Genomic DNA, 43,370 nt, shown 5'->3' with positions numbered 1-43,370 from the left:
CCCCCTAAAACAAACCGCCGCTGGGGGCCTATTTTTTTTTTCCCCCACACCCCGCCCACAACCCCCCACCCCCCCCCTTTGTTCTGCCGTCTTTCGCCCCCGAACCGTTTCACACAGAGTCCACCGCCAACAGGGGGACATAGGACGCATAACCCGGAACGGGTTATCGCCATGGGTGCGCTACGCGCACCCGGCTTTCACCGTCGCTTGCTACCGCCCAGCAGCGCCCCCATCAGCCCGCGCACCAGCTGCCGGCCAATCTGGTTCGCCGCCTGGCGCACCACCGTCTTGCTCACCTGGCTGGCCAGTGATCCCAGGATCTCGCCGGCAATCCCGCCAAAATCGGTACCGCTGCCTTTCTCCCCCTTCTGCTCGGTCGGCGCCATCTTGTCGTCCGCACGGCCGGTCAGTTTTTCATAGGCTGACTCGCGGTCGATCGGCTGGTCGTAGCGGCCCGCCAGCGGCGAACGACGGATGACATCGGCACGCTCGGCGTCGGTCAGCGGGCCGATGCGCGACTGCGGCGGCGCCACGGCCACACGCTGGACCATCGCGGGAGTGCCCTTCTCTTCCAGCGTGCCGACCAGCGCCTCGCCGATGCCCAGTTCGGTCAATACCTTCAAGGTGTCGAACGCCGGGTTGGGCCGGAAGCCATCCGCCACCGCGCGCAGGGACTTCTGCTCCTTGGCGGTGAAAGCGCGCAGGCCGTGCTGCACCCGCAGACCCAGCTGCGCCAGCACGTCATCGGGCAGGTCGCCTGGCGATTGGGTGACGAAATAGACGCCAACACCCTTGGAGCGGATCAGCCTCACCACCTGTTCCAGGCGATCCTGCAGGGCCTTGGGCGTGCCGTTGAACAACAGGTGCGCCTCGTCGAAGAACAGCGCCAGAATCGGTTTGTCCGCATCGCCGCGCTCGGGCAGTTGCTCGAACAGCTCGGCCAGCAGCCACAGCAGGAAAGTGGCGTAGACCTTGGGCGCGTCGTGCACCAGCTTGCTGGCGTCCAGCAGGTGGATGCGGCCGCGGCCGTCGGCTTCGGGCCGCAGCAGGTCTTCCAGCTGCAGCGCCGGCTCGCCGAAGAAATCCTCGGCGCCCTGCTGCTCCAGCAGCGCCAGGCGCCGCAGCAGCGCCTGGGACGAGGCACCGGTGAACAATGCGCGGTCCTCGCCGAGGATTTCCGGGTGTTCCTTGAAGTGGTTGAGCAGCGCCTTGAGGTCCTTCAGGTCGAGCAACAGCAGCCCTTCACGGTCGGCCACCTTGAAAGCGGCGAACAGCGCGGCCTGCTGGCTCTCGGTCAGTTCCAGCAGGTTGGCCAGCAGCAGCGGGCCCATTTCCGACAGCGTGGTACGCAGCGGATGGCCAGTCTTGCCGGCGACGTCCCAGATGCTGACCGGGTAGGCCTGTGGCCTGTGGTTCAGCCAGGGCATGCTGGCGATGCGCTCGGCCACCTTGCCCTGCGGGTTGCCGGCGGCGGCGATACCGCACAGGTCGCCCTTGATGTCGGCGGCGAATACGGCGATGCCGGCATCGCTGAAGGACTCGGCGAGGTGCTGCAGCGTCACCGTCTTGCCGGTGCCGGTGGCGCCGGCGATCAGGCCGTGGCGGTTGGCGAGTTTCCAGGACTGGCCGACCGGCTGCCCGTCGGGCCCTGCGCCGATGATGAGTTCGTTCGTGGCTGACATCCGTTGTTCCCCTTCAGTGGGCCTGTCGCAATGAGTGCTCGAGCAAGAGTGGCCCGTCCCGCTGCGCTGCGCAATCGGCTAGCCCGGTACTTTGAAGACATGCTTGAGGTAGTGCAGGAAGTTCTCGTCCTTGCACTGGGTCTTGCCCGGCGCGTCGGAGATCTTCGCCACGGGGTGGCCATTGCAGGCCGTCATCTTGAGCACGATGTTCATCGGCTGCACGCCCGGCACATCGCAGGTGAAGTGGGTGCCGATGCCGAAGCTGACGTCGATGCGCTCCCGCAGCGCGCGGTAGATTTCCAGGGCGCGCGGCAGGTCCAGGCCATCGGAAAACACCAGGGTCTTGGTCAGCGGATCGATACCCAGGCGCTCGTAATGCCGGATCGCCTTTTCCGCCCATTCCAGCGGGTCGCCCGAATCGTGGCGCAGGCCATCGAAAAGCTTGGCGAAGTACAGGTCGAAATCCGCCAGGAAGGCGTCCATGGTGATGCAATCGGTCAAGGCAATGCCGAGTTGCCCACGATACTCGCGAACCCAGGCATCCAGCGCGGCGGCCTGGCTGTCGATCAGCCGCGGGCCGAGCTGCTGGTGCGCCATCAGCCACTCATGGGCCATGGTGCCGAGCGGCTTCACCCCCAGCTCGCGCGCCAGGTGAACGTTGCTGGTGCCGACGAACTGGCCGGGGAAACCATCGCGCAGGTCGCGCACCACGGCTTCCTGCACGGGATAGGAGAAACGCCGGCGGGTACCGAAGTCGGCCATCTTGAAGCCGGCCAGTTCTTCCGCGCTGGCCTCCTTGCGCAGCCAGTCGAACTTTTCCTGCAAGCGCTCGCGGACCATCGTCAATGTCGTGCCCGGATGACGGTGCCGGTTGCGTACCTCGCTGATGCTCGCCAGCAGCGGCACTTCGAAGAGAATCACATGCAGCCACGGGCCTTTCAGGCGCAGGAACAGCTCCTCGTTCTCCACGCCCAGCTGAACATAGCGGGGGTTGAAGCGAAACAGGCCGAGGAAGCGGATGAAGTCAGGCTTGAAGAACGGTATGCGTTCGAGGAAGGCCAGGTCCTGAGCGGAGAAGGAAAGCTCTGCCAGACGCTCGATCTGCTCGCGCAGCGGGTCCAGGTAGGCGCGCAGATCTTCTTCGTTGCGGCAGCGGAACTCCCACTCCACCTCGGCGTTGGGGTAGTTGTGCAGCACCGCCTGCATCATGCTCAGCTTGTAGAAGTCGGTATCCAGCAGGTTCTGCACGGTCCGCCGGGAAAATGCGCTGTCGCTCATGCTCGTCTCATTGCAGGCTTGAACCGGCAGTCTAAACCCGCCGCCCATAAAAAACCCCGCCGAGGCGGGGTTTGGGGTTTGAATCGAAATCAGCGGGCCTTGCTCTGCGACATCCCGAACAGGAAAAGCAGCAGGTCATCATCCGGACGAACGTCCTGTTGCTTGGCGCGCAGGTTGGGCGGTATCGGGCAGGTGTCCAGGCCGCCTTGTCCGGAAATGACCGAAGGCCCCGGCTCATGCCAGGCCGCCGCCGCCAGGGTCGCCACCCCGAGCGCGCCGATGAGGAGCAAACCTCGCGTAATTTCTAACTTCATGTCTGCAACCCTTTGATGGCGCTGCCAAACGCCGCTTGGTAACCATAGACAAAGGCCTGCCATTGCGCCTCTGTCCACGACGAGCGGCGTTTTACTTGGCGAAGATCGTGACGGGCAGCACGCTGGGCGCTGAAGCGCTGGCGGGCTTTTTCCATGTCAATCAGGGCCACTTCGATCTTGTCGCCGTCCACCTTCACGAAGACGTGCTTGAGGTAGAGGCAGCCATGCTGCCAACGGCCGGCGTTAAGCTTGGCAAGGGTACTACCGTAATGTTGCAGAATTCTTTGGTGCAGCGCGTCGCCCCACTTCTCCTGGTCGCCGCGGGCGTAGCAGTCTTCGAGGCTGCTGAAACCATCCAGGGATTCGGTGACCAGCAGGGCCTGCCATTCACCATCGACCTTGCGGCAGCCGGCATAGACCAGGGTCGGCACCCGCACGCCAAGGGCCTCGGCGGCCTTGAGCGCGTTGCGCTCGCGAATGGCAGTGGGGTAGCCGAAGGGGTGCAGCAGGTCACGGTAGATGTGGCCCATCTGCTGCTTGCGATAGAGCATCCGGCCGTCAGAGGTCAGGACTCGCTGCACGCCGCTTTCGCCGCCGCGCCGACGGTTTGGCTCCTCGACCCACTTGCCGGGCACCTGGAGCCAACGGTCGATGGCGTTCTCACCGGAAATTTGCTGCAGCGAAGCCAGATCAACGGCCATCCATCACTCCTTACGCAGAATGTACACCCGCCACATATGGATGAGCGGGACGAAATCAATGTGATCCTGGACCTTGAAACCAGCCTGGCGGAACTCCGCCTCGATGGTCTTGGCGGGAATCACGAAGCGGTTCTGGTAGGCGTGTTTCTTGCGAGTCGACTCGGCGCGCGCACGTTTCCAGGACTTGAAGTTGCCATCCACCCACATCGACAGGATCACCGAATCGCGAGTTACGCGGTGAAATTCGCGCAACATCGTCAAGCGATCGTCGGATTCGCCGATGTGGTGCATCAGGCGCATCGAGAAGATGCTATCGACGGCATTGTCGGGCAGATCGATGGCAAACGCCGAAGTCTGCAAAGGTCGGACGCGTTTTACAACCTCATTCGGTTGACCGGCACAGGCCACGGCGATCATATCCGGGGAATTGTCCGCCCCGATGATCACCCGATTCTCCTTCTCGGCCAGCATCGGCCAGAAGCGACCTGCACCGCAGGGCAGGTCGAGCACCAGGTTTGGCTGGCCAGCGAGCTTGAGTGCCTGGCGGCCTATCTGGACATCGCGCCAGTGGGAAAGTTTCCGGGACAGTCCGGCCTGATGCTTGCGCAGGTAACGCTCTGCGTGCTGACGGTCGTACTTTTGGGAGAACTCCAGGTCGACGGATTTTTCACTCATCGGATTATTACCTTTCCCGAATTCAGGGCGAACGATACGAACCAGCCTGTCACAGCCGGGTCACGCACTTGTGAAGATTTTGTCAAACGACGGCTAGGCGAACTTCGAAGCGACAGCCATGGGGTTCCGCGGGTCGCAGCGTGACGTCCCAGCCTTCGGAGGCGCAGATCCGCTTGACCAGCGACAACCCCAGCCCGAGCCCCTCGCCACGCGGGTTCTGGCCGCGCACGAAGGGCTGGAAAACCGCCTCGCGCTGTTCCTCCGGAATGCCGGCACCGGTGTCCTCGACCCAGAATCCATTCGGACCAAGTTGTAAGCGGATGCTGCCGCTTTCGGTGTAATGCATGGCGTTGCGCAACAGGTTACTCATCACGGAACGAAGGAAAGTACCATTGAACTGCCCCGGCATCGCCTCAGCGGGGTCGTATTCCAATGTAAGACCCTTCTCTTCAATCGTGCCTCGCCATTGAACCACCAGGTCGTCAGCGATCTGCCGGAGCCCCGCCTGAGGAACGATGCTGGCGTCCTTGCGCTGTGCACGGGCCAGCAGAAGGAAGGTCTGAACCAGGTCACGCATCTCCTCGGAGGCGCTGGCGATCCTGGCCAGTTGCGCGTGCGCCCGGGAGCTCAATCCCGGCTCCTCCGCCAGCAACTCGCAGCTCGTGGCGATCACCATCAATGGCGTACGCAACTCGTGGCTGACATCACTGGTAAAGAGCTTTTCCCGAGTCAGCACATCGTGCAGCCGCCCCATGGCGTAATCGAAGGCCGCTGCCAGCTCGCCCACCTCGTCGTTGGCGTAGTCCGGCGACATGGGCGGCGCCAGGTCGAGCAGCTGGTCGCGGTGACGAACCTGGCGCGCGAGGCGCGACACAGGCTCCATGACCTTGCGCGACAGCAGCCAGCCCAGCAGGCCGGAAAGCGTCAGACTCAATACATAGCCGGTGACCACCGCGGCGTAGAGGATCTGCTCGCGCGCCTCGAAGTCGCTCTGGTCCTGCAACAGGACGAAACGGCGGCCATCGATATCGCGGGCCAGCGCATGAAACGACAGCTCGCCGTCGAACACCTCATGGAAGCCGGCATCCAGACGGCGCAGCGCCGGCGGCATGGCGTAGACGCCTGCGCCATCGCTGATGAAGAAACGCATGCCGGGGTCGAGCTTGGGTGCCTGGCCGTTCCCCAGGTCCTCATTGATGATGCGGTCCAGTTCGCCGCCCAGGTCACGCGAGATCAGGCGCTCCTCGACGATGTGGACGACGCCGACGATTCCTACCGAAAACAGGCCGCCAACGGCGGCGGTCATGAGTACGAAGGCAAAGACAATCCGTCGGGAAAGGCTCTGCTTATACTCCATGCGTTTCCTCCGCCAGCTTGTAGCCGACGCCATGCACCGTGTGCAGCAGGGAGGAACCGAAAGGTTTGTCGATCACCTGGCGCAGTTGGTGAACATGGCTGCGCAGGCTGTCGCTGTCGGGGCAGTCATCGCCCCACACGGCTTCCTCGAGCACATCGCGGCGCACCACGTGCGGGCTCTTCTGCATCAGCACTGCCAGCAGCTTGAGGCCGATGGGGTTGAGCTTGAGCGGCTTGCCGGCGCGATTCACCTCGAGGGTATCCAGGTTGTAGCTCAGGTCCGCGACCTGCAGTTCGCGCCGTCCGCCGCCCTGGCTGCGGCGCAGCACCGCTTCGATGCGCGCGGCCAGCTCGGAAAGCGCAAAGGGCTTGAGCAGGTAATCATCGGCGCCGGAGCGGAAGCCCTGCAGGCGGTCGTCCAGTTGGTCGCGGGCGGTGAGCATGATCACCGGGGTATCGCGGCGCGCGTCTTCGCGCAGGCGACGGCACAGGGTGAAACCGTCCAGGCCCGGCAGCATCACATCCAGCACGATCAGGTCGTAGTGGGAAGTCGCCGCCAGGTGCAATCCGGACAGGCCATCCTGGGCGCAATCCACCGTGTAGCCCTTGAGGCCCAGGTAATCGGCCATATTGGCCAGGATGTCCCGATTGTCTTCAACCAACAGAATGCGCATAGGCTCTCCTCGAACGCGATGCATCCTAGCGTAACCAGCTTAAATGGAACTTAAGCGCCTTTGACGGAATTTTCACACTCTAGCGATGAACCCTCACCGCTGCACCGCGCGGGCTTGGGCCCGCTCCAGGCCTATCGCCCCATCAGCGCCTGCACCGACCAGAGCCCGGCCAGCGTCATCAGCAGGGAACCGGCGAGGTGCGTGGCGACGGTGCCCATTGCCCAGGCCAGCCGGCCTTGCTGCAACAGCACGACGACTTCGGCGGAAAAGGTCGAGAAGGTGGTGAGGCCGCCGCAGAAGCCCGTGATGATCAGCAACCGCCATTCTGGCGCTACACCGGGCGTGTTGGCGAAGAAGGCGATGGCCGCGCCGATGATGTAGCCGCCAACCAGGTTGGCAACCACCGTGCCGGGAGGCATGGACGGCAGGAGGGTATTGAGCTTGAGCCCCAGCACCCAGCGCAGCAGCGCCCCGAGGGCGGCTCCGAGGGAGACGGCGAGAATGGATTTCCACATGGTCCTGTCCTGGAAGTGGGAAGTTTGGACAGGCTGCAGGCGAGCGCCTACGCGCCTTTCCAGGTCTATGCGTAGGCATCATCAGCCACAAGGGCGGTTGAAGGAGGAATGCCATCTCCTGCGGCGCATGGTGGCATATCCGACGCCCATGAAAAAGCCCCGCCAAGGCGGGGCTTTTTCTTACAGCAGGTGCCGGGTGGCTTACATCATGCCGCCCATGCCACCCATGCCGCCCATGTCCGGCATGGCCGGAGCAGCCTTGTCGTCAGCCACTTCGGCAACCATGGCCTCGGTGGTGACCATCAGGCCACCGATGGAGGCAGCGGCTTGCAGAGCCGAACGGGTGACCTTGGCCGGATCGAGGATACCCATCTCGATCATGTCGCCGTACACGCCGGTAGCAGCGTTGTAGCCGAAGTTGCCCGAACCCTGCTTGACCTTGTCGACCACGACGCTCGGCTCATCGCCGGAGTTGGCAACGATCTGGCGCAGCGGAGCCTCAACGGCGCGACGCAGCAGAGCGATACCGACGTTCTGGTCTTCGTTGTCGCCCTTCAGACCTTCGATGGCCTGCAGAGCACGAACCAGAGCGACGCCGCCGCCAGGAACCACGCCTTCTTCGACCGCAGCACGGGTAGCGTGCAGGGCGTCTTCGACGCGGGCTTTCTTCTCTTTCATCTCGACTTCGGTGGCAGCGCCAACCTTGATCACGGCAACACCGCCAGCCAGCTTGGCCAGACGCTCCTGCAGCTTCTCACGGTCGTAGTCCGAAGAGGTCTCTTCGACCTGCTTGCGGATCTGCAGGACGCGGGCTTCGATGTCAGCCTGGGCGCCGGCGCCGTCGATGATGGTGGTGTTTTCCTTGCTCAGGACGACGCGCTTGGCGTTACCCAGGTGCTCCAGGGTGGCGCCTTCCAGGCTCAGACCGACTTCTTCGGAGATGACGGTACCGCCGGTCAGGATGGCGATGTCCTGCAGCATGGCCTTGCGGCGGTCGCCGAAGCCCGGAGCCTTGACGGCCGCGACCTTGACGATGCCACGCATGTTGTTGACGACCAGGGTAGCCAGGGCTTCGCCTTCGACGTCTTCAGCCACGATCAGCAGCGGACGGCCGGCTTTGGCAACGGCTTCCAGCACCGGCAGCATTTCGCGGATGTTGGAGATCTTCTTGTCGACCAGCAGCAGCAGCGGGCCATCAAGCTCGGCAACCATGGTGTCCGGCTTGTTGATGAAGTAGGGGGACAGGTAGCCACGGTCGAACTGCATGCCTTCCACGACGGACAGTTCGTTTTCCAGGCCCGAGCCTTCTTCGACGGTGATCACGCCTTCTTTACCGACTTTTTCCATGGCTTCGGCAATGATGTTGCCGATGGAGTCGTCGGAGTTGGCGGAGATGGTGCCGACCTGGGCGATGGCCTTGGTGTCGGCGCACGGCTTGGCCAGGTCTTTCAGCTGGGCAACGATGGCGATGGTCGCCTTGTCGATGCCGCGCTTCAGGTCCATCGGGTTCATGCCCGCAGCGACGGCCTTCAGGCCTTCGTTGACGATGGCCTGAGCCAGGACGGTAGCGGTGGTGGTGCCGTCACCGGCAGCGTCGTTGGCCTTGGAGGCCACGTCTTTCACCAGCTGGGCGCCCATGTTCTCGAACTTGTCCTTGAGTTCGATTTCCTTGGCGACGGAAACGCCGTCCTTGGTGATGGTCGGAGCGCCGAAGCTCTTGTCCAGGATGACGTTACGGCCTTTCGGGCCCAGGGTCGCTTTTACCGCGTCGGCCAGGACGTTTACGCCGACCAGCATTTTCTTGCGGGCGGAATCGCCGAACTTAACTTCTTTAGCAGCCATGTTCTGTTTCCTCTAAATCGAATTCAGTGGGTTGGATAGGACGCGGAATCAGTCTTCCAGGACGGCGAGGATCTCGGACTCGCCCATCACCAGCAGTTCTTCACCGTCGACCTTGATGGCGTTGCTGCCCGAGTACGGGCCGAAGACCACCTTGTCACCCACTTTCACGGCCAGGGCGCGAACTTCGCCGTTGTCCAGGACGCGGCCGGCACCAACAGCGACCACTTCACCGCGGTTCGGCTTCTCGGCGGCGGAACCCGGCAGCACGATGCCGCCCGCGGTCTTGGTCTCTTCCTCGCTGCGACGGATGACGACGCGGTCATGCAGAGGACGAAGCTTCATAGTCGTAACTCTCCCAAACTGTGATTTCCAACGGCCGGATCGATGCCCGGCAGGTTTTATTGAATCCGGCGGTGCCGGTTTGCGACCCGACAGGCGAGTCGCGAAAAGAGCAGCCTGTCATCGACAGGGACCTTGCGGTGACCGGTACATAAGGTCGCTGCAAGGCATTTCAAGGGTGTGACCAAAAAAATTTTGCTGAACGCAGGCTTCGGGCCAGCCAGCCGTCCGCGGCTCAGCGCAGACGATCGCGGTCTTCTTCGCGGCGCTGGTATTCGCCTTCGATCACGCTGGGCCCGCTGCGGTGCTGGGCCGCCGGATCGTCGGCGAAGGCGCGGCGGCGCTCGGCCTGTTCCTGCATGCGCTGGCGCACACGACCGAGCATCAGGCGGCGGGTGAAGGGGATCAGGCAGAGCAGGCCGACGACGTCGCTGATGAAGCCCGGCAGCATCAGCAGGCCACCGCCCAGGGCGATGACCAGACCCTCGAGCATTTCCTGCTCGGGCAGCTCGCCGCGATTGAGCCGCTCACGGGCACGCAGCGCAGTGGCGACGCCGGCCACGCGCAGTACTGCGGCGCCGATGAAGGCGCCAGCGATGATCAGCAGCAGCGTCCAGCCCACGCCAATCACGCTGCCGACCTTGATCATCACGGCCAGCTCGATCAGCGGGAACAGAAGAATCAGAAACAGGGGAACTCGCATCGATGAATCCTTGGCGGGGTCGTTGCCCGGGTAGAAAGCTAGGTGGTGACGCCCCGCGCCCTTTTCAAGGGAAAAGCCAAGGGCTGCTAGGCCTGGATCACTTCATTGCCCGGCCACACATCCGCCTTGGCCAGTTGCACCAATGCCTGGCGGACCGCGCCAGCATTGCCGCAGGGCGCGGGGAATGGCAGCCAGTGCAGGCCCTGGCCGATGCGCAGGTGGAAACCTTCAGTATCAATTCCCGCCAGCTGTACTTCCTTGCCGGCGGGCAGCCCGGCCAGTTCGACGTAGTGCTCGATGGCACTGGCATGGTCGCTGTTCATGTGCTCGACCATGCTCCTCTCCGTCTCGCCGACGAAGGGATTGGCCAGCGGCACGCTGTCGGCACCCAGCCAGTGGATATCGCCGAAACCGCCGATGAAGCGCCACTGCACGGGTTCCAGCACCCAGAAATCGAAGTCGTGGACGATGTGGTAGTCCTGCGAGCCGGGGAAATAGCGGTAGTAACGCTCGGCGGCGCCGGCGATGGCGTCGACGTCTTCGATCAGCAGCGCCTCGGCCAGCAGGGTCAGGCGGCCGGCAGCCTGGATATCGTCGACGCCGCGCTCGCCGATGAGCAGCGAACATTTGCCGTCCATCTGCAGGTTATGGGTGTGCTGGGCGATACGGCTGATCAGGATCAGCGGGCGCCCTGCCTCATCCAGGCAGTACGGCACGACGGAGCCGAAGGGGAACCCGGGCCACTTCTTCGAGTGGGTGGAGAGGACGCCGCGGTATTCCTTGAGCAGCAGTTCTCGGGCATGCTTGGCAGCTTTCACGCTCAACTTTTGACTCCTCGCAAAGAATCCGTCGTAAACGGACGGGCAGGATGACTCTGTTCACAGCTGCCGGCGGGGCCTTTCACCAGAAACTGTTCGTGGGGTTGTTCCGATGCAATTGAAAGACAAGGTAATCATCATCACCGGTGGCTGCCAGGGCCTGGGCCGCGCCATGGGCGAGTACCTCTCCGGCAAGGGCGCGCGCGTCGCGCTGGTTGACCTCAATGCCGAAAAACTGGACGAAGCCGTGGCTGCCTGCAATGCCGCCGGCGGTGACGCCCGCGCCTACCTCTGCAACGTCGCCAATGAAGAACAGGTTACCCACATGGTGGCCCAGGTCGCCAGCGACTTCGGCGCCATCAATGGCCTGGTCAACAACGCCGGCATCCTGCGCGACGGCCTGACCATCAAGGTCAAGGACGGCGAGCTGAGCAAGATGAGCCTGGCCCAGTGGCAGGCGGTGATCGACGTCAACCTGACCGGCGTGTTCCTCTGCACCCGCGAAGTGGCGGCGAAGATGATCGAGCTGAAGAACGAAGGCGCGATCGTCAACATCTCCTCCATCTCCCGCGCCGGCAACATGGGCCAAGCCAACTATTCCGCAGCCAAGGCCGGCGTCGCCGCCGATACCGTGGTCTGGGCGAAGGAGCTGGCGCGCTACGGCATCCGCGTGGCGGGCGTGGCGCCCGGCTTCATCGAGACCGACATGGTCGCCAGCATGAAGCCCGAGGCCCTGGAGAAGATGACTTCGGGCATTCCGCTCAAGCGCCTGGGCAAGCCGCTGGAAATCGCCCACTCGGTGGCTTACATCCTCGAGAACGACTACTACACCGGCCGCGTGCTGGAGCTGGACGGCGGCCTGCGCCTGTAATCCGCCCGCCCATGAAAAAGCCCCGCCAGCGCGGGGCTTTTTTGTTCTTTGTAGGAGCGAGCTTGCTCGCGAACACAGCCCCGCGTTGAGGCTTGGTTCGCGAGCAAGCTCGCTCCTACAGAATGCGGTCTTACCAGCCCACGCCCAGCCCCACGGTATAGCGACGCTCGTTGACGTCACCGTCGTTGCCGCTGAGCTTGTCCCACTCCGCCTTCAGGCTCAGGGACGCCCAGGAGGTGAGCTTGTAGCGGATGCCCGCCTCGCTCTCCAGCTCGTACTCGACATTGGACTCCAGCGGCTTGCTCACCTCGCCGTTGGTGAACAGCTCGAATTGCTTGGCCAGCAGGTAGCGGTTGTAGTCCCACTTCAGGCTGGTGCTGTAGAAGTGCGACTTTTCGTCGTCGACGAATTCGTAGTCGTTGCGGTTGACCAGGGTGGCGAGAGAGAACGCACCCAGCTCGTTGTCCCAGAACTGGTAGCCCGGGCCGGTACCGATGGTGCGCTTCTTCTGCAGGTCCTCGATCCAGTCGCGCTTGTACTGCGCCTGCCCCTGCCAGAACCAGTGCTCGTCGAGGAAGCGGTCCAGGGCGTACTGCGCCGAATAGTTGTTGGTGCTGACCGCGTCGTCCTTCTTCTCGCGGTTGTATTCGCCCTGCAGGTTATGGCGCCAGCGGCCGTGGCGGGCGTTGGTCTTGAAGTCGATGTCGTAGTCCTCGACATCGTTCTCCGCCTGCTTGTGGTCCAGGGAGAAATCGACGTTGCCGGTCCATACCCAGTCTTCCAGGATCGGCTTGGGCGGCATCATCTGCTCGATCTGCGCCAGCTCCACCGTGCGAGGCTGACCATTGACCAGGGTCACCTTGCCCTGCTCGGAGGCCTTCAGGCCCTTGGAATGCTCGCCGGTTTCCTCGTCGTACTTCACCAGGAGATTCTGGTCGGTCTCCAGCGTCTTGATCTTGTCCGACTTCAGCGTGATTTCTCCGCCGTAGTCGGTCGCCAGCAGGAGCTTGCCGCCGTCGTAGAGTTTGATGGTGCCGGTGAGGCGGTCACCATTCTTCAACCAGACGGTATCGGCGAGGGCGGAGAAGGAGCAGGAGGCGAGAGCGACACAAAGCAGGCTTCTGGGGAACATGAGTCGGATTCAACTGGACTGAATGGGCAAAAAGCCGGGCATTATCCAGATACCCGACGCTAGAGCAACGACTGACAGACCCAGGTGCACGGAGTTCACAATGACTGACAGATGGGCCTTACCAATCGGCTCACTTGTCCGCCCCGCTCGAGGCTGTATCCTGAGCCTCAGCCCCTCTGCCACGGTGCCTCCGATGCCCAAGCCCAAGCTTCCGTCCAGCGCTCCGGTTGCCGATCTCGGCCTGGAAAGCCTGCAGGTGCGTCGCGAGGCAATATTCCTGGTCATCGCCCAGGTGCCGGAAGGCTGCGTCATCACCTACGGCGATGTGGCCCGCCTGGCTGGCCTGGGCCGTTCCGCGCGGCTTGTAGGACGCATCCTCGGACAACTGCCCGAGGGCACGCGCCTGCCATGGCACCGCGTCATCGCTTCGGGCGGACGCATCAGCCTGCCGCTGGGCACCGTCTCGGGTAACGAGCAGCGCGCACGATTGCGTGCGGAGGGTGTCAGAATCCATAACGATCGGGTGGACATACGTCGGCACGGCTGGCCTAGCGGCGAGCAGTCCTAGTAGAGTTCGCGTAATTTTTCGTCCTGCTGGAAAACACCCCCCATGAAAGAGCATTCCTGGCGAGAGGCATGGATTGCCTACAAGTCTCCCGCCAGCCTCGCGCTTTTGCTGCTGGGTTTCGCCGCCGGCCTGCCTTATATGCTGGTGCTTTCCACCCTCTCGGTGTGGTTGCGTGAAGCAGGCGTGGCTCGGGAAACCATCGGATTCGCCAGCTGGATCGGGTTGGTGTACGCCTTCAAATGGGTGTGGTCGCCCATGCTCGACCAGTGGCGCCTGCCCTTCATCGGGCGCCTGGGCCGCCGCCGCTCCTGGCTGGTGTTCTCCCAGGGGCTGATAGCCATCGGCCTGCTCGGCATGGCCCTGTGCAACCCGCAAGCGCACCTGAACTGGCTGATCGCCCTGGCGATGATGGTGGCCTTCGCCTCCGCCACCCAGGACATCGCCATCGACGCCTACCGCCTGGAGATCGCCGAGAACACCCGCCAGGCCGCGCTGGCCGCCTGCTACATGACCGGCTACCGGGTCGCCGTGCTGTTCGCTACCGCCGGCGTGCTGTTCCTTGCCGAATGGGCCGGCTCCAGCGCCCTGCACTACAGCCAGTCGGCCTGGGCGCTGACCTACGCGGTGTGCGCCCTGGCCATCCTGCCCGGCCTGATCACCACGCTGCTGATGAAAGAGCCACCGGTGAACGTGCAGCCGCAGGCGGGCAGTTCGGCCTTCGCCTTCAACCACCAGTTGCTCTCGGTGCTGACCCTGCTGGTGCTGCTGATTTCCGTGCCGGCCATGCTCACGGCACTGACCGCCCAGGCTTGGCCGCGCGCCGCGCTGTACGCGATCTTCATCGGCGTCTGCATGACGCCCCATGGCCGCCGGCAGATCCGCCCGGTGCGCGAGCTGCTGTCGAAAGTACGCCGCCCGCTGCTGCTGGCCGTGCATGGCCGCGGCCTGCCGCAGTTCGACTTCGTCCACCAGGCCGTGTCGGTGATCGTGCTGATCATCCTGCTGGTGACCGGTACCGCGTTCATCAACATGACCGAAGCCGGCAAATGGTGGCTGGCCATTCTCTACCTGCTGATCGCCCTGAGCTGCATCTCGGCACCCGGCCGCCTGCTGATGGCACCGGTGCTGACGCCGATCACCGAGTTCGTCCGCCGCTACCGCTGGCAGGCGCTGCTCCTGCTCGGGCTGATTTCCACCTATCGCATGTCGGACACCGTCATGGGCACCATGGCCAGCGTGTTCTACATCGACATGGGCTTCACCAAGGACACCATCGCCACCGTCAGCAAGCTGTTCGGCGTGATCATGACGCTGGTGGGCGCCGCGGCAGGCGGGGTCCTGATCGCCCGCTTCAGCATCCTGCCGATCCTGTTCATCGGCGGTGCGGCCTCGGCCGCGACCAACCTGCTGTTCGCCATGCTGGCGCAGATGGGCGCGATCGACGATCCGCACCTGATGGGCCAGAACGTGTTTGCCCTGCTCAAGGTGCTGGAACCCCACGTCACCATGCTGGTGGTGACCATCATGCTCGACAACTTCAGCGGCGGCCTCGCCACCTCGGCCTTCGTCGCCTACCTGTCGAGCCTGACCAACCTGAAGTTTTCCGCGACCCAGTACGCCATGCTCAGCTCCACCATGCTGTTGCTGCCACGCTTCATCGGCGGCTACTCCGGCGCCATGGTCGAGGGCATGGGCTACGAGCGGTTCTTCTTCTTCACCGCCCTGCTGGGCGTTCCCACCCTGCTGCTGATCGGCTGGCTGTGGCTGCAGCGCAGGAACGACATCGCCAACGGCGCCGCCGAGCCCCCCGCGGAAGCGCCAGCGCAGCACCCCAGCGCCGAAAGGCACTGACGCTGAGCGATAAAGCAGCGCAGATGAAAAAGGCCGGCAATTGCCGGCCTTTTTCATTGGCGATCCGCCGCGATCAATCGGCGAGCACGGAAGCTTCTTCACCCTTGACCACACGCACGACCTTGTTCGGCGCCAGGTCGATGCCGGCATCGCGCAAGCGCAGGCGTACCTGCTCGTTGAGCATGAAGGTAATGGCCCAGTAGTCGGCATTGGCCGTCCACAGGCGCAGCGACAGGGTCACAGAATTCTCGCCCAGGCCGGCGACGACCACGACCGGAGCGGGAGACTTGAGCACGCGCGGGTCCTCGGCCAGTTCCTTGAGAATCGCACGGGCGCCATCCAGGTCGGCGTCGTAGGCGAGCTTCACGTCGAAGGTCACCTGGCGGGTCGTCTGTGTCGAGGTGTTGGTGATAATGCCGTTGGACAGCGCGCCGTTGGGCACGATCACGGTGCGGTTGTCACCGGTGCGCAGCACGGTGTGGAAGATCATGATGTTGTCCACGGTGCCGGACACGCCCTGGGCCTCGATCCAGTCGCCGATCTTGAACGGACGGAACAGCAGGATCAGCACGCCGCCGGCGAAGTTCGACAGGCTGCCCTGCAGCGCGAGGCCGATGGCCAGGCCGGCGGCACCGATGGCCGCGACGAAGCTGGTGGTCTGGATGCCGATCATCGAGGCCACGCTGACCATCAGCAGGATCTTCAGGATGATGTTCACCATGCTGCCGATGAAGCCCTGCAGCGTCTTGTCCACGTGGCGGGTCGACAATACGCCGCCCACTCGGCGGGTCAGCAGATTGATCACCCACCAGCCGATCAGCAGGGTCAGCAGCGCCAGCACGGCATTGCCCAGGTAGGCCAGGACGACCGGCGTCCAGGCCTCCGCGCTGTTGACGATGTGCTCGTAATTCATATCCATGGATGCAGGCCCCTTGTCTATTGCCATTCCAAAAACAAAACCGCCATGGCAAGCCATGGCGGTCGGGTGTTCGCCGAGCGACTCTTAACTGCGACGTCGCTCGGGCGACGAGGTTCCGCTGAAGGGAATCAGTCGCGGAAGTTGTTGAACTGCAGCGGCATGCCCAGCGACTCGCCACGCAGCAGCGCGATGGCTTCCTGCAGGTCGTCGCGTTTCTTGCCGGTGACACGTACCTGCTCGCCCTGGATGGCGGCCTGTACCTTGAGCTTCTTGTCCTTGATCAGCGCGACGATCTTCTTCGCCAGGTCCTTGTCGATGCCCTCGCGGAAATTCACTTCCTGCTTGACCACCTTGCCCGAGGCGAACGGATCCTTGGTCTCGATGCACTGCACATCGATCTTGCGCTTGACCAGGCTGGAGCGAAGAATGTCGAGCATCTGCTCGAGCATGAAATCCGCCTCGGCGGTCAGGGTGACGGACTTGTCCTTGGTTTCGAAGCTGCACTTGCCCTTCAGGTCGAAACGGCGGTCCAGTTCCTTGGCAGCGTTATCCAGGGCGTTGGTCAGTTCGTGTTTGTCCAGTTCGGACACCACGTCGAACGAAGGCATGACATCTCTCCAGATGGACGGCGCGATGCGGTTCACAGTCAGCATCGAGCCTGGCTTGACGATAAAAATGCGCGGTCATTATAACTGACAGATACGACCGCGCCCGGCCTCTGACAGCGAGAGTCGGCATTTCCCACCCGTTTGCGAGACATTCCTTTTCATGCCAACCAACCATCTCAGCATCCTGGTGGTCGACGATGCCAAGTTCTCCAGCGCCATGATCGGCCGCGCGCTGAGCCAGGCAGGCTATCAGAACGTACGCTTTGCCAGCAGTGCCAGCGAAGCGCTCGACCTGCTGGAAAAGGAGCCGGTCAGCGTCCTTCTCGCCGACTGGCTGATGCCCGAGATGGACGGCCTGGAACTGACCGCCCGGGTGCGCCAGCTGGACGAGAGCGGCGACCACTACACCTACATCATCCTGCTCACCGGCAAGGAGGGCGACAACGCCCTGGCCGAAGCCTTCGACCGAGGCGTGGACGACTTCGTCAGCAAGTCCTCGATGAACGAGCAACTGGTGCCGCGCGTGCTGGCCGCCGACCGCCTGAGCAACACCCTGCAGCGCCTGCTGATGGAAAACCGCCTGCTCACCGAGAACATCACCAGCCTGGAGGAGCGCAACCTGGTGGACAGCGCCACGGGCCTGGGCAACCAGCGCTACCTGAAGCAGAAGCTGGCCGACAGCATCCGCCAGGTGGAATCCCGCGGCGGTGCGGTGTGCTACATGCTGATCGGCCTGCCGGAGCTGGCCGAACTGGGGCAGAAGCACGGCCAGCCGTTCCAGAACGAACTGCTGCATGGCGTCGCCCGTCGGCTGCAACAACTGGTGCGGCCGCTGGACGTCCTGGCGCGCATCGATGGCCAGCACTTCGCCCTGATCACCCTGCTCGAAGACCTGCAGGAATGCTCGCCCAGCAGCTTCCGCCGCCTGCATGAAGGCCTGAACCTCAAGGCCTTCAAGACCAGCGAAGGCTTCGTCACCCTCAAGGCCGGCATCAGCCTGGTCGGTCTCGACGCCAAGGCGCTGCCCCTGGAAGTCGAACAGGTGATGCAGCAAGGCCGTGCGCTGCTGCCCGACGCCTTCGCCAGCGGGCGAATCAACGCCAGCCGGCTGACCGGCCTGCGCTAAACTTCGCGGTAAGCCCTCGACCCGCGAAGTTATTCCCATGACCTGGACCATCCTCGGCGCCGGCAGCCTCGGTTGCCTGTGGGCCGCCCGCCTTTCCCGCGCCGGCCTGCCGGTGCGCCTGCTGCTGCGCGACCGCCAGCGCCTCAATGCCTACCGCGCCCTCGGCGGCGTCACCCTGGTGGAAGACGGCCGCGAGAGCCTCTACCCGATCCCGGCGGAGACTGCCGCCCAGGGCGCCCCGATCCAGCGCCTGCTGCTGGCCTGCAAGGCCTATGACGCCGAATCCGCCGCTGCCAGCGTCGCCGCGCGGCTGGCACCCGCTGCCGAGATCGTCCTGCTGCAGAATGGCCTGGGCAGCCAGCAGGCAGTCAGCGCGCACCTGCCCCGCGCCCGCTGCCTGTATGCGTCGAGCACCGAAGGTGCCTTCCGCGAGTCCGATTTCCGCGTGGTGTTCGCAGGCCAGGGCCAGACCTGGCTGGGCGACGAACAGGGCGGCGCCGCACCGGAATGGCTGGCCGACCTGCGCCGCGCGGAGATTCCCGTGCAGTGGAGCGGCGACATCCTCGAACGCCTGTGGCGCAAGCTCGCGCTGAACTGCGCGATCAACCCGCTCACGGTGCTGCACCAATGCCGCAACGGTGAACTGGCCGGCCACCCCGGTGAAGTCGCCAGCCTCTGCGACGAACTGGGCCAACTGCTGCACGCCGTCGGCTACGCCGCTGCCGCCCGCGAGCTGCAGGGCGACGTGGAGCGGGTGATCGGCGCCACCGCGGCGAACTTCTCCTCGATGTACCAGGACGTCGCCAAGGGCCGGCGCAGCGAGATCGCCTACCTGCTCGGGCATGCCTGCCGCGAAGGTGATCGCCTGAACCTGGCGCTGCCGCGACTGCGCGACCTGCATGAGCGCCTGCGGAACTACCTGGCGGCGCGCGGATTGCCCGACAACTGATGGCGGGCTACCCTGCCCGCCTCCCCTGCTTTTCTGTTTGACGCGCCCATGCCTTCACCCATGAACCTGCGCCAGCGCCTGGAAGACCTGCCGGTCGGCCAGAAAATCCTCGCCGCCCTGCTGGTGCTGCTGGCGACCGTGATGCTGGTGGCCAATCTGGCCTTCATCAGTGCTGCCTACTGGATATCCCAAGACAGCGTCGCGCCCCAGGCGCTGCAGACCATCGGCCGGCTGATCGCCAACCCCGCGCTCAGCGAGCCGGCACTATCCTCGCCGACCCAGGCCCAGGTGCTGCTGCGCCAGCTGGACGACTATCAGCCGCTGCGTGCCGCCGCGCTCTACGACAGCAATGGCGAGCGTATTGCGCAGACGCCGGGCAATGGCCCGGTGGCCCTGCCGGAGCGCCTGGATCATCTCGAGCGCTGGCGCGAGCACGAATACCGCCTCAACGCCCTGTTCGAACTGCCCCAGGCCGGGCGCAACAGCGGCTACCTGCTGCTGGTGGCCAGCAGCGAACTGCCTGGCGCCTTCTATACCGGCACCCTCACCGCCAGCCTGGTGATCCTCGCCGTCTCGGTGCTGCTCTGGCTGCTCATCGCCCAGCAGATCCGCCGCCTCATCACCCGGCCGATCCGCAGCCTGGAGGAGCTGTCGCGCCAGGTTACCCGCGAGGAGAACTACGCCCTGCGCGCCGAGCGCGGCAATGCCGACGAGATCGGTCGCCTCGCCGACGCCTTCAACACCATGCTCACCCGCATCGAGGCCCGCGAACAGCAGCTCAAGCGCGCCCGCGACGATGCCCAGGAAGCCGTCGAGCAGGCCCAGTCGCTGGCCGAGGAGACCCGCCGCTCGAACCGCAAGCTGGAGCTGGAAGTCCAGGTGCGCGGCAAGATCGAGAAGAAGCTCACCGGTTTCCAGCACTACCTCAACAGCATCATCGACTCCATGCCGTCGGCACTGATCGCGGTGGACGAGCAGCTCTACGTCACCCAATGGAACCAGGAGGCCAGCCAGCTCTCCGGCACCAGCCTGGACGACGCGGTGAACCAGCCGGTGTTCCTCGCCTTCCCTTCGCTCAAGCCGTTCCTGCCGCAGCTCACCCGCGCAGCCGAGCAGCACAAGGTCGAGCGCGTCGAGCGCGTCACCTGGGCGCTCACCGACGCCCCGCGCCACTATGCGCTGACCTTCTACCCGCTGATGGGCGGCACCGGGCGTGGCGCGGTGATCCGTATCGACGACATCACCGATCGCCTCGGGATGGAGGAGATGATGGTGCAGTCGGAGAAGATGCTTTCCGTGGGCGGCCTCGCCGCCGGCATGGCCCACGAGATCAACAACCCGCTGGGCGCGATCCTGCACAACGTGCAGAACATCCGCCGGCGCCTGTCACCGGACCTGCCGAAGAACCTGGAAGTGGCCGCCGAAGTCGGCGTACGCCTGGACGACCTCAACCACTATCTGGAAGCGCGGGAGATTCCCAAGCTGATGGACGGCATCCAGTACGCCGGCTCGCGGGCGGCGAAGATCGTCACCCACATGCTCTCCTTCAGCCGCCGCAGCCACCGGCAGATGGCCGCCTGCGAGCTGCCGGCACTGCTGGAACAGGCCGTGGAGATCGCCGGCAACGACTTCGACCTGACCGGTGGCTTCGATTTCAAGTCGCTGGAAATCGTCCACGAGTACGACAAGCGCCTCGGCCCTGTGCCGGTGATCGCCAACGAAATCGAGCAGGTGCTGCTCAACCTGCTGAAGAACGGCGCCCAGGCCATCCACCTGCGCGATGACGAGGAAGAAGGCGAGTTCGGCCGCATCATCCTGCGCACCCGGCTCAATCCGCCCTGGGCGGAAATCCAGGTGGAAGACAACGGCTGCGGCATGCCGGAGAACGTGCGCAAACGCATCTTCGAGCCCTTCTTCACCACCAAGGAAGTCGGTCAGGGTACCGGGCTGGGGCTTTCGGTCTCGTATTTCATCGTCACCAACAATCACAAGGGACAGATGGAGGTGCAGTCCGAGCTGGGCGTCGGCACCTGCTTCACCATTCGTCTGCCGCTGGCCGCCGAGATTTCCCCGCCGCTGCCGCTATTGGCGCAGGGCGACAAGGAGCAATGAACCATGGGTAATCGTCTGTCGAAGATCTACACCCGTACCGGCGACGCCGGAGAAACCGGCCTGGCCGATGGCCGCCGCGTGCCCAAGCACCACCCGCGGGTGGAAGCCATGGGCGCGGTGGACGAGCTGAACAGTCATCTCGGCCTGCTGCTGGCCGGACTGCACGAGGCGCGCAGCAGCGCGCTGGAAGAAGCGATCGGCGTACTGGCGCCGATCCAGCATCGTCTGTTCGACCTGGGGGGTGAGCTGGCGATGCCGGAATACCGCGCGCTGAACGACGCCGAAGTGGAGCGCCTGGAGGAGGTGATCGACCGCTGGAACGAGGAACTCGGGCCGCTGAAGAACTTCATCCTGCCCGGCGGCTCCCGCCTCGTCGCCCTCGCCCACCTGTGCCGCGCCCAGGCACGCAACGCGGAACGCCGCTGCCAGCAACTCAATGCCGAGGAACCACTGGAAGGCGCGGGCCTGCGCTACCTGAACCGGCTCTCCGACCTGCTGTTCGTCGCCGCCCGCTTCATCGCCCGCCGCCAGGGCGTGGAAGAGATTCTCTGGCAGGCAGCGGAAAAGCCAGCCTGATCGAAACTGCAGGAGCGCCAGGCCGGCAATTGGCGTAGGAGCGGACCTTGTCCGCGAAATCCCTCGGGGCGGAATCTGCCGCCGCCGGGAAACGCCAAGGTGTGGCGCCCACGTGCCGCCATGGAGGCGCCTTCATCTCCAGCGTGGCGGCAGGACTTCGCGGACAAGGTCCGCTCCTACGAAACGAGGATGCCGCCAACCTGTAGGAGCGAGCTTGCTCGCGAACCGCACGGCACCGAAGCCCAACCCGTTCGCGAGCAAGCCCGCTCCTACGAAGAGCCGTCAGCTCAGCGGAGTCAACCTTCGCTTTTCGGCCAGAACGCGCGAATACCCGCCACGCCCTGAGCGCCGGCCTGCCAGGCGCGCTCGACATCCTGCGGGCCGACGCCACCGAGCAGGAACACCGGCTGGTTGAAGCCATCGATCAGCCCCGCCGCTGCGTCCCAGCCCAGCGCCGGTTCGCCCGGATGGCTCTCGGTGGGCTGCACCGGCGACAGAGTGACGAAGTCCACGCCCATGCGCGCCGCCAGCTCCAGCTCCTCGGCGCTGTGGCAGGAAGCCGCCAGCAGGCGCTCGCGGGGGAACGGACGACCATTGGGCGCGTACTTGCGCAGCTGTTCGGAGGTCAGGTGCCAGCCGGCAGCCGGGAAGTCGCCCAGCCACTCCAGCGGGCCCTTGAGCATCAGCTGCGCCTTGCCGGCGCACAGGCCTTGCACGTCGACGGCGAGGTCGCGGTATTCGGGACTGTACATGTTCGGCGCGCGCAGCTGGATCAGACGGATGCCACTGGCGACAGCGGCACGAACGCCCTGCACCAGCTGGGGGATTTCCAGGCCATCGGGCGTGATCAGGTAGCGATCAGGCAGGCGCGCGGCCTGTACGATCGGCTCGTTGGCCGCCGGGAACTCGTAGTCCGGCAGGTCGCGCGGGGCGACCCAGGCCAGCGGCTGGCCCTCGGCACCGTGCGGCACGCCGGAAAAGCCGGAGACTTCCCAGACATCCAGCAGCACCTGCTTGTCGCTGTAGTCATGCTGCACGCGGATCAGCGGGCGCGCCTGCTCGACGTCGATGCCGAGCTCTTCCTTCAGCTCGCGGGCCAGGGCGACCTGCACCGCTTCGCCCTCTTCCACCTTGCCGCCGGGAAACTCCCAGAGACCGCCCTGGTGCTTGTCGTCCGGACGGCGGGCGATCAGCACCCGGCCATCGAGTCCGCGAATCACGGCGGCGGCGACATGTACTCGTTTCACAGTGCTACTCCTCAATCCGATTCAGGCAGGGCCCGCGCAGACGCGCATTCTACCGTCATTGGCCGCCGCGATCAGGCGCGTTCGAGCATCGCCGCGTCGAGCCAGGGGCGGAAGGCCGGCCAGGCGTAGATCGCATCGACGTAGTTCTGCGCCTCGATCGGCAGGGTCACGCAGTAGCTGCGCAGGCGGGTCGCCACAGGCGCATAGAAGGCATCGGCAATGCTGGCGTGGCCGAACAGGAACGGGCCGTCCTGGCCGAACTGTCGGCGGCACAGCGCCCAGAGCTCGACGATGCGTGCGATGTCCGCCTCCACGGCTTCCGGCACCTCGGCCAGCGGCTGGTTGCGCTGGATGTCCATCGGCATGCTCGAGCGCAGCGCCATGAAGCCGCTGTGCATCTCGGCGCAGACCGTGCGCGCCAGGGCGCGGGCCGCTTCGCCACGCGGCCACAGGTGGGCCTCGGGGAAGCGCTCGGCGAGGTATTCGGCAATCGACAGGGAATCCCAGATCAGCCCGTGTTCGCATTTGAGCGCCGGCACTTTTCCGCTGGGCGAGTGTTCGCGGATGCGCCGCGCGGTGTCCTGGCCACCCAGGGGAATGAGGATTTCCTCGAACTCGGCACCGGTGAGCTGCATGGACAGCCAGCCGCGCAGGGACCAGGAAGAGACGTTCTTGCTGCCGATGATCAGGGTGAGGGACATGGATGCGATGCTCTTGAGGGGTCAGTCAGGAGACCTTAGAGCGCGGCAGCCATGAAAACAAATTCCCGATTTTCATCTATCCATGAAAATCGGGAATGCGAGCTGAAGCTGCAAGCTGCAAGCCAGGCAGCTCTTGCTTGTGGCTTGCAGCTTCAAGCTTACCGCTGCCCTTAAGTACGGTATTCCGCGTTGATCTTCACGTACTCGTGGGACAGGTCGGTGGTCCAGATGGTCTCGCTGCAGGTGCCACGGCCGAGATCGATGCGAATGGTGATCTCTTCCTGGGCCATGACCTTCGCGCCCTGGTCCTCGGTGTAGCTGGCGGCGCGGCACCCACGGCTGGCGATGGCCACGTCGTCCAGGAACACGTCGATCAGGCTCACGTCCAGGTCCGGCACGCCGGCCCGGCCGACGGCGGCGAGGATGCGGCCCCAGTTCGGGTCGGAGGCGAACAGCGCGGTCTTGATCAGCGGCGAGTGGGACACGGCGTAGCCGACATCCAGGCATTCCTGGTGAGTCGCGCCGCCGTTCACCTGCACGGTGACGAACTTGGTGGCGCCTTCGCCGTCGCGGACGATGGCCTGCGCCAGCTCCATGGAAACGTCCAGCACGGCCTGCTTCAGCGCGGCGAACAGCGCGCCGGAGGCGGCGGTGATTTCCGGCAGCGCGGCCTGGCCGGTGGCGACCAGCATGCAGCAGTCGTTGGTGGAGGTGTCGCCGTCGATGGTGATGCGGTTGAAGGACTTGTTCGACGCGTCGCGCAGCAGGTCCTGCAGCACGCCCTGGGCGACCTTGGCGTCGGTGGCGATGTAGCCGAGCATGGTGGCCATGTTCGGCTTGATCATGCCGGCGCCCTTGCTGATGCCGGTGACGGTGATAGTCACGCCGTCGTGCTGGAACTGGCGGCTGGCGCCCTTGGGCAGGGTGTCGGTGGTCATGATGCCGGCGGCTGCGTCGGCCCAGTTATCCACCGACAGGTTGGCCAGCGCGGCGGGCAGCGCGGCTTCGATCTTCTCGACCGGCAGCGGCTCGCCGATCACGCCGGTGGAGTACGGCAGCACGGCGCTTTCGGGCACGCCGGCCAGCTCGGCCAGCTTGGCGCAGGTACGGGCGGCGTTGGCCAGGCCGGACTCGCCGGTACCGGCGTTGGCGTTGCCGGTGTTGGTCAGCAGGTAGCGCACCGGGCCCAGGAAGCGCTTGCGCGCCAGGATCACCGGGGCGGCGCAGAAGGCGTTGGTGGTGAACACACCGGCCACGGTGGAACCTTCGGCGCAGCGCATCACCACGATGTCCTTGCGGCCGGGTCGCTTGATGCCGGCGGAGGCGATGCCGAGTTCGAAACCGGGGACCGGGTGCAGGGTGGACATGGGGCCGAGACCAACAGCCATGTGGCGCGCTCCTATCTAGTCAGTGAACAAATCAGTGGATCAGATGTGAAAAACGCCGCGAGCGGCAGGGCCGGTCGCGGCGTTGGTATCAGGGTCGGGAGGCGTTATTCCACCTGACCGTGGCAGTGCTTGTACTTCTTGCCCGAACCGCAAGGGCACGGCTCGTTGCGGCCGATCTTCGGTTCGTTGCGGATGGGCTCCATCGGCACCACGTTGTCCGCCGGCAGCTCGCCTTCTTCTTCCGGCTCGCTGGTGACCTGGTCCATGGAAGGCGCTTCGGCATGCTGGAACTGCATGCGCTTGGCCATTTCCTCGGCTTCGCGGCGCAGACGCGCCTCTTCTTCGGCCGGGTCTTCGCGGCGAACCTGGACGAAGGACAGTACGCGGATGGTGTCGCGCTTGATGGAGTTCAGCAGGTCCTGGAACAGGTTGAACGACTCGCGCTTGTACTCCTGCTTCGGGTTCTTCTGCGCGTAGCCGCGCAGGTGGATGCCGTGACGCAGGTGATCCATGGTGGACAGGTGGTCCTTCCACAGGTCGTCCAGCACGCGCAGCAGCATCTGCTTCTCGAAGGTGCGCAGGGCTTCTTCGCCGGCGAGCTCTTCCTTCTCGTGGTAAGCGGCAACCAGCTCGGCGAGGATCTTCTCGCGCAGGGTTTCCTCGTAGAGCTTCTCGTCGTCATCCAGCCACTGCTGGATCGGCAGCTTCAGACCGAAATCGCTGTATAGCGCGGCTTCCAGGCCGGCCACGTCCCACTGCTCGGGCAGCGACTGCGGCGGGATGTGCTCGCTGACGGTATTGTTCAGCGTCTCTTCGCGGAACTCGGCGATGGTCTCGCCGATGTTGTCGGCCGCGAGCAGGGTGTTGCGCATGTGGTAGATCACCTTGCGCTGCTCGTTGGCGACGTCGTCGAACTCCAGCAGTTGCTTGCGGATATCGAAGTTGCGGCCTTCGACCTTGCGCTGCGCCTTTTCGATAGCGTTGGTCACCATGCGGTGCTCGATCGCCTCGCCCGGCTGCATGCCGAGGGCCTTCATGAAGTTCTTCACCCGGTCGGAGGCGAAGATGCGCATCAGGTGGTCTTCCAGCGACAGATAGAAGCGACTGGAACCCGGGTCGCCCTGACGACCGGCACGGCCGCGCAGCTGGTTGTCGATACGGCGGGATTCGTGGCGCTCGGAAGCGATCACGTGCAGGCCGCCCGCCTCGATGACCTGCTGGTGGCGCTTCTGCCAGTCGGCCTTGATCTGCGCGACCTGCTCGTCGGTGGGGTTCTCCAGCGCGGCGACTTCCACTTCCCAGTTGCCGCCCAGCAGGATGTCGGTACCGCGACCGGCCATGTTGGTGGCGATGGTGACCGAGCCCGGACGACCGGCCTGGGCGATGATCTCGGCTTCCTTCTCGTGGTACTTGGCGTTCAGTACCTTGTGCTCGATGCCGGCGTTCTGCAGCAGCTGCGAGACGTATTCGGACGTTTCGACCGAAGCGGTACCCACGAGGATCGGACGGCCCAGTGCCTGGCACTGCTGCACGTCGGTGATGATGGCGGCGTACTTCTCGTCCTGGGTCAGGTAGACCAGGTCGTTGAAGTCCTTACGGGCCACCGGACGGTGGGTCGGGATCACCACCACGTCCAGGCCGTAGGTCTGGCGGAATTCGAAGGCCTCGGTGTCGGCGGTGCCGGTCATGCCGGCCAGCTTGGTGTAGAGGCGGAAGTAGTTCTGGAAGGTGGTCGAGGCCAGGGTCTGGCTCTCGGCCTGGATCGGCAGGTTTTCCTTTGCCTCGATGGCCTGGTGCAGGCCCTCGGAGAGGCGGCGGCCCGGCATGGTGCGGCCGGTGTGCTCGTCGATCAGCAGGACCTGGTCACCCTGGACGATGTATTCCACGTTGCGGTGGAACAGGGTGTGGGCACGCAGCGCGGCGTAGACGTGGGTCAGCAGGCTGAGGTTGTGCGCCGAGTACAGGCTCTCGCCCTCGGCCAGCAGGCCGTTCTGGGTCAGCAGCTCTTCGACGTATGCATGGCCCTGCTCGTTGAGTTCGACCTGGCGGGTCTTCTCGTCGATGCTGTAGTGGCCCTGCTGGGTCACCTGGCCCTCGACTTCCTCGACGTGACGCTTGAGGCGCGGGATCAGCTTGTTGATCTTGATGTACAGCTCAGAGCTGTCTTCGGCCTGGCCGGAAATGATCAGCGGAGTCCGCGCCTCGTCGATGAGGATGGAGTCCACTTCGTCGACCACGGCGAAGTTCAGTTCGCGCTGGAACTTGTCTTCCAGGCTGAACGCCATGTTGTCGCGCAGGTAGTCGAAACCGAATTCGTTGTTGGTGCCGTAGGTGATGTCGGCGGCGTAGGCGGCGCGCTTCTCTTCCGGCGGCTGGAAGGGGCTGACGATGCCCACGGTCAGGCCGAGGAATTCATACAGCGGACGCATCCAGTTGGCATCGCGGCGAGCCAGGTAGTCGTTCACGGTGACCACGTGCACGCCTTTGCCGGCCAGGGCGTTCAGGTAGACGGCCAGGGTACCTACGAGGGTTTTACCTTCACCGGTACGCATCTCGGCGATCTTGCCTTCGTGCAGGGTCATGCCGCCGATCAACTGCACATCGAAGTGGCGCATGCCCATGACGCGCTTGCCGGCCTCGCGGGCAACGGCGAAGGCTTCCGGCAGGATCTGGTCGAGGCTTTCGCCCTTGGCGACACGCGCCTTGAACTCTTCGGTCTTGGCCTTCAGTTGCTCATCGGAAAGCGGGACCATCTGGGGCTCGAGTGCATTGATGGCCTGGACCTGCTTGGCCATGCGCTTCACTTCGCGCTCGTTCTTGCTTCCAAAGAGTTTTTTCAACAAAGGCGCAAACATATCGACTGGGTCATCCGAACTGGAGAATTGGAGGGCTGCCCGACTGGCTGGCCGCGGCGCGGAACGGCAATGAAGCGGGCATTCTACCCGGAAACTTCCGGGAAAAAAGTGCCGGAGTCATCCTCCGAAGCTTCGCATTCTGCGAGCTTGGGGGCAATGCATGGGCGGACAACTTTGCATCCGAGTGGGTGATATGGTGACGCGGACTGCCAAGTTCAAGGGTGGACGGTGGCATCTGGCCCCCAGCGCATCTGTTACCATCCTTCTTCATTCACTCCCGGTTGCTCCTGATGGCCTTCCGCCCCCTGCCCGCCAAGGCGATGACCAAGCTGCTGCGCGAAGCCAAGCCGCTGCAGTCATTGTTCGCGCAGGCGCAACGCCTCTCGCGCCTGCAGGAGTTGCTCGACTCGCAATTGCAGCCGGCCGCGCGCCCTTATTGCCGCATCGCCTCCTGGCGCGAAGGCAGCCTGCTGCTGGTGGTCACCGATGGCCATTGGGCCACGCGCCTGCGCTACCAGCAGAACCGCCTGCTGCGGCAACTGGCCACGTTCGAGGAGTTCAGGGGACTCACGCGCATCCTGTTCAAGGTCCAGCCAGCGATCCAGGCACCTGTCCGCGTGAACACCAACCGCATCACCGAGTCCGCTTCCGCGACCCTGCACGAAGCAGCCGAGGGCATCAGCAATCCGCAGCTGAAAGCCGCTCTCGAACGCCTAGCCAGCCGCAGCCGCAAGCCACCGGAAACGGGCCAGGAATAAAAGCAACGGCATAAAAAAAGGCCACCCGAGGGTGGCCTTTGAAGTTGTAGCTGAAAGGAGGAGGTTTCCTTATACGGCCGCAGCGGGTCGCATATAGGAGATCGGCGCGGTCTTGGCGTCCTCGAAGGTCACCACTTCCCAAGCGTCCTTGTCTGCGATGAGGGTACGCAGGAGACGGTTGTTCAGGGCGTGACCGGACTTGTAGCCGATGAACTCGCCGATGAGGCTGTTACCCAGCAGGTACAGGTCACCAATGGCGTCCAGGATCTTGTGCTTGACGAACTCGTCCTCGTAACGAAGGCCGTCTTCGTTGAGCACTCGATACTCGTCGACCACGACGGCGTTCTCCACGCTGCCACCCAGAGCCAGGTTCTGCGAACGCAGCATCTCGATGTCGCGCATGAACCCGAAGGTACGGGCGCGGCTGACTTCCTTGACGAAGGAAGTGCTGGAGAAATCCACCACGGCTTTCTGGGTGCGACCACGGAAGACCGGGTGATCGAAATCGATTTCGAAGCTCACCTTGAAGCCGTCGAACGGAACGAAGGTGGCGCGCTTGTCGCCCTCTTCCACCGTTACTTCGCGCTTGATGCGGATGAACTTCTTGGCCGCTTCCTGCTCTTGCAGGCCAGCGGACTGGATCAGGAATACGAAGGGACCTGCGCTGCCGTCCATGATCGGTACTTCCAACGCGGACAGCTCGACATAGGCATTGTCGATACCCAGGCCGGCCATGGCCGAAAGCAGATGCTCCACGGTATCCACTTTGACGTCACCCTTGACCAGGGTGGTCGACATGGTGGTTTCGCCGACGTTCGAGGCCCGGGCGGGAATTTCCACCACAGGGTCGAGATCGGTCCGGCAGAACACGATGCCGGTATCGACGGGAGCCGGCTTCAGGGTCAGGTAAACCTTCTCCCCGGAGTGCAGGCCGACACCGGTCGCCCGGATGATGTTCTTCAAGGTGCGTTGTCTGATCATGGCTTTGGCCGCTTTCGCGCAAGTTGCGAACTGTTGTCAACAATGGGCGGCGATGATAGCAGAACCGCCCTTTGCTGAACACCAATCACATTGATACTCCTGATAAATCGACTCAATCGGCCTGACGACGCAGGAAGGCCGGGATATCCAGGTAGTCCAGATCGTCCTGCGGGTTCAGCTTGGCCGCGGTGGCAGCGCCGCCGTGGTTCTGGTTGCGCATGACGGTCGGACGGTCCAGGTCGCGGTAGTTCACCGACTGCTGCTCGCGCTGCACCGGAGCCTGGGAGCTGACGGCCTGGGTCTGGACGGTGTTGTCGACCACCTTGACCGGCTTCTCCAGGCGCGCGCCCAGACCGGTGGCGACCACGGTGACGTGCAGTTCGTCGCGCATGTCCGGATCGATCACGGTGCCCACTTTCACGGTGGCGTGCTCGGAAGCGAACTGCTCGATGATGTTACCCACGTCGGAGTATTCGCCCAGGGACAGGTCGGGACCGGCGGTGATGTTCACCAGGATGCCGCGGGCGCCCTGCAGGTTGACGTCTTCCAGCAGCGGGTTGCGGATCGCGGCTTCGGTAGCCTCGCGAGCGCGGTTCGGGCCGCTGGCGCAGCCGGTACCCATCATGGCCATGCCCATTTCGCTCATGACGGTTTTCACGTCGGCGAAGTCGACGTTGATCATGCCCGGGCGCTTGATGATGTCGGAGATACCGCGAACGGCACCGGCCAGAACATCGTCAGCCTTGGCGAAGGCGGCCAGCAGGCTAGCGTCCTTGCCCAGGATGGTCAGCAGTTTTTCGTTCGGGATGGTGATCAGCGAGTCGACGCTTTCTGCCAGCGAGCGGATGCCCTCGTCGGCGATTTGCATGCGCTTGCGGCCCTCGAACGGGAACGGACGGGTGACCACGGCCACAGTGAGGATGCCCATTTCCTTGGCAACCTCGGCGATGATCGGCGCAGCACCGGTACCGGTACCGCCACCCATGCCGGTGGTGATGAAGACCATGTCGGCGCCTTCCAGGACCTCGGCGATACGCTCGCGGTCCTCGATGGCGGCCTGGCGGCCTACTTCAGGGTTGGCGCCAGCGCCCAGGCCCTTGGTCACACCCGGGCCGAGCTGCAGCACGGTGCGCGCGGCGATGTTCTTCAGCGCCTGCGCATCGGTGTTGGCGCAAATGAATTCGACGCCATCAACGTTGTTCTTGGCCATGTGGTTCACGGCGTTGCCGCCGCCGCCACCTACGCCGATAACCTTGATGACTGCTGTTTGCGGGACGTTATCTACCAGTTCAAACATTTCCCCTCTCCTTCCTTTCTAGTTGTGTTGCCTACGTTTACCGCGGTGGTAAATCAGAAATTGCCCTGGACCCAGCGTTTGAGCTTTTCCAGTACCGGTGTCTTGGGTTCGTCGCTGCTGAAGCTGCTGCCGGACAGGGAGATGCCATCGGATTGCTTCTGCAGTCCGTACAGCAGCAGCCCCACGCCGGTGGAATAGATGGGATTGCGCACGACGTCGGCCAGGCCTTTGACGCTGTGGGGTACGCCCAGGCGCACCGGCATGTGGAAGATCTCCTCGGCCAGCTCGACGGCGCCTTCCATCTTGGAGGTGCCACCGGTCAGGACGATCCCAGCCGGAATCAGGTCTTCGTAGCCACTGCGACGCAGTTCGGCCTGAACCAGGGTGAAGAGCTCGTCGTAACGCGGCTCGACCACTTCGGCAAGCGCTTGGCGCGACAGTTCCCGCGGCGGCCGATCGCCAACGCTGGGTACCTTGATGGTTTCGCCGGGACCGGCCAGTTTGGCCAGTGCGCAAGCATAACGAATCTTGATTTCTTCGGCGTATTGGGTCGGGGTGCGCAGCGCCATGGCGATGTCGTTCGTGACCTGATCGCCGGCGATCGGGATCACTGCCGTATGGCGGATGGCGCCCTCGGTGAAGATGGCGATATCGGTGGTGCCGCCGCCGATGTCCACCAGGCACACGCCCAGTTCCTTTTCATCCTCGGTGAGCACGGAGTAGGCCGAAGCCAGCTGCTCGAGGATGATGTCGTCCACTTCCAGGCCGCAGCGGCGCACGCACTTCTCGATGTTCTGCGCGGCGTTCACCGCGCAGGTCACCACGTGCACCTTGGCTTCCAGGCGTACGCCGGACATGCCCAGCGGCTCGCGCACGCCTTCCTGGTTATCGATCACGTAGTCCTGGGCCAGCGTGTGCAATACACGCTGGTCGGCCGGGATGGCCACGGCCTGGGCCGCGTCCAGCACGCGCTCGATGTCGGCGCCGCTCACTTCGCGGTCGCGGATCGCCACGATGCCGTGGGAGTTCAGGCTGCGGATATGGTTGCCGGCGATGCCGACGAAGGCCGAGTGGATACGGCAGCCAGCCATCTGCTGGGCTTCATCGATGGCGCGCTGGATCGATTGCACGGTGGACTCGATGTTCACCACCACGCCTTTCTTCAGGCCGCGCGACGGGTGCGTCCCGATGCCGACGATTTCCAGCTTGCCATCGGCCGCCACCTCGCCCACCAGCGCCACCACCTTGGAGGTGCCGATGTCCAGGCCGACGACCATTTTGCCGCTCTGCACGCTTGCCATGTTTATAGAAGTCTCCTCAACTCACTGCACGGCGGTGGTCTGGGCCACCGTCGTTTCCGGCACCGGATCGCGCCACGCAACGGCCAGACCGTTGGGGTAACGCATGTCGATGCGGGCGATTTTCGTAATCTGTTCTTTCAGCGCCTTGTCGTAGATGGTCACGAACCGGCGAATCTGTTCTACCGCGTGATCGCGGCCCAGCATGATCTCCACGCCCTGCGCGGTACCCAGGGTCCAGGCGCCGCGCGAACTCATGTCCAGGCTGGCGATGGTGAAGCCCAGCGGGCGGAGCATCTGGCTGAGAATCTGGTACTGCTGCATCACTTGCTGCTGAGCGCGCTGCGGCCCGGACAGGCGCGGCAGGTGCTCGTAGTTGGCCACTTCACGCGGGGCGAAAGCCTGACCCTGGTTGTTCAGCAGCGCTTCGTCACCCCAACGGGCGATGGGCAATTGCTCGTCCAGGCGGACAACCACCTGGTCGGGCCATACGCGACGCACTTCGGCATGGGCGATCCAGGGCATCTGCTCCAGTTCCTGGCGCATGCCGGCCAGGTCGATGGTGAAGAAGCTGGCCGAGACGTAGGGGCTGATCCGCTGCTGCACCGCCGCCTGGCTGATGTAGCTGAGGTCACCCTCCACGCTGACCTTGGCGATCGGCCGGTCCGCGTAGGGCAGCACGTATTGCGCACCGTAGTAGGCACCCCCGCCGAGCGCGCCCAGCACCAGAGGCCACAGCAGCACCTTCAGGAAGCCGAAGCTGGGCTTGGGCATGCGGGCGCTGAGCGGCTCCTTGGCCACCAGACGGCTGGCGCCGCGCGGCACCGGCTTGCGTGCCGGGGCACGGCCGATTCCGGGATTCTGGTGACGAAGCTGCGCGCCGTTCATGACTTACCCCCTTGCCTCGACGCTGTCGGCGAGGATCGCCAGCACCAGTTGCTGGAAATCCAGGCCGGCCGCGCGCGCGGCCATGGGCACCAGGCTGTGGTCGGTCATGCCCGGTGCGGTGTTCACTTCCAACAGCCAGAAACGCCCCTGGGCGTCCTGCATCACGTCGGTCCGACCCCAGCCCTGGATGCCGAGTGCATCGCAGGCGCGCGCGGTCAGGTCCTTGAGCTCCTGCTCCTTGTCGGCATCGAGGCCGCAGGGAATCTGGTACTGGGTATCGTTGGCCAGGTACTTCGCGTCGTAGTCGTAGAAGGTATGCGGGGTGCCCAGGCGAATGGGCGGCAGCACCTGGCCACGGAGGATCGCGACGGTGTATTCGGGGCCGCTGATCCACTGCTCGACGAGCACCTGCGGGTCGTACTTCGCGGCGGCAGCCCAGGCGGCGATCAGCTCTTCCACACTGTTCACCTTGGCCATGCCGATGCTCGAACCCTCGTTGGCCGGCTTGACGATCAGCGGGAAACCGAGCTTCGCCGCGGCGGCACGACAATCGTCCTCGCTGGCCAGCACGGCGTGGTCGGGTGTGGGCAGGCCGAGGCTGAGCCACACGCGCTTGGTGCGCAGCTTGTCCATGGCCAGCGCGGAGGCCAGCACGCCGCTGCCGGTATAGGGAATGCCGGCGATTTCCAGCAGGCCCTGCATGGTGCCGTCCTCACCGCCACGGCCGTGGAGGATGATGAAGGCGCGGTCGATCTTCTCGCGGGTCAGACGCTCCAGCAGATCGTCACCCACGTCGATGCCAAAGGCGTCCACGCCCGCGCCCTGCAGCGCCTGCAGGACCATGGCGCCGGACTTCAGCGACACCTCGCGCTCGGCGCTCCTGCCGCCGTACAGCACGGCGACGCGACCGAAGGCGCGGGGCTCGAGGGCGGATTTGAGGGCGTCACTCATTGCTTCTTCCCCTCGGCGCCAGCAGCGGCGGCGCCGAACATCGGATTCTTGATCAGTGCCGGAGCCAGCCCGCCGATATCGCCGGCGCCCTGGCAGAGCAGGATGTCGCCGGGTCGCAGCAGCGGTTTCAGCAGCGAAGCGAGGTCACCGCCACGCTCCAAGTAGATCGGGTCGAGCTGGCCGCGCTGACGGATGCTGTGGCACAGATGACGGCTGTCGGCGCCGGGAATCGGCTCTTCGCCGGCCGGGTAGACCTCCATCAGCATCAGCACGTTGGCCTCGCCCAGCACCTGCACGAAGTCGTCGTAGAGGTCGCGGGTACGGCTGAAGCGGTGCGGCTGGTAGACCATCACCAGACGGCGCTCCGGCCAGCCGCCACGCACGGCCTTGATCACCGCCGCGACTTCGCGCGGGTGGTGGCCGTAGTCGTCGACCAGCATCACGCTGCCGCCTTCCACCTGCAGGTCGCCATAGACCTGGAAGCGCCGGCCGACGCCCTGGAAGCCGGACAGGCCCTGGACGATGGCCTCGTCGGAGATGCCTTCGTCGGTGGCGATGACGATGGTCGCCAGGGAATTCAGCACGTTGTGCAGGCCGGGCATGTTCACCGAGACGTCCAGCGGCTCGCGCTCGGGGCGCAGCACGGTGAACCAGGTACGCATGCCTTCCTGGCGGATGTTGATGGCACGGACGTCGGCGTCCTCGCTCAGGCCGTAGGTGACGGTCGGGCGGGCAATCTGCGGCAGGATTTCGCGCACGACCGGGTCGTCCACGCAGACCACCGCCAGACCGTAGAACGGCAGGTTGTGCAGGAAGTCGACGAAGGTGCGCTTGAGCTTGTTGAAGTCGCCGCCGTAGGTGCTCATGTGGTCGGCGTCGATGTTGGTGACCACCGAGACCATCGGCTGCAGGTGCAGGAAGCTGGCGTCGCTCTCGTCGGCCTCGGCCACCAGGTAGCGGCTGGTGCCCAGCTGCGCGTTGGTGCCGGCGGCGTTCAGGCGGCCGCCGATGACGAAGGTCGGATCCAGGCCGCCGGCGGCGAATACCGAGGCGATCAGGCTGGTGGTGGTGGTCTTGCCGTGGGTACCGGCAACGGCGATGCCGTGGCGGTAGCGCATCAGCTCGGCGAGCATCTCGGCGCGCGGCACGACCGGCACGCGGCGATCCAGCGCGGCGGCGACTTCCGGGTTCGACTTGTTCACCGCGCTGGAAACCACCAGCACGTCGGCGCCGTCGGAGTTCTCTGCACGATGGCCGATGAAGATCTCTGCGCCGAATTTCTCCAGACGCTCGGTAACCGGCGAAGCCTTGAGGTCGGAACCGGAGACTTCGTAGCCGAGGTTGAGCAGCACTTCCGCGATACCGCACATGCCCACGCCACCGATGCCGACGAAGTGGATGCGGCGGATGCGCCGCATGGTGCGGGTGACGCCGGTGGGTTCTTTAACCACGGGCCACCTCCAGGCAGGCATCGACTACCGTGCGGGTAGCCTCGGGCTTGGCCAGGCTGCGTGCGCGAGCGGCCATGCGGGTCAGGGAATCGGGGTGCATCAATACCTCGGACAACTGCGCGGCCAGTTCGGCGGCGCTGGTAGATTTCTGTGGCAGCAGGTGGGCCGCGCCCTCCCGCACCAGGAATTCGGCGTTCTTGGTCTGGTGGTCGTCGATCGCGTGGGGCAGCGGCACCAGGAAGGACGGCAGGCCGGCGGCGGTCAGCTCGCTCACGGTCAGCGCTCCGGCGCGGCAGATCACCAGATCGGCCCAGGCGTAGGCAGCGGCCATGTCGGCGATGAAGGGAGCTACGTCCGCTTCGACACCGGCGGCGCGGTAACGCTCCGCAGTAATTTGGTCATGCTGACGACCGGCCTGATGGCGAATGGCCGGGCGAATCTCGGCCCCGATTTGCGCGAGCGCTTCAGGCAGCAGCTTGTTCAGCGGCTCGGCGCCCAGGCTGCCGCCCAGCACCAGCAGGTTGACGCGGCGGCCGGCCAGCGGCGCGCGGGCGCCCTCTTCAAGGAACAGCTCGACGCGCACCGGATTGCCGGTGGTCAGGCGCTTGGCGCTGCTGTCGAAGGTATCCGGGAAGGCTTCGCAGACCCGCTTGGCCAGCGGCGCCAGGCTGCGGTTGGCAGTGCCGGCGACGGCGTTCTGTTCATGGATCACCAGCGGCACGCCGGACAGCTTGGCAGCCAGGCCGCCCGGACCGGTGACGTAGCCACCCAGACCGAGTACGCAGACCGGCTTGAGCTGGCGAACCACGCCCAAGGCCTGGAACAGCGACTTGAGCAGGTCGAACGGTGCGCGCAGCAGCGACTTGACGCCTTTGCCGCGCAGGCCGCTGACGTTGATCAGGTGCAGCGGCAGGCCGGCCTTGGGTACCAGGTCGTTCTCGATGCCGCGCGGGGTGCCCAGCCAGTGCACGCTGTAGCCGCGCGCCTGGAACTCACGGGCGCAGGCCAGGGCCGGGAACACATGTCCGCCGGTACCGCCCGCCATGATCAGGACGTTACCTTTCATCGGCAAAGTCCTCTTCGCTGAATTCATATTCCTCGCTGCCCATCACGGTGCGGCGTTCCCATTCGATGCGCAGCAGCATTCCCAGCTGGGCGCAGCAGATCACCAGGGAGCTGCCGCCGTAGCTGAGGAATGGCAGGGTCAGGCCCTTGGTCGGCAGCAGGCCGACGTTCACGCCCACGTTGATCAGGAACTGGCCGATCCACAGGAAGGCCAGCCCGTAGGCGACGTAGGCGGAGAAGTACTGTTTCGACTGCTCGGCCCAGATGCCGATGTACAGCGCGCGCAGGCTGACGAAGACGAACAGGGCCACGGTGGCCATGGCGCCGACGATGCCCAGTTCTTCCGCGAGCACGGCGAACACGAAGTCGGTGTGCGCCTCGGGCAGGTAGAACTGCTTCTGGATGCTGTTGCCCAGGCCCATGCCGGTCCAGCCGCCGCGGCCGAAGGCAATCAGCGCCTGGCTGAGCTGGTAGCCCGCGCCGAACTGGTCGGCCCAGGGATCGGTGAAGTTGGTCAGGCGCGCCATCCGATAAGGCTGGGTCTGGATCAGCAGCACCACGGCGCCGACTGCCAGCGCGACCATCAGGCCGAAGCGGAACAGGCCCACGCCGCCGAGGAACAGCATCGCGGCAGCCGCGCCCATCATCACCACGGTGGCGCCGAAGTCCGGCTCGCGCAGCAGCAGGCCGGCCATCGGCAGCAGCACCACGAAGGGCTTGAAGAAGCCCAGCCAGCTCTCGCGCACTTCTTCCTGGCGGCGTACGAGGTAGCCGGCCATGAAGATCACCACGAAGACCTTGGCGATCTCCGAGGGCTGGATGTTGAACAGGCCGAAGCCGATCCAGCGCATGGAGCCGTTTACCTCGCGGCCGATGCCGGGGGTGATCACCATCACCAGCAGCAGGAAGGCCACGGCCAGCAGCTTCCAGCCCCAGCGCTGCCAGGTTTCCATCGGCACCATCATGGTCACGCCGCAGGCGACGAAGCCGATGGCGAGGTAGATCAGGTGGCGGACCGAGAAGTACAGGGGGTTGCCGGACTGCGCCGCGGCGACTTCGGAGGATGCCGAAGTGACCATCACCAGGCCGAGGCCGAGCAGCGCCAGACAGCCCGCGAGCAGCGGGAAGTCGACGTCGATGCCGTTGCGGCTGATCAGCGGGGACGGATAGGGGCGCAGGAAGGAGAACATCAGGCGAGCTCCTCCACGGCCTTGGCGAACAGGCGTCCGCGTTCCTCGTAGTTCTTGAACATGTCCAGGCTCGCGCAGGCCGGCGACAGCAGCACGGCGTCCCCGGGCAGAGCCAGGTCGGCAGCGTGCTCGACGGCTTCGTCCAGGGTATTCACGCGGACCTTGGGCACGGCGTTGCCAATGGCGGCGCCGACCAGCTCGGCGTCACGGCCCAGCAGCACCACCGCGCGGCAATGCTGCGTGACCGGGTCACGCAGGTCATGGAAGTCGGCGCCCTTGCCGTCGCCACCGGCGATCAGCACCAGCTTGCCGTCGATGTCGGCGCCCAGGCCTTCGATGGCCGCCAGGGCGGCGCCTACGTTGGTGGCCTTGGAATCGTCGTAGTAATTCACGCCGTTGCGCTCGCGCACCCATTGGCAGCGATGGGCAAGACCGGCGAATTCGCGCAGGGTCTGCAGCATCGGCTCGAACGGCAGCCCGACGGCATGCCCCAGCGCCAGCGCGGCCAGGGCGTTGGACTGGTTGTGCGCACCACGGATCTTCAGCTCGCGGGCCGGCATCAGCTTGTCGAACTGGAACGCCAGCCACTTCTCGCCGTCTTCCTCGATCAGGCCGAAAGCCTTGAAGTCCGGTTTGTTGGTGCCGAAGGTCCAGCACGGCACGTTGTCGGCGATCAGCGGACGGCTCAGCGCGTCGGCGCGGTTCACCACGACCTGTCTGGCGCCGCGGAAGATGCGGTGCTTGGCCAGGTGGTAATCGGCCATGCCGTCATAGCGATCCATGTGGTCTTCGCTGACGTTCAGGCAGGTGGCGACCTCGGCGTTCAGGCGCTCGCAGGTCTCCAGCTGGAAGCTGGACAGCTCCACCACGTAGAGCTCGACGTCGTCGGCCAGCAGGTCCAGCGCCGGGGTGCCGAGGTTGCCGCCAACGGCAACGCGCTTGCCGGCGGCCTTGGCCATGTCGCCCACCAGGGTGGTGACGGTGCTCTTGGCGTTGGAGCCGGTGATGGCGACTATCGGCGCCTTCGCGTGACGCGCGAACAGGTCGACGTCACCGGACATGCGCACGCCACGGGCAGCTGCTTCCACCAGCGCGGGAACACGCAGCGACAGGCCGGGGCTCACGTAGAGCTCCTGGGCGCGGCAGAGGAAATCGGCATCGAGGTCGCCACAGCGCACCTCGACCTGCGGGTACTGCTCGCGCAGGGTCGCCAGCTCCGGCGGATTCGCGCGCGTATCGGCCACGGCAAAGGGCACGCCCTGGCGCGCCAGGTAGCGCACCAGGGACATGCCGCTCTTGCCGAGGCCGACAACGATGCGGAATTGGTCGGAAGCGATCAGGCTCATGCTCGATCAGTCCTCAACGCAGTTTCAACGTGGCCAGGCCGATCAGCACGAGGATCACCGTGATGATCCAGAAGCGCACGATCACGCGCGGCTCCGGCCAGCCCTTGAGTTCGAAGTGGTGGTGGATCGGCGCCATGCGGAATACGCGCTTGCCGGTCAGCTTGAAGGAGGCGACCTGGATCACCACCGACAGGGTTTCCATGACGAACACGCCGCCCATGATGAACAGCACGATTTCCTGGCGGACGATCACGGCGATGGTGCCCAGCGCGGCACCCAGCGCCAGCGCGCCGACGTCACCCATGAAGACCTGGGCCGGATAGGTGTTGAACCAGAGGAAGCCCAGGCCGGCGCCGACGATGGCGCCGCAGAAGATGATCAGCTCGCCCGCCCCCGGCACGCTCGGGATGAACAGATATTCGGCGAATTTGATGTTGCCCGACAGGTAGCAGAAGATCCCCAGCGCGCCGCCAACCATCACGGTCGGCATGATCGCCAGGCCGTCGAGGCCGTCGGTCAGGTTCACCGCGTTGCTGGAGCCTACGATCACGAAGTAGGTCAGCACCACGAAGAAGATGCCCAGGGGGATCTCGACGTTCTTCAGCATCGGCACGATCAGGGTGGTCTCGACCGGGGTCTCGGCAGTCATATAAAGGAAGACCGCCGCGCCCAGGCCGAACACCGACTGCCAGAAATACTTCCAGCGGCTCGGCAGGCCGCGGGAGTTCTTCTCGATCACCTTGCGGTAGTCATCTACCCAGCCAATGGCGCCGAACAGCAGGGTCACGGCCAGCACGACCCAGACGTAGCGGTTCGACCAGTCCGACCAGAGCAGGGTGCTGATGGCGATGGCGGTGAGGATCAGCGCGCCGCCCATGGTCGGCGTGCCTTTCTTGGACAGGTGCGATTGCGGGCCGTCGTTGCGCACGGCCTGACCGATCTGGCGGATCTGCAGGGTGCGGATCATCCACGGGCCCAGCCAGAGCGACAGGGCGAGCGCGGTCAGCACGCTCAGGATGCCGCGCAGGGTCAGGTACTGGAAGACGCCGAAGCCCTTGTAGAACTGTTGCAGGTACTCGGCGAGCAGCAGCAGCATTTAGTGACTCTCCTCGGAGGAACCACAGAGCGCCGCGACGACTTTGTCCATCGCCGCGCTGCGGGAACCCTTGATCAGAATGGTGGTTGTCGAAGCTTCGTCGGCCAGGGCACTGATCAGGCTGGCCTGATCGGCGAAGTGCCGGCCCGCGGAACCGAACGCCTGCACGGCGTGGCTCATCAACGGTCCGACGGCATAGAGCGCGGTAACCTTGCCAATGGCGTAGGTTCCTACTTCGCGGTGGGAAGATTCCGCCCAGGCACCCAGCTCGCCCATGTCCCCGAGGACCAGGACGGTCCGGCCGGAAAAGCCGGCGAGTATATCAATCGCCGCGCAGATTGAAGCCGGGTTGGCGTTGTAGCTGTCGTCGATCACGCGCATGCCATTCGTCGCGAGCTGGGCTACGGCGCGCCCCTTGACCGGCTGCAGGTTCTGCAGGCCGGCAACGATCCCGACCAGCGGCACGCCCAGGGCGTGAGCGGCGGCGGCGGCGGCCAATGCGTTCGTGACGTTGTGCTCACCCAGCAGATTCAGCTGAACGGCAGCCTCGCCAGCCGGCCCCTGCAAGGTGAAGCCAGGGCAACCGCGGGCATCGCGCTTCACACCGCTCGCGCGGAAGTCGGCGCGAGTGTCGTGCAGGCCGAAGCTGGAAACACGGCGACCCGCGGCGCGGGCCTGCCAGGTGTCGAAGGCCTTGTCGTCGCGGTTGAGGACGGCCACGCCGTCGGCAGCCAGGCCTTCGAGGATTTCGCCCTTGGCCAAGACGATTTTGTCCTGCCCGCCGAACTCACCCACATGGGCGGTGCCGGCGTTGGTGATGATGGCGACCTGCGGGCGGGTCAGCGCGACGGTGTAGGCAATCTCGCCGACACGGTTGGCGCCCAGCTCGATGACTGCGCTCTTGTGCTCCGGGGCCAGTTGCAACAGGGTCAGCGGCGCACCGAGGTCGTTGTTCAGGTTGCCGCGCGTGGCGAGGACTTCGCCCTGGGTCCGCAGGATGCTGGCGAGCATCTCCTTCACGGTGGTCTTGCCGCTGGAGCCGGTAACGGCGGCCACGCGGCCGGCGAAGGCGGCGCGGTTCAACGCGCCGAGCTGGCCCAGCGCGATGCGGGTGTCTTTGACGACCAACTGCGGCAGCGGCGCACCGGCGACTTCACGTTCGACCAGAGCCGCGACCGCGCCCTTGGCAGCGACGTCGGCCAGATAGTCGTGGCCGTCGAAACGCGGGCCGGTCAGGGCAATAAACAGCTGGCCTGGCGCGATGGCGCGGCTGTCGGTGCTCACGGCGTCGAAGCTGACGTCGTCGCCGACCACAAGGCCTTGCAGCGCAGCAGCGACCTCGTTGAGCGAAAGGGGCTTAAGCACGCTTCACCTCCCAGGCAGCCAGCGCCTTGGCGGCTTGTTCCAGATCGGAGAACGGGTGACGAACACCGTCGATCTCCTGGTAATCCTCATGGCCCTTGCCAGCCAGCAGCACGACATCGTCCACCCCGGCAGAGGCAATCAGTCGGGCGATGGCCTCACCGCGACCGGGAACGAACTCGACCGCGTCAGGTTTGGCGAAACCGGCACGGATGTCGGCGATGATCGCCTCGCTCTTCTCGGTGCGCGGGTTGTCGTCGGTGACCAGCACGCGGTCGGCATGCTGCTCGGCGATCTGCGCCATGATCGGGCGCTTGCCGCTGTCACGGTCGCCGCCGCAGCCGAACAGGCACAGCAGTTGGCCGCGCACGTGCGGGCGCAGGGCCAGCAGAACCTTTTCCAGCGCATCCGGGGTGTGGGCATAGTCCACAACCACCAGCGGCTTTTCACCGCCACCCAGGCGCTGCATGCGGCCGATGGGGCCTTCCAATTGCGGCAGCACCTTGAGCACGTCGCCCAGCGGGTGGTCCAGCCCCAGCAGCGCGCCGACCACGGCCAGCAGGTTGCTCAGGTTGAACTTGCCCAGCAGCGAGCTGCGCAACAGGCCTTCACCCTGCGGGGTGACGATCTGCGCCTGCACGCCGGCGTCGCTGAACTTGGCTTCGCGGCAATAGACGTAGGCCGACGGGTCGCTCAGGCTGTAACCCATAAGGCGGGATTCGTGGGGCTCGGTGGCCAGCTGGCGGCCGAAGTCGTCGTCCAGGTTGACCACCCGGCAACGCAGCCCCTGCCAGGCGAACAGCTTGGCCTTGGCGGCGCCGTAGGCCTCCATCGAGCCGTGGTAGTCCAGATGGTCGCGGGACAGATTGGTGAACACCGCCACGTCGAAGCCCAGCGCCGCGACGCGGCCCTGATCCAGGCCGTGCGACGACACTTCCATGGCCACGGCCTTGGCGCCGGCCTGCTTCAGGCGGGCCAGGGTCGCCTGCACGGCAAGCGGGTCAGGCGTGGTGTGACGGCCGCTTTCCAGCGCGCCATAGAAACCGGTGCCAAGGGTGCCGACGATGCCGCAGCGCTCGCCGAGCAGGTCCAGCGCCTGGGCCACCAGCTGGCTGACGCTGGTCTTGCCGTTGGTGCCGGTTACGCCGACCAGATCGACGCCACGGCTGGGCTCGCCATAGAAGCGTCCAGCGATAGCGGACAGCTGTTTGGCGAGGCCCTTGATGGCAATCATCGGCACATCGCTGGGCGGCAGGTCGACTGCACCTTCTGCTTCATATGCAATGGCGGCAGCGCCCTGGGTGAGCGCGGCGGCGATGTGCGCGCGACCATCCTGGCGACCACCCGGCACAGCCAGGAACAGGTCGCCCGGTTTGACGGTGCGGCTGTCCAGGGTCAGTTCGCGGATCAGTTCGCCGCTTTCGGCCTGCGGCAGCAGTTGATTCAGGCTCATCGGCATCAGCCACGCCCTCCTTTGGCAGCGGGCGCAGCATCGGCTTGTTGCTGCGGAGTGGCCGTCGGCAGGTTATCCGGCGGCACGTTCATCAGGCGCAGCGTGCCGGACATCACCTTGCTGAACACCGGCGCGGAGACCAGGCCACCGAAGTAGCCGGCCTTGCTGGGCTCGTCGATGACCACGACAGCGACATAACGGGGATTGCTCATCGGCGCGAAGCCGGCGAACAGGGAGCGATAGGAGTTCTCGGCATAGCCCTTGGCGCCGGTCGCGGTCTTGCGCGCGGTACCGGACTTGCCCGCCACGTGATACCCCGGAACCTGGGCGCGGTACACCCCGTTCGGCGCTTCGATCACCTGCTGCAGCATGCCCTGCATGGTCTTGGCGACCGGCTCGGGGATGACCTGGGTCGCGTCCGGCTGGCGATCGGC

39 protein-coding genes, 1 pseudogene and 1 riboswitch (1 of these 41 running past the window's edge) are annotated in these 43,370 nt (G+C 65.0%); of the genes and pseudogenes, 8 read left to right on the top strand and 32 right to left on the bottom strand.

Features of this window, described 5'->3' with window-relative positions:
• Positions 1-197: 197 nt before the first annotated feature.
• The 12 genes from ACCC94_RS01620 to ACCC94_RS01565 form a co-directional block, all read right to left on the bottom strand.
• Positions 198-1,682, bottom strand: coding sequence for a helicase HerA-like domain-containing protein (locus tag ACCC94_RS01620; protein ID WP_413347728.1), 1,485 nt, complete (start codon positions 1,680-1,682; stop codon positions 198-200).
• Between the two features lie 78 nt (positions 1,683-1,760).
• Positions 1,761-2,960, bottom strand: coding sequence for a nicotinate phosphoribosyltransferase (gene pncB / locus ACCC94_RS01615; protein WP_413347727.1), 1,200 nt, complete (start codon positions 2,958-2,960; stop codon positions 1,761-1,763).
• An 89-nt stretch (positions 2,961-3,049) separates the two neighbouring features.
• On the bottom strand, positions 3,050-3,274 hold the full coding sequence (locus ACCC94_RS01610) for a hypothetical protein (RefSeq protein ID WP_413347726.1): 225 nt from the start codon (positions 3,272-3,274) through the stop codon (positions 3,050-3,052).
• The gene (locus tag ACCC94_RS01605) at positions 3,271-3,975 is read right to left on the bottom strand and encodes a lipopolysaccharide kinase InaA family protein (protein WP_413347725.1); all 705 of its coding nucleotides are present in this window, start codon (positions 3,973-3,975) and stop codon (positions 3,271-3,273) included. Before ACCC94_RS01605 ends, ACCC94_RS01610 begins: the two co-directional genes overlap by 4 nt.
• A 3-nt stretch (positions 3,976-3,978) precedes the next feature.
• On the bottom strand, positions 3,979-4,650 hold the full coding sequence (locus ACCC94_RS01600; protein WP_413347724.1) for a class I SAM-dependent methyltransferase: 672 nt from the start codon (positions 4,648-4,650) through the stop codon (positions 3,979-3,981).
• A gap of 82 nt (positions 4,651-4,732) precedes the next feature.
• Positions 4,733-6,007 carry a sensor histidine kinase gene (locus ACCC94_RS01595; protein WP_413347723.1) on the bottom strand — a complete coding sequence of 425 codons (1,275 nt, stop codon included), beginning with the start codon at positions 6,005-6,007 and terminating at the stop codon, positions 4,733-4,735.
• A complete protein-coding gene (locus ACCC94_RS01590; protein WP_045209652.1) occupies positions 5,997-6,680 on the bottom strand; it encodes a response regulator transcription factor in 684 nt (227 codons plus the stop codon). The genes ACCC94_RS01595 and ACCC94_RS01590 overlap by 11 nt, the downstream gene beginning before the upstream one ends.
• A gap of 131 nt (positions 6,681-6,811) precedes the next feature.
• Positions 6,812-7,195 carry a fluoride efflux transporter CrcB gene (gene crcB, locus ACCC94_RS01585; protein ID WP_413347722.1) on the bottom strand — a complete coding sequence of 128 codons (384 nt, stop codon included), beginning with the start codon at positions 7,193-7,195 and terminating at the stop codon, positions 6,812-6,814.
• Between the two features lie 65 nt (positions 7,196-7,260).
• Positions 7,261-7,323: riboswitch (Fluoride riboswitch) on the bottom strand.
• 73 nt (positions 7,324-7,396) lie between these two features.
• Positions 7,397-9,037 (bottom strand): chaperonin GroEL, encoded by a 1,641-nt coding sequence (gene groL / locus ACCC94_RS01580; protein WP_192431525.1) that lies wholly within the window; start codon positions 9,035-9,037, stop codon positions 7,397-7,399.
• A 48-nt stretch (positions 9,038-9,085) separates the two neighbouring features.
• Complete coding sequence (locus ACCC94_RS01575; RefSeq protein WP_009617968.1) at positions 9,086-9,379, bottom strand: co-chaperone GroES; 294 nt, start codon at positions 9,377-9,379, stop codon at positions 9,086-9,088.
• A gap of 232 nt (positions 9,380-9,611) precedes the next feature.
• A complete protein-coding gene (locus ACCC94_RS01570) occupies positions 9,612-10,079 on the bottom strand; it encodes an FxsA family protein (RefSeq protein WP_253452625.1) in 468 nt (155 codons plus the stop codon).
• Between the two features lie 86 nt (positions 10,080-10,165).
• Positions 10,166-10,903: a HugZ family protein gene (locus ACCC94_RS01565; RefSeq protein WP_413347721.1), complete on the bottom strand. Its 738-nt coding sequence runs from the start codon at positions 10,901-10,903 to the stop codon at positions 10,166-10,168.
• Positions 10,904-11,009: 106 nt separating this feature from the next.
• Here ACCC94_RS01565 and ACCC94_RS01560 point away from each other — a divergent pair, with 106 nt between their 5' ends.
• A complete protein-coding gene (locus ACCC94_RS01560) occupies positions 11,010-11,768 on the top strand; it encodes an SDR family oxidoreductase (protein WP_413347720.1) in 759 nt (252 codons plus the stop codon).
• A 130-nt stretch (positions 11,769-11,898) separates the two neighbouring features.
• Here the strand turns inward: ACCC94_RS01560 and ACCC94_RS01555 are convergent, their stop codons facing one another.
• On the bottom strand, positions 11,899-12,900 hold the full coding sequence (locus tag ACCC94_RS01555; protein WP_413347719.1) for a DUF481 domain-containing protein: 1,002 nt from the start codon (positions 12,898-12,900) through the stop codon (positions 11,899-11,901).
• Between the two features lie 193 nt (positions 12,901-13,093).
• Between ACCC94_RS01555 and ACCC94_RS01550 the strand changes: the two genes are divergently transcribed.
• On the top strand, positions 13,094-13,468 hold the full coding sequence (locus ACCC94_RS01550) for an MGMT family protein (protein WP_413347718.1): 375 nt from the start codon (positions 13,094-13,096) through the stop codon (positions 13,466-13,468).
• Positions 13,469-13,510: 42 nt separating this feature from the next.
• Complete coding sequence (locus ACCC94_RS01545; protein ID WP_413347717.1) at positions 13,511-15,319, top strand: AmpG family muropeptide MFS transporter; 1,809 nt, start codon at positions 13,511-13,513, stop codon at positions 15,317-15,319.
• Positions 15,320-15,392: 73 nt separating this feature from the next.
• Here the strand turns inward: ACCC94_RS01545 and ACCC94_RS01540 are convergent, their stop codons facing one another.
• Positions 15,393-16,238 (bottom strand): mechanosensitive ion channel family protein, encoded by an 846-nt coding sequence (locus ACCC94_RS01540; protein WP_413347716.1) that lies wholly within the window; start codon positions 16,236-16,238, stop codon positions 15,393-15,395.
• A gap of 128 nt (positions 16,239-16,366) precedes the next feature.
• Entirely contained in the window at positions 16,367-16,846 is a 480-nt protein-coding gene (locus ACCC94_RS01535) for a YajQ family cyclic di-GMP-binding protein (RefSeq protein ID WP_259759419.1), read from the bottom strand.
• A 136-nt stretch (positions 16,847-16,982) separates the two neighbouring features.
• Between ACCC94_RS01535 and ACCC94_RS01530 the strand changes: the two are divergent.
• The 4 genes and pseudogenes from ACCC94_RS01530 to ACCC94_RS01515 all read left to right on the top strand — a co-directional run.
• Positions 16,983-17,972: pseudogene (locus tag ACCC94_RS01530) on the top strand (response regulator); the annotation flags it as partial.
• Between the two features lie 37 nt (positions 17,973-18,009).
• The gene (locus ACCC94_RS01525; protein ID WP_413347715.1) at positions 18,010-18,921 is read left to right on the top strand and encodes a putative 2-dehydropantoate 2-reductase; all 912 of its coding nucleotides are present in this window, start codon (positions 18,010-18,012) and stop codon (positions 18,919-18,921) included.
• 60 nt (positions 18,922-18,981) lie between these two features.
• On the top strand, positions 18,982-21,033 hold the full coding sequence (locus tag ACCC94_RS01520; RefSeq protein ID WP_413347730.1) for an ATP-binding protein: 2,052 nt from the start codon (positions 18,982-18,984) through the stop codon (positions 21,031-21,033).
• A gap of 3 nt (positions 21,034-21,036) precedes the next feature.
• Positions 21,037-21,609, top strand: a complete 573-nt coding sequence (locus ACCC94_RS01515) for a cob(I)yrinic acid a,c-diamide adenosyltransferase (protein WP_413347714.1) — start codon at positions 21,037-21,039, stop codon at positions 21,607-21,609.
• Between the two features lie 296 nt (positions 21,610-21,905).
• On the opposite strand, the gene ACCC94_RS01510 is transcribed toward ACCC94_RS01515, so the two are convergent.
• The 4 genes from ACCC94_RS01510 to secA form a co-directional block, all read right to left on the bottom strand.
• Positions 21,906-22,856 (bottom strand): Nudix family hydrolase, encoded by a 951-nt coding sequence (locus ACCC94_RS01510; RefSeq protein WP_413347713.1) that lies wholly within the window; start codon positions 22,854-22,856, stop codon positions 21,906-21,908.
• A 71-nt stretch (positions 22,857-22,927) separates the two neighbouring features.
• On the bottom strand, positions 22,928-23,557 hold the full coding sequence (locus tag ACCC94_RS01505; protein ID WP_413347712.1) for a glutathione S-transferase family protein: 630 nt from the start codon (positions 23,555-23,557) through the stop codon (positions 22,928-22,930).
• Positions 23,558-23,727: 170 nt separating this feature from the next.
• Positions 23,728-24,945, bottom strand: coding sequence for a bifunctional glutamate N-acetyltransferase/amino-acid acetyltransferase ArgJ (gene argJ, locus ACCC94_RS01500; protein WP_413347711.1), 1,218 nt, complete (start codon positions 24,943-24,945; stop codon positions 23,728-23,730).
• 104 nt (positions 24,946-25,049) lie between these two features.
• Complete coding sequence (gene secA, locus ACCC94_RS01495) at positions 25,050-27,800, bottom strand: preprotein translocase subunit SecA (RefSeq protein ID WP_413347710.1); 2,751 nt, start codon at positions 27,798-27,800, stop codon at positions 25,050-25,052.
• A 290-nt stretch (positions 27,801-28,090) separates the two neighbouring features.
• On the opposite strand from secA, the gene ACCC94_RS01490 reads away from it, so the two are divergent.
• Positions 28,091-28,558: a DUF721 domain-containing protein gene (locus ACCC94_RS01490; protein WP_413347709.1), complete on the top strand. Its 468-nt coding sequence runs from the start codon at positions 28,091-28,093 to the stop codon at positions 28,556-28,558.
• 69 nt (positions 28,559-28,627) lie between these two features.
• On the opposite strand, the gene lpxC is transcribed toward ACCC94_RS01490, so the two are convergent.
• From lpxC to ACCC94_RS01425, 13 genes are all read right to left on the bottom strand, one after another.
• Positions 28,628-29,539, bottom strand: a complete 912-nt coding sequence (lpxC, locus tag ACCC94_RS01485) for a UDP-3-O-acyl-N-acetylglucosamine deacetylase (protein WP_413347708.1) — start codon at positions 29,537-29,539, stop codon at positions 28,628-28,630.
• A gap of 112 nt (positions 29,540-29,651) precedes the next feature.
• Entirely contained in the window at positions 29,652-30,836 is a 1,185-nt protein-coding gene (ftsZ, locus tag ACCC94_RS01480; protein ID WP_138212317.1) for a cell division protein FtsZ, read from the bottom strand.
• A 53-nt stretch (positions 30,837-30,889) separates the two neighbouring features.
• The gene (gene ftsA / locus ACCC94_RS01475) at positions 30,890-32,137 is read right to left on the bottom strand and encodes a cell division protein FtsA (RefSeq protein ID WP_017518096.1); all 1,248 of its coding nucleotides are present in this window, start codon (positions 32,135-32,137) and stop codon (positions 30,890-30,892) included.
• Between the two features lie 21 nt (positions 32,138-32,158).
• Positions 32,159-33,022, bottom strand: a complete 864-nt coding sequence (locus ACCC94_RS01470) for a cell division protein FtsQ/DivIB (protein ID WP_413347707.1) — start codon at positions 33,020-33,022, stop codon at positions 32,159-32,161.
• A 3-nt stretch (positions 33,023-33,025) separates the two neighbouring features.
• Complete coding sequence (locus tag ACCC94_RS01465) at positions 33,026-33,973, bottom strand: D-alanine--D-alanine ligase (RefSeq protein WP_413347706.1); 948 nt, start codon at positions 33,971-33,973, stop codon at positions 33,026-33,028.
• Complete coding sequence (gene murC / locus ACCC94_RS01460; protein ID WP_413347705.1) at positions 33,970-35,424, bottom strand: UDP-N-acetylmuramate--L-alanine ligase; 1,455 nt, start codon at positions 35,422-35,424, stop codon at positions 33,970-33,972. Before murC ends, ACCC94_RS01465 begins: the two co-directional genes overlap by 4 nt.
• A complete protein-coding gene (gene murG, locus ACCC94_RS01455) occupies positions 35,417-36,490 on the bottom strand; it encodes an undecaprenyldiphospho-muramoylpentapeptide beta-N-acetylglucosaminyltransferase (RefSeq protein WP_413347704.1) in 1,074 nt (357 codons plus the stop codon). Before murG ends, murC begins: the two co-directional genes overlap by 8 nt.
• A complete protein-coding gene (gene ftsW / locus ACCC94_RS01450; protein ID WP_413347703.1) occupies positions 36,480-37,679 on the bottom strand; it encodes a putative lipid II flippase FtsW in 1,200 nt (399 codons plus the stop codon). The genes murG and ftsW overlap by 11 nt, the downstream gene beginning before the upstream one ends.
• On the bottom strand, positions 37,679-39,025 hold the full coding sequence (murD, locus tag ACCC94_RS01445; protein ID WP_413347702.1) for a UDP-N-acetylmuramoyl-L-alanine--D-glutamate ligase: 1,347 nt from the start codon (positions 39,023-39,025) through the stop codon (positions 37,679-37,681). Before murD ends, ftsW begins: the two co-directional genes overlap by 1 nt.
• Before the next feature lie 13 nt (positions 39,026-39,038).
• On the bottom strand, positions 39,039-40,121 hold the full coding sequence (gene mraY, locus ACCC94_RS01440) for a phospho-N-acetylmuramoyl-pentapeptide-transferase (protein ID WP_017518103.1): 1,083 nt from the start codon (positions 40,119-40,121) through the stop codon (positions 39,039-39,041).
• A complete protein-coding gene (locus ACCC94_RS01435) occupies positions 40,122-41,486 on the bottom strand; it encodes a UDP-N-acetylmuramoyl-tripeptide--D-alanyl-D-alanine ligase (RefSeq protein WP_413347701.1) in 1,365 nt (454 codons plus the stop codon).
• The gene (locus ACCC94_RS01430; RefSeq protein ID WP_413347700.1) at positions 41,479-42,942 is read right to left on the bottom strand and encodes a UDP-N-acetylmuramoyl-L-alanyl-D-glutamate--2,6-diaminopimelate ligase; all 1,464 of its coding nucleotides are present in this window, start codon (positions 42,940-42,942) and stop codon (positions 41,479-41,481) included. The genes ACCC94_RS01435 and ACCC94_RS01430 overlap by 8 nt, the downstream gene beginning before the upstream one ends.
• Positions 42,942-43,370, bottom strand: partial view of a peptidoglycan D,D-transpeptidase FtsI family protein gene (locus ACCC94_RS01425; RefSeq protein WP_413347699.1) — the end only. Its footprint extends 1,323 nt past the window's final position; 429 of the gene's 1,752 nt are visible here — the last part of the coding sequence; its start codon lies beyond the right edge, outside the window; the stop codon is at positions 42,942-42,944. Before ACCC94_RS01425 ends, ACCC94_RS01430 begins: the two co-directional genes overlap by 1 nt.

This window comes from Pseudomonas sp. Pseusp97 (genome assembly GCF_047304025.1).
GTDB lineage: Bacteria > Pseudomonadota > Gammaproteobacteria > Pseudomonadales > Pseudomonadaceae > Pseudomonas.
Note: the sequence above shows the minus strand (reverse complement) of the source record. Positions and strands in the feature narration are given on the sequence as shown.

Coding starts and splice junctions, on each gene's coding strand:
- lpxC (WP_413347708.1), bottom strand. CDS start 29,539: ATGATCAGACAACGCACCTTGAAGAACATCATCCGGGCGACCGGTGTC.
- ACCC94_RS01575 (WP_009617968.1), bottom strand. CDS start 9,379: ATGAAGCTTCGTCCTCTGCATGACCGCGTCGTCATCCGTCGCAGCGAG.
- ACCC94_RS01605 (WP_413347725.1), bottom strand. CDS start 3,975: ATGGCCGTTGATCTGGCTTCGCTGCAGCAAATTTCCGGTGAGAACGCC.
- ACCC94_RS01430 (WP_413347700.1), bottom strand. CDS start 42,942: ATGCCGATGAGCCTGAATCAACTGCTGCCGCAGGCCGAAAGCGGCGAA.
- murD (WP_413347702.1), bottom strand. CDS start 39,025: ATGAGCCTGATCGCTTCCGACCAATTCCGCATCGTTGTCGGCCTCGGC.
- mraY (WP_017518103.1), bottom strand. CDS start 40,121: ATGCTGCTGCTGCTCGCCGAGTACCTGCAACAGTTCTACAAGGGCTTC.
- ACCC94_RS01525 (WP_413347715.1), top strand. CDS start 18,010: ATGACCTGGACCATCCTCGGCGCCGGCAGCCTCGGTTGCCTGTGGGCC.
- ACCC94_RS01560 (WP_413347720.1), top strand. CDS start 11,010: ATGCAATTGAAAGACAAGGTAATCATCATCACCGGTGGCTGCCAGGGC.
- ACCC94_RS01570 (WP_253452625.1), bottom strand. CDS start 10,079: ATGCGAGTTCCCCTGTTTCTGATTCTTCTGTTCCCGCTGATCGAGCTG.
- ACCC94_RS01515 (WP_413347714.1), top strand. CDS start 21,037: ATGGGTAATCGTCTGTCGAAGATCTACACCCGTACCGGCGACGCCGGA.
- ACCC94_RS01545 (WP_413347717.1), top strand. CDS start 13,511: ATGAAAGAGCATTCCTGGCGAGAGGCATGGATTGCCTACAAGTCTCCC.
- ACCC94_RS01595 (WP_413347723.1), bottom strand. CDS start 6,007: ATGGAGTATAAGCAGAGCCTTTCCCGACGGATTGTCTTTGCCTTCGTA.
- secA (WP_413347710.1), bottom strand. CDS start 27,800: ATGTTTGCGCCTTTGTTGAAAAAACTCTTTGGAAGCAAGAACGAGCGC.
- ACCC94_RS01550 (WP_413347718.1), top strand. CDS start 13,094: ATGCCCAAGCCCAAGCTTCCGTCCAGCGCTCCGGTTGCCGATCTCGGC.
- ACCC94_RS01540 (WP_413347716.1), bottom strand. CDS start 16,238: ATGGATATGAATTACGAGCACATCGTCAACAGCGCGGAGGCCTGGACG.
- ACCC94_RS01590 (WP_045209652.1), bottom strand. CDS start 6,680: ATGCGCATTCTGTTGGTTGAAGACAATCGGGACATCCTGGCCAATATG.
- ftsW (WP_413347703.1), bottom strand. CDS start 37,679: ATGTTCTCCTTCCTGCGCCCCTATCCGTCCCCGCTGATCAGCCGCAAC.
- groL (WP_192431525.1), bottom strand. CDS start 9,037: ATGGCTGCTAAAGAAGTTAAGTTCGGCGATTCCGCCCGCAAGAAAATG.
- ftsZ (WP_138212317.1), bottom strand. CDS start 30,836: ATGTTTGAACTGGTAGATAACGTCCCGCAAACAGCAGTCATCAAGGTT.
- ACCC94_RS01535 (WP_259759419.1), bottom strand. CDS start 16,846: ATGCCTTCGTTCGACGTGGTGTCCGAACTGGACAAACACGAACTGACC.
- crcB (WP_413347722.1), bottom strand. CDS start 7,195: ATGTGGAAATCCATTCTCGCCGTCTCCCTCGGAGCCGCCCTCGGGGCG.
- pncB (WP_413347727.1), bottom strand. CDS start 2,960: ATGAGCGACAGCGCATTTTCCCGGCGGACCGTGCAGAACCTGCTGGAT.
- ACCC94_RS01505 (WP_413347712.1), bottom strand. CDS start 23,557: ATGTCCCTCACCCTGATCATCGGCAGCAAGAACGTCTCTTCCTGGTCC.
- ftsA (WP_017518096.1), bottom strand. CDS start 32,137: ATGGCAAGCGTGCAGAGCGGCAAAATGGTCGTCGGCCTGGACATCGGC.
- ACCC94_RS01465 (WP_413347706.1), bottom strand. CDS start 33,973: ATGAGTGACGCCCTCAAATCCGCCCTCGAGCCCCGCGCCTTCGGTCGC.
- argJ (WP_413347711.1), bottom strand. CDS start 24,945: ATGGCTGTTGGTCTCGGCCCCATGTCCACCCTGCACCCGGTCCCCGGT.
- ACCC94_RS01490 (WP_413347709.1), top strand. CDS start 28,091: ATGGCCTTCCGCCCCCTGCCCGCCAAGGCGATGACCAAGCTGCTGCGC.
- ACCC94_RS01600 (WP_413347724.1), bottom strand. CDS start 4,650: ATGAGTGAAAAATCCGTCGACCTGGAGTTCTCCCAAAAGTACGACCGT.
- ACCC94_RS01620 (WP_413347728.1), bottom strand. CDS start 1,682: ATGTCAGCCACGAACGAACTCATCATCGGCGCAGGGCCCGACGGGCAG.
- murG (WP_413347704.1), bottom strand. CDS start 36,490: ATGAAAGGTAACGTCCTGATCATGGCGGGCGGTACCGGCGGACATGTG.
- ACCC94_RS01610 (WP_413347726.1), bottom strand. CDS start 3,274: ATGAAGTTAGAAATTACGCGAGGTTTGCTCCTCATCGGCGCGCTCGGG.
- ACCC94_RS01520 (WP_413347730.1), top strand. CDS start 18,982: ATGAACCTGCGCCAGCGCCTGGAAGACCTGCCGGTCGGCCAGAAAATC.
- ACCC94_RS01470 (WP_413347707.1), bottom strand. CDS start 33,022: ATGAACGGCGCGCAGCTTCGTCACCAGAATCCCGGAATCGGCCGTGCC.
- ACCC94_RS01555 (WP_413347719.1), bottom strand. CDS start 12,900: ATGTTCCCCAGAAGCCTGCTTTGTGTCGCTCTCGCCTCCTGCTCCTTC.